This window comes from Desulfonatronum sp. SC1, assembly GCF_003046795.1.
Classification (GTDB): Bacteria; Desulfobacterota; Desulfovibrionia; order Desulfovibrionales; family Desulfonatronaceae; genus Desulfonatronum.
In genome coordinates this window covers 1-56,333 of the sequence record NZ_PZKN01000023.1, presented here as the reverse complement: position 1 = coordinate 56,333, position 56,333 = coordinate 1, and the positions used below count along the sequence as shown (strand labels likewise).

The following is a 56,333-nucleotide window of genomic DNA, read 5'->3' as shown; positions in this document are numbered from 1 at the left end:
CCACCTCCATCACGGGCAGCACCAGCGAATATTTCCCGGCGGGGAACTGGGAGGTGACCGCGGGTCGCGTGTTCAGCGAAGCCGAGGAGCGGGCGGGCAAGGCGGTCTGCGTGCTCGGCGAGACCGTGCGCGAAAAATTATTCGGTCGGCAAAATCCCGTGGGCGGCGTGATCCGCGTCAAACAGTTTTCCTGCGAGGTGATCGGCCTGCTCAAATCCAAGGGCCAATCGGCCATGGGCCAGGACCAGGACGACACAGTGGTCATGCCCTTGCGCACCGTGCAGCGTCGCCTCGTGGGCAGCCAGGATATCAACAGGCTGACGATTTCCGTGCGCGGGGCGTCTTCCATCGATGCGGTGAAACAGCAAATCACGCTTCTTTTGCGCGAACGACGCAACATCGGCGCAAACGAAGACAATGACTTCCAGGTGATGGACACCCGGCAGATCGCCGAAACCCTGACCAGCACCACGAAAATCCTGACCATGCTGCTCGGCGCGGTGGCCGCGGTCAGCCTGCTGGTGGGCGGCATCGGGATCATGAACATAATGCTGGTTTCGGTCACGGAACGGACCCGGGAGATCGGCATTCGCCTGGCCATCGGCGCGCTGGAACGGGAAGTGCTGCTCCAGTTTCTGATCGAGGCGGTAGTCCTGTCCAGTCTCGGCGGATTGGTCGGCATAACCCTGGCAACCGGAGCGTCTCTCTTCCTGGCCGGCCTGATGGGCGTTCCCTATATTTTCGATCCCGTCATCAACCTGGTGTCCTTCCTGTTCTCCGCGGCCATCGGGGTGATCTTCGGCTTCTTCCCGGCACGCCGGGCAGCGGGCCTCAACCCCATCGACGCCCTGCGACATGAGTGACTCCGCGCCTGAGCGCAGGAGACTACCGAAACAGAAAAATCAAACAGGCTGAGAACATGGAGGGTGCATTCCGCGTCGACGAGGCCGCGACAGCACCGGAGGATGGCGGCTTGAACACTCTTTTCGACGTTGATTCGAACGGATGAAAGGTCCAGAGCGCCAATCGCCCGACAAGTCCCCTTAATGGTCCATTTTATGCAACATATATTACGGTCCCAGTGTTAGGGAGGACCGTGTCGCCGGAAAAGTCAACCCACGGGATAAAAGCGCATCAACATGTCATCGCGGCACAAGCCCCGGGAATATGAGGACAGACGTATGCCCGAAAACGAAAGAAGGCAGCAACGGGACAGGAGAAGCGGGCTCGAGAGGCGGCAAGCGACCGAAAGACGCCTTCTGGTGGATCGACGACGGTCCTCTCATCGTCCTGACGAGGAGACGTCCTCACCTCCTGAAGGAGTCCGGCGAGCTTCACGGAGTCGGCGCAGCGGCATTGACCGGAGAGGCGCTTGCCAGCAAGCCGGGCCCCCGGCCTTCTCCGCCCTGTCCAACGATGAATTGTGCTTTTTGCTGAAAAAGGGAACTGAGTGAAAAACGCCGACAATCCGCCGGGATAGAAACATATTTTCGGGCGGCAACAAACGCGGGACCGGATCGTTCCAAAGCGTCACTTTTGCTTTGCATGCGAATCATGAACCACTTAGGGTCAGGTCTTGTTTTTTTATCTTATCTTCTTTTTTTGATGATTCTGCTGACGGTGGCATAACGTAGCCCGAGAAGCACGGCTCGATCCTTGACAGGAGTTTAGCAGATTGCACAGTATTTTTCCGGAAATCGCATGCAATTCCGGTGTGTTAACTTTGCAACTTCTGTAAGACCCCACTGTTCACTTCGTATCCCATGGCCTTCATTATTTGGGCCTGGGCTTCGTTTGGCTCCTCAAGCTTACGGATCGCCTTTCGTGCGCCGGCATTCCAACAAAGACATGAATGGAGTGCGCGCATCTGCTGCATTGTCGTGGCCGCGGAGAGCTTCAGCCCGGCCTTGGCCAAACGTAATTCCAAGAGGCCAATGAAATGGATAGCCACGTATGCCAGACCGCGCCCCATGAAAGACTGGTATTTATCGAATCGAGAGCATATTGCCCCATGATTTGCTTGATATGCTTGCGTTTCCATGTCATTGGGATACATGAAACTAATCATAATGCTTAGGCATTGCAAAACAATCCGCCTGCATATTTGCTAATTCAACAGAATAATGGAATATTTAAAAATATCATCACGATGTAAACCCCTTTAAAAAGAGACCTTCTAGCATTATGCGCCAAACGACCCTGACTCTTACCGCGGCAACCAGCGAAGAAGCCGCGGCCATGGCCATGGCCGATTTTCAGTGCCCTCCAGAGAGTGTCGAAATTACCGCACTTGAGGACGGTCGATTCAAGGCTGACCTGTTGGATCATGATGCTGACATAAAGGTTGCAATCTCAGCGGATAAAATGAAGGCAACCATCGCGGATTCCATGCCAGCAAAGGGCAAAGGGAGCCCCCTGAACCTGGAAGGTCTGCTGAAAAAACTGACTGAGGCCGGCGTGCGTATTTCCCCGGACGCGGATGTTGCCGTGCAAGTGGTTGAACAACTCTCTATTGGATCTGATGTTGCCGGGACGGTCATTGCCAGGGGGACTCCTGCCCGTCCTGCCAAGGACGCATCAATCGAACCCCTGGGGGACTGGGATTTCCCGGTTTTTCCCGGGGACGCCATTGCCAGATACGTCCCCCCCCATGCCAGCGAAGCCGGTCTCCTGGTAACCGGAGAACAGGTCTCTCCTCACGCAAGCGCCCGAGGGGCTGACATTGAAATTTCCAAGGACGCCGGTTGCAGCCTGGACAGGAAAGCATCCATGATCATTGCCGAGCAGTATGGGCTGCCAAGCATCGAAGGCAGCGGGGTCAGCATCCAATCGCTTTATTCCTTTGTCGACAAGAACATGGCCATCAAGGCCACGATTTACCATCGTACATTCAAGGACGAACCAACAGGGCCCCATCATTTGCGGGACGCTCTTCAACGGATGCAGGTCAAGGCCCCGCTTCAGGAAGAATCAGTGCGCAGAGCCGCGACCAAGGCCAAAGAGCGTGGAGCCCCGGTAGAAAACGTCATTCTCTGTTGGGGCAAGCTACCCAAAGAAGGCGTTGACGGAAGCTTCGAACCGACCATGATTTCTACCCCCGACACTCTGGGCCTGGAAACCGCCGACGGCAGGATCGACTTCCGAGCACGAGGCGTGGTTCGTGCGGTGAATGAGGGCGACATCCTGGGCCAGTTGATTCCCTTGCAACCCGGGGAGCCGGGCATCGACGTGTTCGGAAAACCGGTACCAGCCAAAGAGGGTCGCCCGTTCACGCTGTTGGCCGAAGAAAATGTTCGCTGCTCCCCAGAAGGCAACGAGTACTACGCCACGGCCTCCGGCATGGTCTTTTTTCAGGGCAACACGCTTAAGGTCACGGAAGTCTTCGAAATCAAGGGCGACGTCGATCTGAAGGTGGGCAACATCAAATTGGAACGGGGTTCGGTCAACATCCTCGGTTCCGTACCGTCTGGCTTCCGGGTGGAGGCACCGGGCAACGTCGTGGTGAGGGACGTGGTCGAGAACGCCGTGATCATTGCCGGCGGCGAAGTTCAGGTAGGATGCGGCATTATCATGGACCAGGGGGGGAAGGTGGAGGCCGGAGGCGGCATATCCGCGCTGTATGCCCAAAACGCCGTACTCCTGGCTCAAGGTGACGTGAACATCGCCCACGAGATTAACAACTGCAAGATTACCGCCAAACGAAGCATCATCGCCACCAGGGGGAGAGGCAAGATCATCGGCGGCATCCTACGGTGCGGTGAAGGAGTCCTGGCCAAGGAAATCGGCTCGCCCGCGGGAGTGGAAACCCAGATTTATCTGGGTGCGAACCGCGTAACGGAAGTCAACATGGAGCGCAAAAAGGAACTGGAGGATACCCTGCAAAAAGTCTACAATTCCTTGGGCTCCGGAGACATCAAGGGCATCCTGGAAAGAGCTCCGTCACACAAACGCCAAATCGTGGCCGAGGTGCTCAAGGCCAGGGTGCGATGTGAACAGGAGCTTTCTGAGATCGAACAACAAATCCGCGAAGAGCGGGAGAATTTCCGCACCGACATTAACCTGAGGGTCAAAGCGCAGAACATTATCCACCCGGATGTAATCATCGTCTGCTTCACAGCGAGTTACAAGGTCACCACTCCCTTGACCAGCCCGAACATTTACTACGATCCCCAGCAAAACCAACTTGTCCTCGCATAACAGCAGATTGGAACGCGTATTTTCAATCCACCTCCCTCGTGGCCAAATCCTTTCTCATGGACCGCTGGCTGGAGCGCAAGTGGCCCAAGGCCGGTGCAAAATAGTGGCCCTCATGTCTTCGTACCGTGCGTGTTCGATTCATCGCCCACCTTGGTCACATATCCGCTTTGCACTGGAGCATCAACACGAAACGATTGAAAAACAATCGTCTTCCAGTTAGATGAAGTCATGCCTGTTGCGAGCATCCTCTTTCTGGCACCCACTTCCGTGGTCACGCCGCTCTTTCAGCCCATCAAACGCGCCGGCCTGGACGTGGGAATGGCCGAAACCATCCCCGGAGCGCTGAAGTTCATCCAGCGCCAGCAGCCGATTCTGATCTTCTGCCGGGATCGGCTGACCGGCTTTCAGGCCGAGGATCTGCTCCGCGCCATGCAACAAGCCGCCGAACCCATGCCTCCGGTGATCATCTTCACGGACAACGGCTCGGCGGAGGACGCCAAACGGTTCTTGGAACTGGGGGCCAGGGACTATTGGCTGGAGCCGCTGCTCTGGAACAAGGTCCGCGCCTTGCTCACAGCCCCGCCCGAGGCCAAACCCAAGGAGCCTCACAAGCCGACGCCCGACGAAACCCGAAGCGACCCGGAAAGCGCCATCATCGGCCGCCACCCGACTATGAAGCGGACCCTGGCCTTGGCCAAGCAGGTGGCCCGCTCCAAGGCGACCATCCTGATTTCCGGCGAATCCGGAACAGGCAAGGAAATGTTCGCCAGGTTCCTGCACAACTCCAGCGACCGCTCGGCCCAGCCCTTCATTGCCGTGAACTGCGCGGCCCTGCCGGAACACCTTCTGGAAAGCGAATTGTTCGGCCACGAAAAGGGGGCCTTCACCGGGGCCATCACCCGCAAGCTGGGCAAATTCGAATTGGCCCACGGCGGGACGATCCTCCTGGACGAAATTTCGGAAATGGACCTCGGCTTGCAGGCCAAGCTGCTCCGGGTCTTGCAAGAGGGCGAACTGGACCGGGTCGGAGGCAGCGAGACCGTTCCTGTTGACGTGCGGGTCCTGGCCACCACCAACCGGAATTTGACGGCTTCCGTGGAGGCCAAGGAGTTTCGCCAGGATCTCTACTACCGCCTGAACGTCATCCCCTTGCGTCTGCCGCCCCTGCGCGAACGCGGAGATGACATTCAACTTCTGGCCGATTTTTTCGTCAGCCGATTCACCAAGATGTACTCCCTGGGCAAGATCAGCATCAGCCCGGGGGCCCGCCAGTGGCTTACGGAACACGACTGGCCGGGCAATGTCCGCGAACTGCAGAACCTGATGGAACGGGCCGCACTGCTGTGCGGCGGAGCACCCATTGAGCCGAGGCATTTTCTTCTGGATGAAAGCGGTGACTGGCAGGGAGAGCCCGAAACCTCGGAAGCCGTAGAGGGGGCATTGGGGAGCTTTTGCGCTGAAAAGCCGCTAAACGAGTTCGATGACGAGAACGAGTCCGGTGGCGAGTACGGGGACGAACTTGAGGTGGAATCCGTGGTTGCTGAAGAAGCCGCGACGGATAGATCCCCAGACGCGACCACGCTGGACATATCCGACAGCGAGCGTCCGATCCTGCCGCTGCACGAGGTGGAACGGCAACTGATTTTCAAAAGCCTGGACCACACCGCCGGCAACAGGACCCAGGCGGCCTTGCTGCTGGGGGTGTCCGTGCGCACCCTGCGCAACAAACTTAACGAATACCGAAAAATGGGACTCAAGGTTCCCTGAACGGATGGAGGAAAGCACCATGCCCGAAGCGACCACGCAAGAGTCCACCGTCCTGGCCCCGCAAGTTCAGGCCTATCTCCAGCGATCCTCCTGGATTCGCAAAATGTTCGAGACCGGAGCGGAACTCAAGGCCCGGCACGGCGTGGACGCGGTCTGCGACTTCAGCCTGGGCAACCCGGACCTCTCTCCGCCGGATGCCGTGTTCCAGGCCCTGGAAGACTTGGCCCGCCGGGACCAGCGCTTCGGATACATGCCCAACGCCGGGTACCCCGAAGCCAGAGCAGCCCTGGCCGCCTTTCTGTCCCAGGAACAGGGCGTACCCGTCTCGGGTCAGGACGTGATCCTGACCTGCGGCGCGGCCGGGGCCCTGAACAGCTTCTTCAGGGCCGTGCTGGAGCCGGGAGACGAAGTGCTTTGCCCGGCGCCGTTCTTCGTGGAGTATGGTTTTTATGCCGAAAATCACTCCGGCGTACTGCGTCCCGTGCCCACGAATCCGGACGATTTCAGCCTGGACCTGGACGCCGTGGCCGCGGCTATCTGTCCCAAGACCAGAGTGGTGCTGGTCAACACCCCGAACAATCCTTCCGGCCGGGTCTACACCCGGTCCGAGCTGCAAGCCCTGGCCGAGCTGCTGCAAACCAAAAGCAGAGAGACGAGGCGGACCATCTACCTGCTTTCGGACGAGCCCTACCGCTTCCTGACCTTTGACGGCCACCCCGTGCCCTCGCTCCTGCCCCTCTACCCCCACACCGTGGTGGTCAGCTCTTTTTCCAAGAGTCTGGCCCTGGCCGGAGAGCGCATCGGCTACGCCCTGGTCAATCCGTCCATGCCCGGCAAGGCCGAACTTCTGGCCGGACTGACCCTGACCAACCGCATCCTGGGCTTCGTCAACGCCCCGGCCATTGGGCAGCGCCTGATGCAAAAGGCCCTGGGCGCGCAGGTTGACGTGAACCTCTACGCCCAGCGCCGCGCGGCCATGGCCGAGGTCCTGGAAGGCGCGAACATCCCCTTCTTCAAGCCCCAGGGCGCCTTCTACTTTTTCCCCAAGGCTCCAGGCGGCGACGACGTGGCCTTTGTCCAAGCCCTCCAGGAAGAGCTGATTCTGGCCGTCCCCGGCCGCGGCTTCGGCACCCCCGGCTACTTCCGCTTGGCCTTCTGCGTAGACGAAACGGTCATTCGCCGCTCCGCCGAAGGGTTTAAGCGGGCCGCGGCGAAATTTCACTAAGTCGGGCGGAGCTCACTTGACGCTCACTTGAAAACTTTGCAGCGATCTATTTTGCCAGCCTTTCCACCGTTTTCCCCATACTTTGGAGGGAACGGGTCTATAGGATTATTCAGGACCGCTTCACCGCCGGAACCAGCTCCAGCCGACCGGCCCCGTCCGGCTGGGCGGGCCGGGACAGGTTGGCCTTGATTTCCCGGATGACCTGCAAGCCGTCCACGTGGGCGTCGTGCTTGGTGGTGATGGCGTTAAGCAGGGTTTGCAGCTTCAAGAAGTCCGTTCCCCGGATCATGCCCACCATCCCGCCGAGCACGATGCGGCGCAGGGCCAGTTCCTCACGGGTGTTCTCCCGAAGCTTTTCGGCCAGGGGCAGCAGCAGGAAGTTGGCCAGGACGATGCCGTAGAGCGTGGAGACCAGGGTGACCGGGATGCTCTTCAGGATCAACGTCGTGTCCCCCAGCCCCACCAGCATGCCCACCAGCCCGATGACGCTGCCAGCCACGCCGAAGGACGGGGCGTAGGTGGCCATGTTCCGAAAAATGCGCTCCATCTCCTCCCGGTACTGCACGAAGGCCTTGGCCTCGGCCTGAAACACCTCTCGAATCTCCGCCTCGGTATAGCCGTCCTCCAGCATTTCCAGGCCGCGCATGAGCGGCGGATAGTCCGGGGCGTTTTCATCCAGGGCGAGCCGGCCGGTACGCTTATAGACATGGGCCGTGCGCAGCAGTTCCTTGACCAGTATCCGCTCTGGCACGGTGTTTTCGGCATAGGCCGTCCGCACGCAGCGCCACGCCCGACGCAGCCCGTCAGGGCCGCTGCCCAGAAGCGCCGAGCCCAAGGTTCCGGTGAACACCACGAGCAGGGCCGTGACGTTGAAGTAGACCTGGGCCTGACCGGAAAAGAAAAACACGGCGATGAAGCCGACGAAGCATATTGCCGCGGTGATCAGGGTTCTGCTTTTCATGATGAACTCCTTGGTCGGAGCGATTTGCGCCGGTTGAAAACGTTTGATGGTGAAGTGCCGGGGCGATCAAGGCTCGATGCGGATTTCCACGCGGCGTTGGACGTGCTCCCGTCCGGACAGCCGGGGCGTCAGTGGGCGTTCGGCACCGGTGGCCTGGATGATCAACATGTCCGGATTCAGGCCGGTTTCCCACACGAACAGTTCTGCCACGGCGGCGGCTCGCAGGGCCGCGACCTCCCAAGCGCCGGGATGCCGGGCGCGACCGCCTGAGGGCGGTCCGGCCACTTCCGGGGAAGAATGCGCATGGTCGGCGAAGCCGGTAATCACCACGTTGCCCTGGGCCAGGGCCACCGTGTGTCCGATTTTTGACATCAGAGGCATGGAGCGCAGGTCTAGCTCATGAGACAGGGGCGGAAAAAGATTCTCTCCGAACAGGGAAATGACGATGGAGGCGTCGTCCAGGAACGCGATGTTCACCGAGCGCTCGTGGCCGAGCAGACGATCCCGGAGCACCTCGTACAGCGGGAGCATGTTCAACTGGGCCGGAGACGAGGAAACGGTCTGGATGCTGGCCGGGGTGCGATGGCCGATCACCATCCGGTCCTTTTCACGTAGGGAAAAAACGAACAGCACCAGGAACAGGATGAACATGACCATCATCAGGTCGGACCAGGGCACGGACCACGTCACGGAGCGCTGTTCTCCCCGCTCCAGGACGAATTCCGGGATATTCAAAGGCTGTTGATGACCGGCCAATTGGCTGTCCATGGAAGTATTTTGCTGGGGCATGATACACTCGCTTGGTTTTCTCTATTCATTGCAAGTACAGTGCCCATAATCAAACTGACCTCTTTTCCGTCCGGGCGGCAATTCTTGCCATCAGTTTACGGGACAGTGCGGGGCAGATTTGATCTCGATCCTAACCCGCTATCTGAATCGATGTCGAAATCGACCGTCATGTCCAAAATACGCCCTGAGAGTGGCCCACGGAACTCACGGAAAAGCACGGAAAACCCTGGGAACGAGGGCATCTTGCCCTCGACATTTTTTCGAGTTTCGGCAAAGTTTCGTTGTAGTGTTAGGATTATGATGAGAACAGATTCGTCCTGCGACGAACATGCATCAAGAGTTGACATGGCTCGGGCAAGTGACGGAACGTAACGAGTCGGATGGTCGCTATTTAAAACTCTTCATATCCCAGGGAGGGACCGAAGTGATGGGAAGCAAATCATTTTTCGGCGTGTTGCTGATGGTGGGGCTTTTGGTGGTGCTGGTTGCCCGTGGTACGGTCGTTGCTCAGGATCAGGGAGAAACCGTGGTCGAACAACCCACGGCCCAACCGAGACAGATCCCCGTGGAGGAGGAAGCGGGGGCGGAGCGGGAGTTGCAGGCGGTGAAGGAGCAAGGCATCCCCGTGCTGGTGGAGCATCAAGGGGCCGATCCTGTCGGTATGCGGCTGGCCCTGCACCTCAAGGAGACGTTTCAGAAATCCGCCCTGTTCCGGCTGGCCAAACCGGAGGAAAAGCACCTTAGCCTGCGCCTGGTCACCCGGCCCCAATTCACGGAACGGCCGTATCTCGGCTCGGCCTACGTGCTGGTCTGGCGATACGTGGAGTCCAAGGAGGTACTGGCCTATTTTCTCGGCGACCGCCTGGGGTTCGTGGACGCGGACATGGTGGGGCAGGAGGCCGAGGTGCTGGTCGCGGAAACGGACCGGATCAAGGTGCGGTACGAGTATCTGCTGGAGTGAGGGGCGGCTCGTCGTACTCGTGCTCAGCCGCTTGCAGCGGTGCTCGTAATCGAAAAAGGCCGCGGCAATATCGGCCTCCCGAATGCAATCACGGCTTTGCTGAATATGAGCACGATCTTTTCGGGCTGACGCTACGGAACGGGCTGGACCCCGTGCCGACGCAGAAAGTCAGCGATCAGGGGCAAGATGTTGTCCGTGATGACGTTTATGCCCTGCTCGTTGGGATGGATGCCGTCGCCGAGGTTCAGGGTCGGGTTGCCGACGACGCCTTCCAGGAAGAAGGGGTAGAGGGGCAGGTCGAATGTTTCGGCCAGGTCCGGAAAAATTGCATTGAACCGCGTGGTGAAGTCCCGGCCCAGGTTCAGCGGTGCGAGCATGCCGGCCAGGAAGACTGAGATGCCTCGCTCCTGAAAAATTTCCAGGATGGAGAAAAGGTTGCGGCGAGTTATGTCCGGGTTCACGCCGCGCAGGGCGTCGTTTGCGCCCAGTTCGAGGATGGCCAGGGTTTTGCGATCCGTCGGCAGCCCGGCCAGCACCCACTCCAACCGATCCAGGCCATCGGCCGTGGTGTCGCCGGAAACCCCGGCGTTGATCACCCGGACGGGGTACCCTTGTCGGCGTAGCCGGGCTTCGAGCACGGCGGGGAAGGCGTCCTGCTCGGCCAGTCCGAATCCGGCGAAAAGGCTGTCGCCAAAGGCCAGGAGCACGGCTTCGTCGTCGGGAGAGGTCTGACCGGGTGATGCGCCGGAAAAGGCCTGGGATGTCGTGAAAGCCATGAAGAGCACCATGAAGACCAAGGTTGGGAAGGCGAGGATGATATGTGGACGGAAAACGGGAGAAAGCATGCTGGTGGTCATCCAGTGATCGAGTTACGCGACGTGCGGCTGAACCTAGCCGCGGGGGGCAGCACGGTCAAGATTCTGCGCGGCGTGGAGCTGTGCGTGTCCACAGGTGAAACCGTGGCCGTGACCGGCCCGTCCGGCTCCGGAAAGACCTCGCTACTGATGGTCATAGCCGGTTTGGAGGCGGCCAGTTCCGGCGAGGTGCGCATTCTGGGCCGGGACGTGACCCGGATGAACGAGGACGCCTTGGCTCGGTTGCGTCGCGGACGAATCGGCATCGTGTTCCAGGGGTTTCACCTTGTGCCCACCATGACCGCAGTGGAAAACGTCCGACTGCCTCTGGAGCTGGCCGGGGCGTCGCATGCCCGGCGCAAGGCCGAAGAGTCCTTGGAGCGGGTCGGGCTGGGTGAACGGTTGTGGCATTACCCGGCCCAGTTGTCCGGCGGGGAGCAGCAGCGGGTGGCCCTGGCCCGGGCCTTTGCCGACGCCCCGGAGATCGTGCTGGCCGACGAGCCCACCGGCAATCTGGACGCGGCCACCGGCTCCGAGGTGATGCGCCGGATGTTCGCCCTGCGCCGTGAGCACGGTGCGGCCCTGGTGCTGGTGACCCACGACGCCGGGTTGGCAGGGCAGTGCGACCGCAACCTGGTGATGCGCGACGGTTGCCTGGAACCCGACGCGGTCGGCGGCCCATGAACGGCGTGCCTCGAAACACCCTGGACAGTCTCAGCAAAGATAAGGCGGAAGCGGACACCCCGCTGATCATTGCCATGGACTTGGCGCTGCGGGAAATTCGCAACAGGCCCAAGGGGTTCGGGATTTTCCTGCTCTGCCTGGTCCTCGGCGTGGGGGCCGTGGCCGGGATCGGGACCTTGTCCGCGGCTCTGGACGCCGGGATCCGGAACAACACCCGGGCCATCCTCGGCGGGGATCTGGAACTGCGCCAAGCCCATGCGCCCATTCCGGCCGACGTCGTGGAGACGTTGCAAAGCTTTGGGGAGATATCCCGGGTCGCTTCCCTGCGGGCCATGGCCCGAGGGCCTGAAGGCTCCTCCACCCTGACCGAACTCAAGGCCGTGGACCGTGGTTATCCGCTGCACGGTCAGGCCCGGCTCCGGTCCGGGGCGGACCTCCAAACCGCGTTGGCCTCTGGAGAAAACGAGCCGGGAGCCGTGGCCGAAGCCGGGCTGCTGGCGCGGATCGGGGCCGATGTGGGAGATATGGTGACCGTTGGAGACGCTGCCTTCCGGCTGGTGGACGTGCTGGAGCGGGAACCGGACAAGGCCGCGGGGTTCTTCGGCCTGGGGCCCCGATTGATGATATCCCTGGACGACCTGGAGGCCACCGGGCTGATCCAACCCGGCAGCCTGGTCCGGTACGCGGTGCGCCTGGCCTTGCCGCCTGAAGGCGACCGGACCGTTGCCGCGCGGGCCGTGCGCGTCGAGATGGAAACAGCTTTTCCCGAGGCTTCCTGGCAAATCCGGGAGCACGGCTCCGCGGCCAGGGGGCTGACCCGGGCCATTGAGAATCTTTCCAAATACCTCAATCTCGTGGGCCTGGCCGCCCTGCTCATCGGCGGGCTGGGGGTGGCCGGAAGCGTCCAGGCCTATTTCGAGGGCCGTCGAACGACCCTGGCCACCATGCGTTGCCTGGGGACCACGTCCCGGACGCTGTTCACCTTCTGTCTGACCCAGGTGCTGGCGATGGCCCTGCTCGGCGGCCTCGCGGGGCTGGCCCTGGGCGTCGGTCTGGCCAACCTCGGGGCCGCGGCCCTGGCCCGGGGTCTTGGCCTGCAAGCGGTTTTGGGCCTGTACCCCGAGGTGCTGGCCACGGCCCTGATCCTGGGACTGGGCACCACCCTGGCCTTCGTGCTCCGGCCTCTGTATCTCGCGTTGCGGTTTCGCCCGGCGGAGCTGTTTCGCGGGTATGTCCAGCCCGTGCCCCAGCCTTTGCGCTTCCGGGAACGGATGATGCTCGCCGTGATGTGGCTGGCCCTGGCCGGGCTGATGGCCGCGGCCGTGGGCGACGCCCGGACCGTGGCCGCCTTTTTCAGCGCCGCCCTGGTCAGTGTGGCCCTGTTTTACGGGGCCGCACGGCTTGCCGGATGGGGAGCCGCCAAGGTCAGTGGAGTTTGGGCCGGGAACAGCCCACGTTGGGCGGGACCACTGCTGCGCCAGGCCGTGGCCAACCTGCACCGTCCCGGGGCCATGACCGCCAGCGTGATCTTCTCTCTGGGCCTGGGGCTGACCATGCTGGTGACCGTGGCCCTGGTGGACGGCTCCTTCCAGGATCGGCTCCTCCGTCAACTGCCCCGGAACGCGCCGGACTACTTTTTCGTGGACATTCCCCGGAATCGCGTCGAGGCCTTGCGCGAGACGGCACGGTCCTGGCCGGAGCTTACGGAATGGAAGGACCAGCCTTCCATTCGGGGGCGAATCGTGGCCATCGGCGGACTGACTCCGGAGCAGGCCCTGCGGGATCCAGCCGTGGAATGGGCCATTCGCGGTGAACGCGGGGTGACCTTTGCCGACCGGCCCATGGAAGACGTCCGGATCGTGGGTGGGTCCTGGTGGCCGGAGGACTATCGCGGCCCGGCCCGGGTGTGCATGGACGAGGGCATTGCCCGCGGCCTGGGCGCCGGGCTGGGCGACACCCTGGTCATGAACATTCTGAGCCGGGAAATCCAGGCCGAGATCACCTGCCTGCGGGAGGTGGATTGGGAATCCCTGGCCCTGAACCACTCGATCATCTTTTCCCCCGGCATCCTGGACGGCGCACCATACACGCATATCGCCACCGTCTCCCTGGCACCGCAAACACCGGAGGACCGCCGGGCGGCGCTGCTGGCCGCATTGTCCGAGGATTTCAGCCGGGTGGTGGCTGTGGACGTCCGGGACGTGCTGGAAGACGTGGCCAGGGTCACGGACCAGATCGGCCTGGGCGTCCGGGCCATCGCGGCCATGACCCTGCTGGCCGGGGTCGTGGTTCTGGCCGGAGTAATCCGGGCCGGGCTGGACCGGCGGCGCTACGAAGCCGCGATCTTCAAGGTCTGCGGGGCCACCCGCCGGGACGTGGTCACCACCCTGGGGCTGGAGTTTCTGCTGCTGGGCGGCGTGGCCGCTTCTCTGGCCGCCGGGCTGGGCACGGGCCTGGCATGGTGGTTCGTGAACCGTGTCCTGGACGACCCCTGGACGTTTCTCCCCGGCACCCTGCTGACGGTGCTGGCCTTGGGACTATTGGTGGTGCTGGGCTGCGGTCTGGCCGGAATGCGCTCGGTCCTGGCCGCCCGACCCTGGGCCTTGCTGCGTAATGAATGATGAAGGTATGCTGCTCGCCTGCCGCCATTCAACCTTGTTGAATCCCGCTTGGGTTGGTTAGGCGCGTGCTTTCTTTTTTGAAAATCATGGATATCCTTGTCTTTGATCGCACTTCCAGGCAACACTTGCTTCCGCCCCTTACCTCCTGCCTACAGCCTCTTGGATACGTACAACGAGCATGCCGATCACAATCACGGCAGAAAAGACGGCTAACAGCGCGCCGAAGCCCGCAATAAACCAGTTCCACCATCCCCGGCGAAATTCCAGCGGCCAGTTCCGGTCGAGATTCTCCAGCAGGTAATAGATGACAATTTCATCACCCGTACGCGGTGGATTTTGATGCATTTCAATGTCGATCGTTCTTCGAGGGGGGCCTGTCTCTGTGGCAAACAGGTAAGTCACTTCATGCCAGTTGCGTTTTTGCTACTGACCGGGGGCTGTACTGCGTGCCACCGAACGAATTACTTCTCCACCAGTGGCAACCCCGCGCTGCTACTGGTCAAAGCGGCGAACATACATACTGCAATCACGGACACGATTTTACCGAACATCTTCACATCTCCTTTTTTTGCCCCAACGGGCCGAAGCCGGTCCAACCGGTTGTTCTCGACGCGGCTTCCGCGGCGAGGGCAACCGGATGGACGCAGTCAGCCCCGGCCCGTTCCCGCGCCGCTTGCGGCGCGTCGTTCTCCAACGCTTTGTTTGAACGATGGATTGAAACGACCTTGCAGGTCGTGTCAATCCTTATGGGTTAGACGCAGCTTGGTCACTTCGCCAAGACACTCGTCAACAGGTTAGAATTGCTCTGCAGCGCCTCTTGCAAGCAGATGAGGTTGACCCACAACGGCACTGACAACTGTTTATTACAAAGCAATTTTGCTATCGACGACAAAAGTTGTTCAACGTTGCAGGCTGGATACGCAAGTTGAACAAATTCGGGTGCATCAACCTCGTCGGTATTTGCCTGGAGTCTAGAGAAGGGTGCTTCTATCTTCGATACTCCGACAAATTCCGGCTTACCACCACGACGTACCCATCGAAAATGGCCAAGAATCTCTGTTCGGATTGCAATGCCCCTTAACGCCGACTTAAGGGGATGGGATTCCTCGCGAAATTCCCTCTCCATTGCACTCGATATGAGCGTTTTCAACGAAGCGCTGCGTGATAGGCGAGACCAGTCTTGCCAATCGCACGAACCACTGCCCGTGGGAGCCAGGAGATCCCTGGACTGTTGGGCACCACCAGACTGGCGCCACAGGACGAGCTGGCCGTCGCTGGTTAGTACGACCGTACTTATTCCGATGTGGTTGCCCATATGGGACTCACAGAGTCGCTTAAGCAAGCATCGACCGTCGTTTTCCAAGAAAGTTGGGAAGTGCTGCGAGCCTCGGTAAAGGATCTGTGGATGAGCTCCGCGAGACTCCAAAACGCAGTTTACAAGCTCGTTCGTAAGGAATGAATGAAAATAGGTTCCACGATATATTGTGATAGGCCCACGGGAAAACAAGTCAGTTGCGATAGACACCTTTGCCTCATTCATGAAACGCTGAGGAGGATCTGCGCGCCATGACTGCCTGTACTTGCATCGCAGAGCGTCTTCCAAGACCTTGGAGTTACGCCGCAGTGTTTCCACCAGCGGTTTGAGAACGTCCCGATTCTCATGGAGCAGGTAATCTTCCGTGCGCAGAAACGCGTCCAACTTAGGCGAACGCACGACGTACTCGTTCGAGCGTCCCGGGACTGGCACGACCTCGTATCCCTCGGCAAGATAGTCGTCGCTGAGTGCTAGAGAGGAAAAGAGTTCAGGTGCCTGGTCATCTGGCTTTAGGCTCACGTCCGGGGACGTTACCCATCGAACGAACACAGACAAAACGTCTTTTCCGAGGCCGAAGAAACCTATGATTACTGCTATCCATGCAGCAGAGCCCAAATCGCAGAACCACAGTACCAGTCCACCAAGGAAGACGGAAAAGGAGGCGACGACGACAAGAATGTTCGGGGGTGACAACGTACATACGATGAAAACATTCACGTCCGCCCAGCTACGCAAGCGGTCCGTCATTTGTGCAAAGGTGCCCACAACTCCAACCTTTCTGCGTCTAACGTGCCGGTCCAGCCGGTTGTTCTCGACGCGGCTTCCGCGGGGACGCAGTAAGCCCCGGCACGTTCCGGCGACGCGAAAGCGTCGCGGGAACAGTGTTATTATGCGGAACTCACAAAATTCCGCCCCCCCCAATTCCCGGCCTCAACACCTGCTAACTTAACAAGCACTTTTCGAAAAAAATCCACAATCAGCGTATCATTTCGAGACATTAAGACACCACTGACAGATCCTTCTTGACTCCGAGATCAGCTATATGCTTTGTATAGAGGTCAGCTTTATGCGGCAGTCATATGTTCACCTAAAATGCGGGATATAAAGCTGACCTCGGAGGAAATGATGGATAGAACCGTGATCATTTTTGACGACTGGGAGAAGGTCTTGAAGGCCAGTGTCCCTCCGGATCGTTATCACGCATATCGAGAAGCCATCGTCAAATTCCGGTACTGGCTTTGGGAAACCGACAAAATTGCTGACGCTGAAACATTTAAACGACATTTGGAATGGAGGCAATCATATCTGGACCCTGATCGTTTCCCGATCCGTCGAGAGGCGTTGCGCTGGCATTTCCTGGAGGGGCGCAAGCGCATGACGGAGAAAAGGGCGTCATCGTCTGAGATAACGGAAGCTGGTGTCGGTGATCATGTTCCGAGATCAAGCCACGCGCCCAACAAAGAAACAAACCCGCCCCAACCGCCCATTTCAGAGAAACACCCAGCAGGAGCCGCTCGAAAGGTCGGCGACTATCGCGTTTACTCCATGAATGACGTGCCCACGGACGGCACCCGGACTCTTGGCAGGCCGGAGTGGGAGCAGGCCTTGGTCCGACGAATACGAGAGAAGAACCTGACCGGGAACAGCGAGAAGACATATCGGTCATGGTGCAGGCGGTTCATGGCCTCCATCGGTGACAAGCCCCTTGCTGATCTGGATCACCATAATGCCGACTTGGCGGTCAAGGAGCGGGTGGCGGTCGCGACCCAGGCCCAGGCGTTGAATGCCGTGGTTTTCTTTTTCCCTGAAGCCCTGCTACGTGATCCTGGGGATTTCAGCGATTTTTCGCGAGCGCGGCGAAAGCGGAAAGTGCCCACGGTCCTGTCGCAAGGCGAATGCAAACGACTTTTCGATGCCATGGGCGGAACCTATCGTTTGATGGCTGAGCTGGTGTACGCGGCGGGATTGCGGTTGACCGAGTTGTTGCGGCTGCGGGTGAAAGACGTAAATTTGGAACGCCTCCAGCTTTCCATGCAAGTCGGCAAGGGGAGCAAGAGCAGATACACGATGATTCCTCCGCGGCCCGGCCGGAATATGCTCCCGGCCATCCGGCCCAGGGCTTTACAGCGTAATGAATGAAACCACGATGAAACACCATGCTGCATGAAATAATACTCCACTCTCGGCGCATCCTCGAACAGGTTCTGGCCGCACATGGTCCTGAACAGACAGCCGTGGCCTGGACCGGAGGCAAAGACTCCACCGTGGTGCTCTGGCTGTGGCGCTCCTTGCTCCGAGAGCGGGGCATGGCTCCCTGTCGGGCCGTGAACCTGGATACCGGGCTCAAGTTCCCCGAGGTTCTGGAATTGCGCGACCAGGTGGCCCGGGAATGGGAAATAGACCTGCATGTGCAACGCCCGTATATCTCCCTGGACGACTACCCCGTGGCCCAGAACAAGCTGGCCTGCTGCCGCGACCTGAAGATTCTTCCCTTGCAACAGGCCGTCGGCGACCTCCACCTATCCGCCCTGCTCACCGGGCTGCGCCGGGACGAGTCGCCCAGCCGATGCGACCGCCAGCCCGTGGAGCCTCGCGAATCCCCGGATCATCTCCAGGTCAACCCGATCCTGGACTGGACGGAAATGGACATCTGGGCCTGCATCATGGAACAAGGGCTGCCCTATTGCACGCTCTACGCCCAAGGCTACCGCTCCCTGGGCTGCATGCCCTGCACCGTCGCGCCGGATCAGGCCGCGGGCGGCGGGGAGCGCTCCGGCAGGGATCAGGACAAGGAACGCCAACTGGAAACCCTGCGCAGTCTGGGATACTTTTGAGGCACAAAGCATGCGCATCTTGAGCGTTGGGGGAACGGACTTCGTCCAGGCTTGGAAAAACATGGGGCACCATGTCCTGAGCATGGGCAAGGGGGCCGGTCATGACGTGCCCCTTGAGCATCTCATCGGTCCGCGGGAACTGTGGGAGATTCTTTCGGCCCGGGATTTCCGGCCGGAACTGACCGTCTGGGTGGACCGGTGTCGACCGCTGGAGGTCTTTGGCCTGGAGCGGCTGCCGGGGGTGGTGGTCGGGTACTCCATCGACCAGTACTGCAACCCCTGGCACGTGCCCTACAGCTGGGCCTTTGACCTGTTCCTGGTGGCCCAGAAGGACTATCTGAAGCTGTTTTGGGATCCACGGGCCTGGCGGGAATGCCGCTGGTTTCCGCTCTACTGCCGTCTGGACATGGACCGGGATCCCGGCATGGAGCGGGACATTCCGGTCAGTTTCGTGGGCACGCTGAATCCGCCGCTGAACCCGGACCGAGGGCCGTTTTTACGCAGGTTCCGCCAAGCCTGCCCTACCATTGTCCAGCAGGGCGCGTACGCGCCGATCTTCGGGCGCAGTCGGATCGTGATCAACCAGAGCGTGGTGGGCGAGTTGAATTTTCGGCTGTTCCAGGCCGCGGCCTGCGGAGCGGCGGTGCTCACCGAGGATGTGGAAAACGGTCTGCGGGAGGCGTTCGTACCTGGCGAGGAAATCCTGGTCTATCCCCGCAACGATGCCTCAGCCGCGACCCGCATCGCTCAAGAGGCCCTGGCCGATCCGGAACGGCTGGGCGAAATCGCCCTGCGCGGCAAGCGTCGGGTGCAGCGGGATCACAGTGCCACGGTCCGAGCCCGGGAAATTATCCGGCTGGCCGAGGATCTCCAGGCTTCCGGAGCCGGGAGCCGACGCAAAAACGGGATGAGGGTGGTCCGCGAACACCTGCTCAAGACCTATGCCTCCCTGGCCACGGACAAGGAAATCCCTTTACCCCCGGAACACCGCCGTTTTTATGCCGAAGTGGCACGGGATGCCTGCCTGGAGACATTCGGATAACCGAATAGTCCGTTGAAAAACCCCCAATTGCTGCGTCGCTGCAAAAAACTCAAACTCTCACGCATCAATAAATACGCTTCGAAATTGAGCTTTTCTTGTTCCTTGCACTTGGAGGTTTTTGAACGGACTATCGGCACACAGCCCCTTCGGGATTGACCCGTCATTCCCGATTCCAATTGAACACGGCCGTGATATCGAAGTCGCCGTCGTAATGCTCCGGGAGCAGGGGCTCGATCAGGGTCACGAAGACGTCCAGGATCACGCCGATGTCCCGGGCTTCCTCGACGTCGGCCACCAGGACGTCGATGGACTTCGAGTACCTGGGATTCATCAAGTCCCCGACGAACCGCACGCCGAAGCCTTCCACGTAGACCCGTTTGCCCAGCCAGCCCCGCAGGTCGTGGGAAACCGCCACCGTCCATCCGGGTCTTGGGGTCTGCATGATCGCGGTGTTTTCCACGTCTTCATTGGTTTCCTCGGGCCTGGCCGTGTAGGCAGTCAGGCGCAGCCGGTGGGTGTTGGCCTCGCGGTAGCGGTCCAGCATCAGCTTGAGGATCGTGATCTTGTCCTGGGCCTTGAGCAGCTTCAACTGATGCTCGGCGCTCACCAGGCTCTCTTCGGCTGAAGGCGGCACCATGTCCTGGACACGTGCGCCTGACTGAACCAGGAGGTAAACGTTCGTCAGGGCCAGGATGAGAATGATCGGGAGCGAAAAACGCATGGGATGGTCTGTGGCGTCGCGAGGCGTAGACCGGGCCGCCTCCTCCGGTCAGCGCATGGCCTCGGGAAACAGCTTGGCCGCGGTTTCGCGCAGTTTGTATTTCTGGATCTTGCCGCTGGCGGTCATGGGGTAGGACTGCACGAAGGCGATGTATCTCGGCGTCTTGTAGCGAGCGATCTTCCCCCGGCAGAAGTCCCTGACCTCTTCCGGCGTAAGCGTCACGCCGGGCTTGGGAACGATGAACGCGCCCACCTCCTCCCCGTACTTGCGGCTGGCCACGCCCACCACCTGGACGTCGGAAATTCCCTCCATGGTGTACAGAAATTCCTCGATCTCCCGCGGATAAACGTTCTCCCCGCCCCGGATGATCATGTCCTTGATCCGTCCGGTGATGGCCAGGTAGCCGTCCTCGTCCATCACGCCCAGGTCCCCGGAATGCAGCCAGCCGTCCGCGTCGATGGTCTGGGCCGTGGCCTCGGGCATGTTGTAGTAGCCCTTCATCACGTTGTAGCCCCGGCAGCAGACCTCGCCCTGGACGCCCGGCGGCACGGGCTGGTTGGTTTCCGGGTCCACCACCCGGACCTCGATGGCCGGCATGGCCCGACCCACCGTGGCCACCCGGCGGTTGACGTCGTCGTCCACCCGGGTCTGGGTCATCACCGGCGAGGTCTCGGTCAGGCCGTAGCAGATGGTGATGTCGCGCATGTACATCTTTTCCATGACCTGGCGCATCACCCGCACCGGACAGGGCGAACCGGCCATGATTCCGGTGCGCAGGGAGCTGAAGTCGAACTTGGGAAAGAGGCGGTGCTCCAGCACGGCGATGAACATGGTCGGCACGCCGTAGAGGGCCGTGCAGCGCTCCTGCTCCACCGAGGCCATCACATGCACCGGGTTGAACCCTTCCAGGATGACCAGGGTGCTGCCGTGGCTGACCGCGGCCAGCACGCCCAGCACGCAACCGAAGCAGTGAAACAGGGGCACGGGCAGGCAGATCCGGTCCTTGTGGGTGAAAAGCTGGTTCTCGCCGATCCAGAAGCCGTTGTTGGCGATGTTGTAGTGGGTGAGCATCACCCCTTTGGGGAAGCCGGTGGTCCCGGAGGTGTACTGCATGTTCACCACGTCGTGGGGATCCAGCGTGGCCTGTCTGGCCAGATAGTCGGCCTGGGAAACCATGTGCCCCAGGGCCAGCAGTTCAGGAATGGAGTACATGCCCCGGTGTTTTTCCGGCCCCAGAAAAAAGACCCGCTTCAAGTGCGGAAAACGTTTGCTGCGCAGGTGCCCCCGGGCGTCGACGCGCAGTTCGGGGACCAGTTCGTTGACCGTGGCCACGTAGTCCGTATCCCGGAATCCGTCGATCAGAAAGATGTTCTCCGCCTCGGACTGCTCCAGGAGATAGGCCAGTTCGTTGGATTTGTAGTTGGTGTTCACGGTCAGGAGCACCGCGCCGATCTTGGCCGTGGCGAACTGCAGCGCCACCCAGTAAGGCACGTTGGTGGCCCAGACCGCCACTTTCTCCCCTTTTTGCACCCCCAGGTGCATCAGGCCCTTGGCCAGTTGATCCACCACCTCCCCGAACTCCTGGTAGGTGAGGCGAAAGTTGCGGTCCACGTAGACCACGGCGTCATTGTCCGGATAGTCCCTGACGGCCTCGTCCAGAAGTCGGCCCAGGGTGATTTCTCGAAGAATTGGCTTGTCCACGAATGCTCCCCAGATGGACGTTTGTTGAGCAACTACCTGTTCGGAACGTTACTCAGGGATGTACAATACCGCGTAGATCTCCGCCGGTTCCGGGCCCACCGCTCCCACGTGATGCGGAATCGCGGAGTTGTAGTAGACCGAGTCTCCGGCCTTGAGTCGCTGGGTCTCCCGGCCGTAGCGCAGCTCGATCTCTCCGGATACGACGACGATGAATTCCTCGCCCTCATGGGCGGAAAGGCTTTTTTCCCGGGCCGGGTCGGGGAGCACCTGGATGAAGAAGGGCTCCATGTGCCTGTCGGTCTTGCCCAGGCCCAAGGGGAAGAAGCGCAGGGCCAGCGGACCGCCGTGGTCCTTGTGCATGTTCAGCCCGGCCTGGCGTTCTTCGAGGCGCACGATCAGCGGATCGCGGCTGACCTGATCGTCCAGAAAGGTGCCCAGCCGCACGCCCAGGCCCCGGGCGACCTTCAGCAACGGGCCGAGGGAGGGGACATCCCCGGAGTCTTCCATGCGGGAGATGAATTCCGGAGCCAAACCAGTGCGCTCGGCCAACTGCTCCCGGTTGATTTCCCGCTCCTCCCGCAAGTTGCGGATTCTGACGCCGACGTTTTCTTTGCTCATGTTCCGAACCTTTGGTAAGCATGACCGCCGAGGCGGTCCGGTTGAACACCTATTTCGCCTTGCCGTGAAGGATTCCTGACAAACGGTCCTTCGGCCCGGCAAGACGTTCTCCAGCCGTCAAGAAAGGTTGTCATATTCAGCATCCAGCCCTCGCGCAACCCCAGGCCCGAACCATGTCCATCCATCATGTCCAGCCGATCCGCCATCCCATCGACGTCGTCGGACTGGGACAAGGGCCGCGGCATGGCCATGCGGAACTGGAACGCTTGATCCAGGAGGCGGACATGCTGGCCGCCGGGGAACGCATCCAGGCGGACTTCCCGAATTTCCGGGGCGAACGAGTCGTGCTCAAGGCTCCCCTAGCCTCGCCGCTGGAACGATTGGACCAGGCCTGGGAAGCCGGACGCCGCGTGGTGGTGCTGGTGGGCGGGGACCCCTGTTTTTACGGAATCGGCCCGCTGCTGGTCCGCCGTCTGGGGCGCGAAAACGTTCGGCTGCATCCCGGAACCACCACGCTCCAGGCAGCCGCCGCGCTGCTGGGCATCGCTTGGCAGAACGTCCCGGCGGTCTCCCTGCACGGTCGGGATCGAACCGCGTCGTTATTCGCGGCCCTGGGCCGCAACCATCGGGTGGCCGTGTATACGGACGAGCGGCATGCCCCGGCGGTCCTGGCCGGGATGCTTATGGAGCGCGGGGCGGACAACTTCCGGATGTGGGTTTTCGAGGACTTGGGGCTGCCCAGCCAGAATTGGGGAGCGTACTCCTTGGAACAGGCCGCCGGACGGGCCTTTTCTCCGTTGAACCTCGTCCTCCTGGAACGAGTCCGAGAGCCGGAAATCACCCTGACCCTGGGAATGGCCGTAGAGGATTACGTTCACGAGCGCGGCCTGATCACCAAACCGACGATTCGGGCCGCGGCCCTGGCGGCCCTGGCCCTGGAGCCGGATCATCTGCTCTGGGATCTGGGGGCCGGGTGCGGTTCCGTGGGCATCGAAGCCGGCCTGCTCCTGCCCAGGGGCGGCGTGGTGGCCGTGGAGCGGGAGGAGCGCCGCGTCGCGATGATCCGGGAGAACGTCCGGCGAACCAACGCCTTCTGGGTCCAGGTGGTCCACGGCCAGATGCCCGACTGTCTGGAAACGTTGCCCCACCCGGATCGGATCTTTCTCGGCGGCGGCCTCGGAAGCAGTTTAGGATGCAGCCCCCAAAACAGCCCACGAAGCAGCCCACGAAACATGCAGGGCCGCGATCCGGGTGATGTTTCGAAGGATATTTTGGAATCAGCCTGGGACAGGCTCAAGCCCGGCGGCAAGCTGGTGGCCGCGACCGTGCTTCTGGGAAGCATGCACCGGGCCAAAACACTTCTGGAGCACCACGGCCTTGGTCTGGAAATCGTCCAGGTCCAGGCCGGGCACGGCGCTCCCCTGGCCGACGACGTGCGCATCAGCGCCCAAAACCCCGTCTTCCTGCTCAGCAGTCGCAAGCCCATGCCATGAGTTCAACGCCTTCTTCCAACGTCTCCTTCGTCGGCGCGGGTCCTGGAGACCCGGAACTGCTTACTCTCAAGGCCCAACGGCTGATCCGGGAGGCGGACCTGATCATCTACGCCGGGTCCCTGGTCCCGGTGGCCATGCTGGAAGGGGCCGGGTTCGAATGCCGAATCGTGGACTCCTCCGGACTGACCCTGGACCAGACCCATGAACTGATCCGGAACGCGGTCCGCTCGGGTCATCGAGTGGTCCGGCTGCACACCGGCGATCCCGGCCTGTACGGCGCGGTGCGCGAACAGGCCCGCCTCCTGGACGCGGAGGGGATTTCCTATGCCGTGGTCCCGGGCGTGACCGCGGCCATGGCCGCGGCGGCGGCGGCCAACGTATCCTTCACCATTCCCAAGATTTGCCAGACCCTGATCCTGACCCGCCTGGACGGCCGGACCAGAGTCCCCGAACTGGAACAACTGCGGGGACTGGCCGTTCACCAGGCGGCCCTGGCCGTCTACCTCAGCGGCCCAAGCCACCAAAAGCTGGCCCGGGAACTGCTTGACGGCGGCTACCCCCCGGACACCACGATCATCGCCGCCCACCGCGTCGGCTGGCCCGAGGAAGACATCCAGCGCCTGACCCTGGACAAGCTGGCCAAGACCGAGGCAAAACCTCTCTGGGAACGCCAGACCATCTTCCTCGTCCTTCCCAGCCAGGAACTGGCCACCACCTCCAGGCTTTACGCCCCGGAGTTCGAACATGGGTTTCGAAAAAACGAAGAGAACCAAACTCTGCAATAACACATCGCCATGCAAAACGACGCAAAAATCTACGTAGCCGGCCATCGCGGCCTGGTAGGTTCGGCTCTGGTTCGGACTTTGGAGGCCAAGGGGTGTCGGAACGTTCTCCAGCGGACCAGCGCGGAACTGGATCTGACCGAGCAGGGGGCCGTGCGCCGGTTTTTCGAGCAAGAACGTCCGGACTACGTCTTCCTGGCAGCGGCCAAGGTGGGTGGAATTTTGGCCAACAATACCTATCCGGCTCAGTTCATCCACGTCAATCTGGCCATCCAGACCAACGTGATCCACGAGGCGTGGCGAAGCGGAGTGCGTCGGCTGATCTTTCTGGGATCGTCTTGCATCTTTCCCAGGGACTGCCCCCAGCCCATGAAGGAGGAGTACCTGCTCACCGGCCCCCTGGAGCCCACCAACCGGCCCTACGCCGTGGCCAAGATCGCGGGCATCGAGATGTGCTGGGCCTATAACCGGGAGTACGGGACGCGCTATCTGGCCGTGATGCCCACCAACCTCTACGGCCCCAACGACAACTACGACCTGGCCGGCAGCCACGTCATCCCGGCGATGATCCGCAAGTTCCATGAAGCCAAAATCTCCGGCGCGCCGCACGTCACGCTCTGGGGCACGGGCTCGCCGCGCCGTGAGTTTCTGCACGTGGACGACCTGGCCTTGGCCTGTGTGTTCCTGATGGGCTTGCCCGAGGCGGGCTATGCCGGACTGCTGAGGGAGGATGTCGCGCCGCTGCTGAACATCGGCTCCGGCGAGGACCAGACCATCCGCGAACTGGCGGAAATAGTCCGCGAGACCGTCGGGTACGAAGGGGAGATCGCCTGGGACACGGACAAACCGGACGGCACTCCGCGCAAGCTGCTGGACGTCTCCCGAATACGGGGCTTGGGTTGGGAGCCCACCTTCGGTTTGCAAGAGGGCTTGGTAGCAACCTATCGGGATTTCCTTTCCAGCCAGCAGTTATCGCCTTCCGCGAATGACGCTGATTGAGCTGGCCTGAAACAGTCTCTGGGCGAAATTTCGCGCAAAAAGTCGAAGTCGGCATCCCGACCTGGAATAGAGTCTCCCCTTATCTGAGTGTTGAAAAAGGCCTATGTCGGCAGTCCGTTCAAAAACCCCAAGTGCAAGGAGCAAGAAAAGCTACCGGACACGTCCTGTGTCCGGCCCTCACGGGCTGTGGCTTCGCCACATTTTCGATTTGGCGTCCTGGCAATCGAATCAAGGTCGAAGCGTCTTTATTGATACGTGAGAGTTTGAACTTTTCACGGCGACGCAACAATTGGGAGTTTTTCAGCGGACTATTATATCTCCCTGCCTTTTGAGGGACGGCCGGGATCAGTATTGCAGGCCAGAACGGCGTTTTCGTTGCATCCGACCGCTCAAGAAGCCGAATAACCAAGCCGTGAAAACGATTCCGCCACCGAGTAGAAACCAGCGGAGACGCTCGGATGCCCGGAGTTCTTCGTTATCGGAGCTGAGCTTTCGAACCCTGACTTGCGCCTGTTCCAATTGCGCCATAGTGGTGTCATGGCGCTCACGAAGTTCCACGACATGGGCGGCTTCCGAGAGCAACGTCGTGTGTTCCCGCTCCAAGACATCATGATTCCTGATTGATTCAGAAAGGGCGCTCTCCAGTTGATGCTTTGCCGCCTCCAACTCGGCGATCCGGCCCACAGCTCCGCCGGATGCCTCTCGAAGGTCTGCATGTTCTTGCCGGAGTTGTTCCAGTTGCAACCGCGCAGGCAGTTCTGTTGTGGTGAAGCGCAGCAGTACCCACCCAATGCTCCCATCCGCATCCCGCACACGCAGCCATCCATCACTCTCTTCCAGGACGGTCAGCAAGGCTCCGGAGGGCAGCATCTTTACGATCCGATGGTCAGTGGATGGACCGGTACGTTGAGTAATCTGCTGTAGTTCCGCGACGTATGCCGATCTGGCAAACAGATCGTCTACGTTCAGTAAGATCGAGAAAAATAGAAGAGGGGCCATCCGTGAAAGCATCGTCATGTATATTTTTAGCTCCATCAGGGTTTGTTTGTACGGAGATTTTGCAGCCCCCCCTCTAGTTGCGTTTTCATGGTCAGCGCTTGTCGGAAAGTAGATCTTCTCCAGGATGCTTTTTTTTTGTTCGTGAGAGCGAATGGATTGCGATGATCATGCACGCAATGAAGACAAGACTCATGCCAATGAAATTATGAAAAATCATTCATTTTCTCCAAAATGAGTATTCGCCCTACCACGGTTTTTTATCCTGCCGCGGAAAAACATACCCGCTGCTTGGCGGAATGTTCCTGGTCTGATTGATACTAAGGAACCATATCCAAAATTATGACGACTAATCGGGCGAAGTGACACACTAAAAAGGAGAGAAGCCGTGCCCGTTCGAAAATTACCATACAGAATCAATATTCAAGCCATATTTGTGAACATGTACCAGACGTCCTCACACAGCCAGTCCATTGTCGCCCGCGAATCATAGATCCCTAGAAAATTTTTCGGATGGGTCTTGAGCAGCCGGGCATATTTTTTGGTTTCCGCACCGACAACCTGGAGGTCCGTGCCGCTGAATAGAAAAACAGCTTTCGGTTGTCGCGTACTGTGAATTTTTTCAATGCATGCGGAGGCCACATCTTCCGCGGAACAGGATTTTTTTTTCATAATCGACATTCCTTCAAAGATAAAATTCAGTATTCATCTGCATTATCTCGTTGCGCAACCATGAGAGATCATTTCCGCGGAAGGCATTAAATTCTTCTCGCTCGGAGGCAGGAGGCCACCGCAGATTATCGCCGACCCTCGAATTACCTTATTCCCACGCGAGCCAATTTCAGGGCCCCTGCACTGATTGGGATGGGCATGTACCCACCTCTGGAAGGTGAGGGCGACTTTTGCGGCAACCTCCTGCTATGGCACATGGCCCCGGAAACGAAAATACCTTTCGGGACCAGCCTTCCCGTTACTGAGTCAAAGGCACGCGAAACACTTCCTCACCAACCTGCACATCGACATGCTCGCTCGACACATCGACGAGAGTGCCTGAACGGGTTTCACCTGGGCACTCTTCTTCCGTGATCACAATGTTCATGCTTCCCTCATGAATGCAAACAATCATATCCTGCCCTTTTTCGAACGTTCCCGCGACCAGTGCAAAGGGAACCATAAAAACGAAGCCCAAAACGATTCCAGTCATAAAACCTCTCATACAACCTCCATTTCATTAGGCCACATCCTGACGACGTGACAGTTCGGATTATAACTCCAGTCCCCAATGACCGGAGACAATCTCGACAAAGCAAACCGCGTGCCATACATAGACCATTGAATTTAATGGTTTTTCATGTTAAGCCCCTAGGCCTTGTCGTGCGATTTCGGTACTCTGGTTTCATTTTTTGCACACCCTTCCCTGATTGAAAGTCGGAACAACAAGTGATCCGTGTCTGACAGGAGGCAGAGGCTAGAGAATTGGAAAATCACTATGTCTGGAAGTCTCCCTAAAGCTGGAGCAAAGCTATCCGTCTTTTCCTCCATGCCCTTTTTGATATGGGGTTGGCGATGCCGTGGGGGGCCATTGCATCGCGCGGTTGTGATCCGTGAAGTGGCCTGTCATGATAGAGACGGGACGAAGGCCACGGAGCAACGCTGGAGTGGGAGGAATAATGGGCAGGGAATCGATTCCGTTGCGCATCGGGGTAACGACGAAACTCCTGGTTTGGAGTCTCGCTTTGATTACGATCTTTTACATCATAACCTTTTCCCTTTTTTGGGGCATCAAGGATGTCGTCTCCACGTCGGGACGGATCGTCAGTGAAGATTTCGCCAGGGTCGCAAAATCCGATCAGGTCATGGGTACTCTCTTGAGTTATCTTGAAAATCTTCGGAAGTACGAGATTTTGGGCCGGGAGGAATATCTTTCGGCCTCTTGGGATCACCTGGAAACCCTTCGTTTCCTGGTGGGCGGGTTCGTCATCCAAGGTGACCCTTCTCCAGGAATATCCTTCCTGCAGGCGGACCTTGCAAAATATCTCCACAATGGGGATCATGCCGAACTTCCCGGTGAAGAACGTACTGAGCGGTGGATCACCCTGATTTCGATGGATCGGCTGAATCTTTTTGAACGGATCAATGTGAGCGTTCAGGAGATTTACGCCAGAGGGGCGGCCGCATACCGTTGGGGTCTCGTGGGGCTCGCGGCGGCGACTTTTTTGGGTGTAGCAGCGAGCCTGGGAATTGCCCTGCATTTGAATCGCTCACTACGGGAAATCCGTCTGGGCATCAGCAGAATGGCCAATGATGAGGAATTCCAGCCGATCCGGACAAATTCCTCTGATGAATTGGGGGAGTTGGCTGGAGCCTTCAACGAAATGGCCGAACGTCTTGAGGTGGAAGCCCGGATGCGCGCCGAGTTCATATCCATGCTCAGTCACGAAATCCGTACGCCGTTGACAAGCATCCGGGAGGCCGTCAGTCTCGTCCAGGACGGGGTTCTGGGGACGGTAGATCAACGCCAGTCAGCCTACCTGGATATTGCGCAAAAAGAGGCTCGCAGGCTTTCCGATCTGCTTGCGAAATTGATGCAGATATCCAACCTGGGTTCAAAGCGGATCGACCTCTCCGTGCAAGCCCTGTCCCTCCTGGATCTGGTTCGCGAAGCCATCCAGCGTATCCAACCCATTGCCGTGAAGAAGTCCATCATCGTCGAAGCGCCTCGCCTGCAGGAATTTGTATGGGTTTTGGCCGACAAGGAACATATCCAGCAAGTGCTCTTCAACCTACTGGGAAATGCCCTGAAATTCGCCCCGTGTGGCTCATTGGTTACGATCAACATCACGGTGCTGGAGGCATCCAGTATGGTGAAAACCTGTGTCATGGACCAAGGCCCGGGAATCCCCCCGGGAGAACGAAAGTATGTTTTTCAACGTTTCTACCGTGGAGAAAACGTCCAAAAAATTTCCGATGGAGCCGGGCTGGGCTTGAGTATTTCCCGGCGGATCATCGAGGCGCACTCAGGAGAGATATGGTTGGAGAATACATCATCAACCGGAAGCGCGTTCTGTTTCACGCTCCCTCTGGTCACGGACCATCAGGCGTAAGGCGCATGCGACGACCGTTTCGAACAATTGCTTTCGTCCTGACGGTTTTACTGATCACGACGCTCTTGGGCTGTTCCCCCAGGGGGACGCCGTGGAGGCTGGGCGGGGACCTGTTTCACCCTGCGTTGGGCGAACTCGACTGGAGCCTTGGCCACGATCGGCTGGCACGGGCGTTGAGCGCCTACCAGCGTGAGGACTATGTCGAGGCGCGGTCGCTGTTCCTCAGGGCTGCCCTGGAGACGGACAAGGTGGACATTTTGGACAGGGCGATGTTGGGAGCCGTTCTTTCCGGCTTGCTGTCCGCTGAGGACGTGGACGCGATTGAACGGCATTTGCGCGATTTTGATCATCTCGCTTTGAGACTCGGGGCTGGAGACGTGCCCCTGAACCCGGATCTGATGCGCCCCGTGCTCCAGGTTGCCTTGGAATTCCATGCTGCGCGACAGGATAGCCGAGTGCTGCGAACGGAATTCGAGGTGAAGTCCAAACAGGTCGCGGCGTTACGGGAAGAAGTCACTCTGCTGCGGAGCCAGGTCGAGGAACTCGAGGCCTTGTTTCAGTTTTTGGAGCAACAGAAACGTCAACTCTCCGTGCCTGGAGTCGTCAATTGAGCCAAGTTGAAAATCTCGTTGAAAATTGCATCCTGGTGGTGGATGACGACCCGAACATTCTCCACCTCCTGGAGACACGGCTGGCTTCCGCCGGTTTTTTCGTCCTGACCGCCCAGGACGGTAAGGACGCCTTGGCGCAATTGCACGACCAAGCCGTTGATCTGGTGCTTTCCGACATCCGGATGCCCGGACTGAACGGCCAGGAGCTGTTGAAAGAAGTTCGGAAGGGATGGCCCGGATTGCCGGTTATTTTGCTGACGGCCTATGGACGCATCCCCGAAGCCGTGGCGTCCGTCCAACAGGGGGCGGCCGACTATTTAACCAAGCCGTTCGATGGGCGGGAGCTCGTTGCCAAGGTCAAAGAGGTGCTCGCCGGAAGGCCGAACACCCGAACGACGAGCCTCGCCCCTTCCGACATGGGGGATATCGGGCTGGTAACCGGGCAAAGCCCGGCCATGGCCAAGTTGCTGACGTTGATCAAGCGTGTTGCCCCAAGTGACGTCACCGTGCTCATTGAGGGAGAATCCGGAACAGGCAAGGAACTTGTTGCCCGGTTGCTGCATCGATTGAGCAGACGGGCAAAAGGGCCGCTGGTGGTGGTTGATTGCGGATCAACGCAATCGACGTTGCTGGAAAGTGAACTTTTCGGCCACATCAAAGGCGCCTTCACCCATGCCCTACAGGAGAAGCAGGGCCTGATCCAGGCGGCGAACGGAGGGACACTGTTTCTGGATGAAATCGGCAATATTTCCACGGAAATGCAGACACGACTGCTGCGGTTCCTGCAGGAAAAGACCGTTCGCAGGCTTGGCGATGTGCATACCACCACGGTCAATTGCCGGGTTGTCGCGGCCACCAATGCCGATTTGGCGGCCATGGTCGGACAAGGGATGTTCCGCGAGGACCTATACTATCGCCTAAAGGTCGTTCGTGCGCACGTCCCGCCGTTGCGGGATCGGCGGGAGGATATCCCTGCTCTGGCGAATTTTTTTCTGAAATCATTCTGTGAACAGTCCAACATGCCGTGCCCCGGCCTTTCGGAGGCCGCCCTGCTTCGCCTGGAGAAACATTCATGGCCGGGGAATGTCCGGGAGTTACGCCATGTACTGGAGGTGTCCGCCCTTTTGTCGGACAATCCGGTACTCACCGCCGAGAATCTGCTCCTAGAGCCATCCGCGCAGCAGCCTGACGCCTCGGTGCTTTCCCTGGACGAAAGCGAGCGCAACGCGATTGTTCGTGCTCTTAAGCATGTGAACTGGGTGCAAAAGGATGCCGCCAGCCTTCTGGGCATCAGCCGAAGGGCGATACATTACAAGGTGCGGAAATACGGGATTGATATCCCCAAGCGGGGAGAAAAATCCTGAGTCGCCAGCAATGGTTCGGAGGCTGGCAAGAGGAGGGCGGCCGTCAGCGAGCAAGATACAAAAGGCCGCAATCGCTGACAAAAACAGATGTCCTGATCAGACACATGGCGTGCATGCCCAAATGGGCCACTGGGCTATGATTTGCTGTCCGGCAGAGTGACGTTGAATTCCAATACTTCGCAGTCCCCGTCGCGATTCACGTCCACATTGATGTGTTCCAGCTCCACATGGACGTATTTCTGGACCACGAGCAGGATTTCCTGGCGCAGTCTGGGCAGGAAGTCGTAGCCCGAGTTCTGGGCGCGTTCATGGGCGACAATGATTTGCAGGCGGTTCTTGGCGACCTGGGCCGTGGACTTCTTTGGCCGAAAATAGCTGAAAATACCCATCTCAGCCCCCCAATAACCGCGAAAAGAATCCCTTCTTGACCGGCTGGATGAAACGGTGAGCGACGTCTTCCCCGATCAGCCTGGATACCGCGTCGGCATAAGCCTGTCCGGCGTCGCTGACTTCGTCCAGGATAACGGGTTCACCGGAGTTGGAGGCGGTCAGAACGGACTTGGATTCCGGGATGACCCCGAGCAGGGGAATGGCCAGGATTTCCTGAACGTCCTCGACGCTGAGCATATCCCCTCGTTGAACGCGCTCGGGGTCGTACCGGGTCAGCAGGAGGTGTTCCTTGATCATTTCACCGTTCTTGGCCTTGACGGTCTTGCTTTGCAGCAGCCCCAGAATACGGTCTGAATCACGCACCGAGGAAACTTCGGGGTTGGTGACCACGACGGCTTCGTCCGCGAAGTGCATGGCCATCAAGGCGCCGTGTTCGATTCCGGCCGGGGAGTCGCAGATGATGAAGTCGAAACGCAAATTCAGGTCCTCCAGAACCTTGGCCACCCCGTCCTGGTGCAGGGCTTCCTTGTCCTTGGTCTGGGAGGCCGGCAGAATATAAAGGTTCTCCACGCGTTTGTCGCGGATCAAGGCTTGGTTCAGCGTGGCGTCGCCCTGGATGACGTTCACGAAGTCGTAAACCACCCGCCGCTCGCAGCCCATGATCAGGTCCAGGTTGCGCAGTCCGACGTCGAAATCCAGGACGGCGGTTTGAAAACCACGCCGTGCCAGGCCGGTGGCCAGCGACGCGCTGGAGGTGGTTTTCCCGACTCCTCCCTTGCCGGAAGTGACAACAATTACTTTTCCCACGGTTCCTCCTGATCATGAACGCTGTTCAGGGTGTTGAATGTGTTTCGAGTATTGGCGGTGGCCGGATCAGATCGCCTCGACCAGCAGTTGATGACCGTCCAGCCTGACCTGGACCTGCCGCCCGAGCATGTCCCCGGGCAGGTCTTCGCTGACTTGATAGAATCCAGCCACGGAAATCAAATCCGCGCGCAATTCCTTGCAAAAGATGCGCGCGTTTTCATTGCCCATCACACCGGCCAGTGCTCGGCCGCGCAACGGGGCGTAGATATGTACGTTGCCGTCGGCGATGACTTCGGCACCCGGACCGACTGGTGCCAAGACGATCAGGTCGCGGCCCTTGGCATAGACTTGCTGTCCGGACCGGACCGGTTTTTCCACCAGCATGGCCTGCTTCTCCTGGGACGGACAGGCGGGTTGTTCCGTCGGCACTGGCGAAGAGGCTTGCTTCCCGGTGGGGAAAATCCCCAAGTACAAGGTTGGGGCAAGGCGCTCCTGATATTCGTTTCCGCCCTGGATTCCCACGGGCGTCAGCCCCTTTTCGCGCAAGGTCCGGACCAGGGCCTGCAAATTGATGCTTTCGCGCAACTCCCCCAGCCCGCTCAGGTCCACGATGACGGCCATGTTGCGGAAGAACTCCGGTGTCTGGCTCAGGCGGCTGTCCACGTCGGCGGTCAGTTCTTCCAGGTTTGGCGTCAAGGGACGAAACAGGGTGCAAGGGGCGACTTTGCCCCGGATCTCAAAAGCCGACATCGAATGGTTTCCGGCGCTTTCCGGACAGGATGCCCGGCCGGCGTGACGATGGGTGGAGGGGGAACGAGTCGTGCTGGGCCATGACGGCAAGGTTTACAGCGGGATGCGCTTGAAGACAAGCCCAGAGGGATTCGGCCCAAGGCAGATTTGTTTTTGATCCTCGCCCGCTATCTGGATCGGCATCGAAATCGTAATCAAACGCCATGTCCAAGAAGATGGCGTCATCACGGGGTGATGCACGGGATTTTCCGATTTCGATTTCGATCGCGATTTTGATTTTGATGAGAACAGAGTACCAGAACAGAGGTCCGTGGATAAAAAAGCACCTCGCCAATCACGAACCGAATTCGAACTGGGCCAGGACTTTCGCGGCCATGCAGGCCGCCCCGTATCCGTTGTCGATGTTCAGGACGGCGATGCCCGGGGCGCAGGAGTTGAGCATGGCCATCAACGCGGCCAGCCCCTGGAAGCTTGCCCCGTATCCCACGGAGGTGGGCACGGCGAGGATCGGCTTTCCGGTCAGTCCGGCCAGAACGCTGGGCAGGGCCCCCTCCATGCCGGCAACCACGATCAGCAGTTTGGCCTGAAACAGGGCCTCCATATGCGGTTGCAGGCGATGCAGCCCGGCCACGCCCACGTCGCTGATCAATCCCGTGTCCAGCCCGAGGAACGCGGCAGTGCCGAAGGCCTCCAGGGCCACGGGCAGATCCGCGGCCCCGGCGCAGGCCACGATCACCGCGCCCTGCTTCGCCCAGGGCTCGTTCACGGGGAGTTCCGCGCCCAGACTGAAAAGTCGGGCCCGGGGCCAGTACGTGCCCTGTGGGTAGGCCGCGTACAGCGCTTCGGACTGTTCCCGGTTCACCCTGGTGGCCAGAACCGGCTGCCCGGAAGCGGCCAGCCCCCCCACGGCCCTGACCATCTGTTCGGGATACTTTCCCTGACCGAAAACCGTTTCTCCGTGCCCCGTGCGCAGGGCCCGATGGGTATCCAGGTTCACGCCGCACCCGACCTCCAAAAAAGGCGTGAAGCACAAGCGGTCCAGGGCCTTGTCCGGCGTGGTCCGTCCTTGGGCCACATCGTCCAGCAGGCGACGCATCTCGTTTGCTCTCATCATGATCCTCTCGCATTCACCTCGCCGGGCGTCTTCATCAGCGAGATCGGCCGGAGAGGGAGCATTATTCGTGGACGATCCGGCCGTTGAAGACGGTCATGACCACCGGAGTGGCGGCGATGTCGGCGGGGTCGCAAGTATAGATGTCCCGTTCCAGGATCACAAGGTCCGCGGCGGCGCCGGGCTTGATCGCGCCGTGTCGGTGGGCGAGGTTGTAGGCCCGGGCCGGGGAGCTGGTGTAGGCGGCCACGGCCTGGTCCAGGCTGATTTTCTGCTCCGAATGCCAGCCGCCTTCGGGCGTCCCGTCGGGCCGGGCCCGGGTTACGGCGGCCTGAATGCCCACCAGCGGGTTGGGATCGCAGACCGGGCAATCCGAGCTGAACAGGAGGCACAGCCCGGCGTCCAGCATGGAGCGGAAGGCGTAGGCGTGGCGGCCGACGTCTCCGGCGCACTGGTTGATCATGTTGATGTCCAGGATCATGTTCGGCGGCTGGGCCGTGACCGGCATGTTCAGGGCCGCCAGGCGGCGGATGTCCTCCTCCCGGAGCACTTGGACATGCTCGATGCGGTGTTCCAGGGCCAGGGGCATGGCCGAGGGGGGGCGGCGGCGCTGGACTTCCTCGAAAACGCCCACCAGTTCATGCCCGGCCCGGTCCCCGATGGCGTGGACCATCACGGCCAGTCCGGCCTCTTCGGCCAGCAGGACTTCCTGGAGCATTTCCTCGGGCTGGATCAGGCACAGCCCGGTATTTCCGGTGTCCAGGTACGGTTCCAGCATCCAGGCCGTCCGGGCGCCCATGCCGCCGTCCATGAAATATTTCAGGTGGCCCAGACGCAAATACGCATCCCCCAGCCCGGTACGCAGGCCGATTTCCGCGGCCGCGGCCCGGTTTTCGCCAGGCAGGCTGGTCCAGCAGCGCAGGCGCAGCCGCTCCTCCTGGCGCAGAGCCTGCCAGACCCGGAAGGTCAACGCGGATTCAGAGATGTTTCCGGCCAGACGCACGTCATGCACCCCGGTGATGCCCAGGGCGTGCAGCCCGGCCTGGGCCCGGTCCATGATCTCCCGCGTGTGGGCGAAGGTCGGTTCAGGGATGGCCCGTTTGACGCAGTTCACGGCCTCCTCGCGCAGAATGCCGGTCAGGCGGCCCTGCTGGTCCCGCTCGATCAGACCCGAATGCTGGTCCGCCACAACCTCGTCCACCCCGGCCAGTTCCAGGGCCTTGGAACTGGCCACGGCCAGATGCAGGTCGCAGCGCCAGATCAGCACGGGCCGATCCGGACAGGCCTGGTCCAGATCCCAGCGCAGCGGCAGACGGTTTTCCGACCAGTCGGACTCATTAAAGCCCTGTCCCTGGATCCAGTAGCTCTCCCCGGGCCGCTCGGCCAACTCCCGCAGAAGTTCCATGCACTGGCCGAAGCTCCGGGCTTGGTCCAGGCCCGCGCCCTGTCGGCCCATGGCCCACTGGTAGTAATGAAAATGGGAATCCCAGAAACCGGGCAGCACCAGCCGCCCTTCCAGGTCGATCCGACGGGCCTTGGCAAAGGCCGGTTCGGGATGTCTCCGGTCCGGAGAAACGGAAGCAATTCGCCCGGCATGCAGGGCCACGGAGCCAGCCCAGGGCATGGCCGGGTCCATGGTCCGTATCCGAGCGTTTTCCAGGATCAGGTCAGGTTGGGTCATTGGTCCTCACAGGGGTTCTCACAAGAGGTACCCCTCGGGAAAGGGGTCGTTGGGATCCAGGACGAATTCGTGCAGCCCGGTGAGGTGCGAGCTGCCGGTGAAGCGCACGGTGACCGCGGGATAATCCCCCACCGTTGTCTGTTCATGGACACGCGCCGTGAACGTTGTCCGCAACGGTCCGGAGTTCACGTACTCCGTGTCGTCCGTGAGCAGTCCCTTGTGGCGCAGCAGGGTCAGCTTGGCCGTGGTCCCGGTGCCGCAGGGCGAGCGGTCCAGGTGGCTTTCGCCGTAGACCACGAAACCGTGCCCTTCGCATCGTCCAGTGTGCCGGTAAAACTCGGTCACGTCCACGGTGGCCACGTCCGGGCGCAGGGGGTGATGGACGCGGACCTGCTCGTTGGCCAGGTGGATGATCTCCATGCCCAGGTCGATGATTTGTCGCGAAGAGGCCGTGTCGATCTCCAACCCCGGCTGATCCAGATCCACCATGGCGAAAAAGCCGCCGACGCAGACCAGATCGACGCGCAGCCACTCTAGGCCGAAGAGCCGGGGCGGGACGTCCAGGTAGACGTTTTCGGCAAATACAAAGGCTGGGACCGAGGTCAGGGTCACGCTGGACACGCGGGACGTGTCCGCTGGATCCAGGCGGGCTTCCACGGGTAGGGGACCTGAGGGCGTGTCCACGACAAGGGTCAGGATGAACGGGTCTTCGGAGGACGGCTGAATCCGAGTGTCGTTCGGGCCGCGGCCTGGATCAAGCAGTCCCAGTTCCAGCATGGAGGTCACCGCGCCGATGGTGGCGTGGCCGCAAAGGTGGGGATAGCGGCAGGCGTCCATGTAGATCAGGCCGAAGGCCGCGCCCGGCGAGACCGGCTCGGTCAGGGCCGCGGCCACCATGTCCCGGTGGCCGCGCGGCTCACGGGTCAGGCGCAACCGGATGGGGTCCAGGTTCTGCTGGAACCAGCACCGCTTTTCGGTCATGGACGGCCCAGGGATGAGCCCGATTCCTGAGACAATCAGGCGCGTGGCCTCGCCGCCGGTATGGGAATCCACGGTCTGGACGCGGCGAGGGTGCCTGGTGAAAAAGGCGCGGGAGACGTCCTCGGCTCGCAAGGATGCGTTCATGAACCGAGAGAAGCGGGAGACGCGGGGAGCAGGCCGCAGTGGTCCGGAGGAATGTGCACGTCCACCTTGCGGCCGATTTTCATGGGCTGCTGGTCGCCCAGGGTGACCACATGCAACTCCAGACCGTTCTTCAGTTCCACGAAGTAACTGACCTCGCCGCCCATGTAGCTGCGGTCCTTGATCTTCCCGGAAAAGTGGTTCGGCTGGTCCATGGCCTCGTCCTCCCCGGCCGGAACGATGTTCGGCTTCTGGGCCCGGATCACCAGTTCCACCCGGCTCTGGTCGGTCCAATCGCGACCGTTCTTGACCAGAAAGAGCGTCCCGTCGTCCAGGCGTACTTTATACAAGCCGTCTTCCCGGCCCAAAACCGTGGCCGGGAAAAAGGTGGACGTGCCCAGAAAATCGGCCACGGTCCGGTTCACCGGATGGTTGTAGACCTCTTCCGGCGGACCTTCCTGCTGCAAGACCCCGTCGTGCATGACCACGATCTTGTCCGACATGCTCAGGGCCTCACGTTGGTCATGGGTCACGAAAATGGTGGTTACGCCGATCATCTGCTGCAAATTGTCGATCTCGCGGCGCATTTCCTCGCGCAAATTCTCGTCCAGGGCGGAGAGGGGCTCGTCCATCAGCAGGACGTCCGGCTCGATGACAATGGCCCTGGCCAAGGCGATGCGCTGCTGCTGACCGCCGGAGAGCTGGGCCGGATGGCGATTTTCCACGTCCGGCAGGCGGACCAGTTCCAGGGCCTGACGGACCTTCTCCCGGATCTCGTCCTTGGGTACGCTTCGATACTTCAGGCCAAAGGCCACGTTGTCGAAAATGGTCTTGTGCGGAAACAGGGCGTAGTTCTGGAAAATCATGCCCAGGTTGCGCTTGTGGATGGGCACCTCATTGACCCGTCGGCCCTTGATGAAGATGTCCCCGCTGGTGGGATGCTCCAACCCGGCGATCATCCGCAAAATCGTGGTCTTACCGCACCCCGAAGGCCCGAGCAGAGTCACCAGGGAGCCTTGTTCGATATTCAGATCAATGGGTTTCACGGCCTTAACTTTGCCGAAATATTTGGTAAGACCTTTGAGTTGAACAGCGTATTCTGGGGTGGTCGTCACGGTGGTCGCCTGTTTGGGTTGTGGTTAGATGGAGGTGTCTGGTTGGAATAAGGGGCGAACCCGCGGGTTCGCCCCTACTGACAGTTTTCAATTCGGAAACGAGCAGTTTTTTCTTTTAGCAAGGAACTCAAGCAATTACGAGGAGGCGTATATCAATACGTTGACGAATAATTGCGCAGAGTGACGCAGCCAAAAGGAAAAAGGGCCGTTTCCGGATGAAAACTAACTCGTCGCTCTGATGCGATCCCAGCGCTCGGCCCACTCCATCTGTTTGTCGTTCCAGTACAGCGGGTCGGCGAAGAGGTAGCCGTCCAGCTTGCCGGTGGGGTCGAAGGCAGGCAGTTTGTGGATGCTCTCCGGCAGGTCCACCTTGGTGGGATCCAGGCTGGGCGGGTACATCTGCCCTTCGGCCACGGCGATGGAGGCTTCCGGGGCGAGCATGAAGTCCAGCAATTGCTGGGCCACGTCCAGGTCGGTGCCCTTGATCACGAAAATGCATTCCTGCCAGGAATAGCAGTTCTTCGGCGCCAGGAAGCCGATGGGGTAGCCGTCGTTTTGCAGGTGGGCGATGCGACCGGACCAGGCCACGGTGGCGTAGATTTCCTCGCCGGCCAACAGGCTCATCAACTCCGCGCCCGAGCCCCAGTACTTCTTGACCATGGGCACCTGGGCGCGCAGGGCGTTCCAGACCGCGTCCATGTCCTGGATGTCGTTGGGGTTCTGCCCGGTATGCAAGGCCGCGTACCAGATGTTCGTCCGCCAGTCGCCCCAACTGCCCAGATTGCCGCGCACGCTGTCGTCCCAGAGCAGGGAGGCGCCCAGTTCCTCGGCCTTTTCCTTGGAAATGTGCTTGGTGTTGTAGGCGATGCCGGTCTGGCCCAGGTTGTAGGGCACCGCGGACAGGGCCTCCGGGGTCAGCTTGCGGTAGGGAGCGATCATGGACTCCATGACCAGGGCCAGGTTTGGGATCTTGGACTCGTCCAGGGCGGAGTTGAACTCCAGCCCCACGTAGCGGGCATAGTCGAACACGCCGCTCAAGTGGGCCAGGTTGAACTCGCCGCCTGGAGGAAACGAGGCGATGACCCGGGTCAGGTAGGTGTCCATGTCCCCGAATTCGCCGTCGATCACGCGCACGCCCGTGGCCTGGGTAAAGGGCTCAAAGGCGTACCGGCGAAAGGCCTGGGAGGTGGTTCCGCCCCAGCCGTCGAAGCGAATGCTGCCTTGGGCCAGGGCCTGGCGCGCCAGACCGAACGGCCCGCCCACCAATCCGGCGGCCACGCCGGCTACGGCGCAGTATTTGACGAAATCCCGCCGGGACAGATCCCCGGACACGTACTTTTCACGAACGTCATTGAGTTGTTTCTGCATGGTTTCCTCCATTGGTTGGGGGTTCAAAGGTTCACGGTTCAACGGTTCAGCGGTTCAACGGTTTCCAGGCGAGGTTCTTTCCAGGTTCGGCGGTTCAATGTTTCCGGGCAGGCCTGAACTCCGGAGACTCCAACCGCTGAACCGTGAACCGCTGAACCGTTGAACCTCAACCCTCTAACTCTTCGAAAACCTCCGAATACAATACCCGGCCAAGAGCGGGGTCATGATCGTGAAGACGATCATGACCGTGCCCAGGGCGTTGATTTCGGGGCTGATGGAATGGCGGAGCATGCCGAAGATGCGCACGGGCACGGTCTGGTGCTCCGCCGTGGCCCAAAACAGGGTGGCCGTGATGTCGTCGAAGGAAATGGTGAAGGAGAAGAGCATTCCGGCCAGGACCGCGGGCATGAGTAGCGGGAGCGTGACTTCCTTGAAGGTCTGGAACGGGCTGGCGCCCAAAGACAGGGCGGCCTCCTCGTAGACCCGCTTGATGCTGACCATCCGGGCCTGCACGATGAGCAGCACGTAGGGCAGGGTCAGGATCACGTGTCCGGCCAGGAGCAGTGCGAAGCTCTTGGGTTGTTGCAGCCAGCGGATGAACAGCAGCAAGGCCACGCCCAGGACCACTTCCGGGATCATGATCGGCGCGAGCAGCAGGGTGTTCAGGGTGTTCTTGCCCCTGAAGCTGTAGCGGACAAAAGCCATGGCCGCGGGCACGGCAATGGCCGAGGCGATCAACGCGGTGAGGGTGCCCAGGACGAGGGAATTCTTGAAGGCCCGCAGTATAGCCTCGTTCTGGGCCAGTTGGACATACCACTTCAGGCTGAAGCCCTGCATTGGGAAACTGGCGAACTGCTGCGGATTGAAGGAGAGGATGATCACCACCACGATGGGCAGAAACATGAACAAATACACCAGGATGGTGTACAGTCGGATCAGAGACCAACCGGAAAAGGGAAGTTTCATGACCTTAACTCTTGAACGCCTTGAACAGCGTATTGATGCCCAGATAATGGTTGTAGGTCCAGACGATGCATCCCAGAAGCAGGAGCAGGATCACGCTGATGGCCGATCCGAAGGGCCAGTCCAGGGTGCCGATGACCCGATTGAAAATCAGGTTGGCGATCATTTCGTTGCCCGGTCCGCCCAGAATCATCGGCGGTAAATAGGTGCCCGCGGTGAGCACGAAGACCAACAGACATCCGGCGCTGACCCCGGGCAGACTCAGCGGCAAAGTGACCTCCCTGAAGGCCTGCCACTCGTTGCAGCCCATGCTCCGGGCCGCTTCCAGCAGGTTTTTATCGATGGCCTCCAGGCTGACGTAGATGTTCAGGATCATGAACGGCAACAAATACTGAATCAGCCCCATGAGCACGGCCGCTTCGTTGTACAGCAGGGAGAGCGGTTCAGTGATGATCCCGAAGCGCATCAGGGTATAGTTCAGGAATCCGTTGGCCCCGAGAATGTTGATCCAGCTCATGGTCCGGATGATGAAGCTGATCCAGAATGGGACCATGATCAGCAGGATCAGGGCCTGGCGGTAGCGGGACGTGCTGCGGTAAAAGAAGTAGGCCGGGATGTAGCCCATGATCAGGCATAGCAGGACGCAGATCACCGAGACCCGCAGGGTGCGGAAGAGGATGGTCGGGTAGAACAGGTCCTCGAAAAAACGAGCGTAATTCCCGAACTGGAACGCCGGGATGGCCGCCCCGGTGGGGGCGCGCAGCCAGAAGCTGTAGACCACGACGAAGAGCACCGGGACCACCAGCAGAAAAAAGATGGCGGTCAGGGACGGCGAAAGCAGCAGCCATGGCCGCCAGCGGCTTTCTTTCATGTTTTCGGGTTCTGGTTGAAGGGTTGGGAAGGGGCGTCACGCAACGCCAGGTGCCAGACGTTCATGGACTCCAGCCCTCCGCCGATATGCGTGTTGTTGGGCAGGGTTCCGCCGAAGACGTAACCGGCCCGGGCAAAGGTGACGTTCATGGCGTAGGATTCGGCCCGGGCGATGGTGTACAGGGTGCTCAGCCCCAGGTCCCGCATCCGTTCGGTCATATGCGCCAAGAGGATACCAGCCAGCTTGCGGCCCCGAAATTCAGGCAGGGTGGCGAAGTCGGTCATTTCCGCTGACCCGGTTTCCGGGTCCATCTCCGCGGAGGCCAAGGCCGCCAGCCGGTCCCGGATCAGGACGCCGTAGAAGCGCGTATTCCCGGTCATGGAGCTGCGCAGGTAGCCTGGGTCGAAAATCGGGAAGGGATAGGAGTCGAACACGGCGCGGTAGACTTCGGCCATGTCCTCGGCCTGGTCCGGACCCAGGGGGATGATGCGCGAGTCTTGGGGCAGGGAAGGAGAAAGGGACGGGGACGGCGAGGGAATCGCGGCTTGGGCCGCCTTTTTTCGGGCCACGGCCAAAACGTCGCGTAATGCATGGGGATTGGCCGGGTGTCTGCGCCAGTCCGCGAAATACCGGCCCATGAACACGCCGGCTTCGCGGCCGTTATACAGCCCGGGAACCACGGCCTCGGCCGCGTATCCGGCCCTGGTGAACCGGGCCGCCGCACCTTCGGGCACCTTGGCGAAGATCTTGGTGTACCCGTGCGTGCGAGCCAGTTTTTCCAGGGTGGGCACGATGGTCGGCTCCTCGGGCGGGGCCAGATGCATCAAATATGCCCTGGCATTTAACGGCCCGTGCTGGATCAGGGAAGCGCCGATACGTTCCAGCTTGTCCACGGAGGGCTTGGAAGGGCTGCATGGCGCGACGTTAGGCGACATTGTTTCGACGCTCCATTCTGGCATTGCCGTAGGGAGTCAGGCTGCACGTGTCGTCACAATCCGACAGCAACTTCTCGATGCCCACGCACTGCTCCACGGCGTCGTCTTCCTTGAGCTGGAGGTTGCAGGCGTCGCACTTGCGGTCGCAAAACCGGGCCTCGTAGCTTTCCGGCTCAGTGTAGGTGGTGATCACGCCCTCGAAGTTGCGCAGCACGACCTTGTTCGCGCCCCAGGAAACCACGTAGTTGGGCATGATCGGAATCTTTCCGCCGCCTCCCGGAGCGTCTACCACATAGGTGGGCACGGAAAAGCCGCTGGTGTGTCCGCGCAGGCTTTCGATGATTTCGATGCCCTTGCCCACCGGGGTCCGGAAATGTTCCAGTCCCTCGGACAGGTCGCACTGGTAGAGGTAGTAGGGCCGCACCCGGTTCTTGACCAGTTTCTGGTTCAGGGTGCGGATCAGGCGGTGGCAGTCGTTGACCCCGGCCAGCAGCACGGACTGGTTGCCCAAAGGGATTCCGGCGTCGGCCAGACGGGCCAGGGCGGCCTTGGACGTGGACGTGATTTCCCGGGGATGGTTGAAGTGGGTATTCAGCCACAAAGGATGATGCGTTTTGAGCATCCGCACCAGGTCGTCGGTGATCCGGTAGGGCAGGACCACGGGCATTCGGGTGCCGATGCGCACCACCTCCACGTGGTCGATGGTCCGCAATTCGCCCAGAATCCAGTCCAGGCGCTCGTCGGAAAGCATCAGCGGGTCTCCGCCGGAGAGCAGCACGTCCCGAACCTGGGGGGTCTTGCGGATGTAGTCCAGTCCTTGGAGCAATTCCCGCTTTCCGGACATGGCCTCGGTGTCCTGGTCCCCCACCTTGCGCTTGCGCGTGCAGTGGCGGCAGTACATGGAGCAGACGTTGCTGATGTGGAAGAGCACCCGGTCCGGGTAGCGATGGGTGATCCCCGGGGCCGGACTGTCCTCGTCTTCGTGCAGGGGATCGCTCATGTCGTTGCGTCCGACCAGCAACTCATTAGGCGATGGAAAGGCCTGCAGAAAGACCGGATCCTCGGCGTAATCTTCGGGATCGATCAAGGAGAGATAGTAAGGCGTGACGGACATGGGGAACTTGTCCGTGGTCCGGGCGAAGGCTTTGCGCTGCAAGTCCGGAAAGCGGACTCCGAGCAGGCGTTCAAAGGTTTCCAAGTCTCGAATGGAATTGCGGACATGCCATTTCCAGTCGGTCCATTGAGATTTCCAATCCGTCGTTTTTTCAGGAGTCTGGCTGTCCGGATCGGCCTTGAGTACCCGCGGCTTGAGCTGGATCGCCGCCTTGGCCTTCCGGGCCGACAGGTCGGTGGTCATCCTCTTGGCGACGCTACGTTGCCGCCCGCTTAACTGAAACATTCTCCTCCCTGGTTATACATTCAGGGGACGATGGTGGCCGTCCCTCTTTACCAGCATGGAACTAAAACAGGCCTGGGGGGCGGCGGCAAGGGGGGAGAATGGGCATTTTTCGGGTATGCGCGCCTACCCGATATAAGATATTATTCAAAAAAGTTATGCTGTTGGAGGAAGGAGGAAAGAGAAACCTTGCGCCCTTTGAGGGCCAGCTTGCGGCGGATGTTTTTGCGGTGGGTCTGGATGGTGTCAAAGGAGGTGTTCAGCAGCTCGGCCGCTTGCTGGGTTCCCGCGCCCATCCGGATCAGTCGGCAAACTTCGATCTCCCGAGGAGTAAGCTTGAGCAGGAGGTTCGCCGAGGCGTCGGTTTGGGCATTCAGGCCGTCGGCGGAGCCAGACTCGGAAAAGGCGGTGATGCGTTCCTCGATCATCACCTTGAGAGCGTTGCGCAACTCTGGGGATTCCTCCCTGGCCATGCGCTCCACGGCCGGCAGGATCGCGGCCCGGACCTCCCGGAGCATGGCCTCCCGGACTTGCTCCTTCTCCTTTTCCGTGGAGCGGACCACGTTGCGCAGGGCCAGACTCATGCCCTCCACTTCGGCCCGCTTGCGGCGCAGACCCTTTTCCAGCAGGGCCTGGGCTGTCAGGTCGCGCAATACCATGTGGTACAGGGTGAAGCCCTGCAAATCGATCCGCCAGAGGGCCACCTCCACCGGAAGGGCTTCCCCGTCCGGACGCAGACACGTTCTGCGGGAAGTCCATCGCCCCCCGTCCTTGAGTCGGGCGATTTTTTCAGCGATCGTATCCCGATCCTCGGCCTGGAACAGCGACGTGACCGAACGTCCGACAAGCCCTTTGCCCTGAAAATCCAGCAGCTTTCCGGCCCGAGGATTGGCGGCGTGGACGATCCGGTCCTGAGCCAAAAGCAGCATAGCGTCCTGAACCCCGTCAAACATGGCCCCGAACAGATGGATCGAGTTCTCCAGGGCCTGAATGTTCTCCCCGATCCGTTCTTTGTATATTTCCCGCAACTGCACGATGGGCCGGTTGTCCGTGGCGATGATCACGTAGGCGGTGCGCGCGGCGTCCGCGGAAGCGGGACGAGCTGTCAGGCCGGTCTCCGTGGAGGGCCCGGCCTGGATGTCGGATCGAGGCCGTGGCTCGCGGTTCGAGGAACAGTCGGGCAAGGAAATGATCCGCAGTGCAAAGGTACCCTTGCCTCCCGGCGCGTGGACCTCGTGCACCCGCCCGGGAGGAAACCGCTCCAAGGCCTGCTCCAGGCTCCAGACCGGCAACCCGAGGACTTCCCAGAACGACCCGCCGTGATCTTCACCCGCGACAACAACCGCGCCGCCCGGACCGACGCTCAGAACCCTGCCCTCGGCGTCAGCGAACACCACATGATCGCTGAACGCGCGGACAACGGCGGACAGGTTGCGGGGGCGGCGAGAGGCCGTGGTTTTGGAGGCGATGGCGGTTGCTCCTTAAGTTTTTAGGGAGCGAGTCGGCCCTAGAGCAGCTTCGCCCCCCTTCCCGTCAGACTATAGTCTGTAGATTTATAGTCTGCATTTGTCCATTCTCTCCATCAAATGAGCCGCGAGTTGCAAAACAGTCCTGACATTTTGGCCCGAGCTTTTGGCGACGTCCTGCGCTCTGTACGGAAAGAGCGTGGCCTTTCACAAGAGGAGCTTGGGGATGAGAGCGGCTATCACCGTACGTATGTCAGTCTTCTGGAGCGAGGCCTGAAGAGTCCTTCCCTTCAGACTATTTTCCAACTCGCCCATGCCCTCAATACCCCTCCTTCCAAGCTTCTCGCGGACGTCGAGGGCGTCATGCGGGAAATGACGCCATGAAGATCGTTCGTACCGAGATTCTGATTGACGCCGGAGGGTTTTCAACATCGCCCGAATGGCAGGCGATCCAGGAGCAGCTTTCCAACGCTATCCGCTCCGTTGAATGGCCGCCTGGATCGGGTTCCTTCATTTTGCACGACGAATCCGGCAAAAAACGCGGCCAGGGCAGTGGCGTAACGCCCATCAAGGATGCCTGCATGCTGCGTTTGAAAGATTACGGGTGGTCCCTGGAGACGCCGGTGGACATCGCGGCGGTGAGACGCCCTGGAAAGATGGATGCCACTCTCCCCGTAGGAGAGCGATTGTTCTGCGTCGAGTGGGAGACCGGCAACATCTCCTCAAGTCACCGAGCCGTTAACAAGATGGCGCTCGGCTTGCTCAAAGGCGCATTGGTTGGAGGCGCACTGGTCGTCCCGTCGCGAAAAATGTACAAATACCTTACTGACCGCATCGGCAACTTCCAGGAACTTGAACCCTACTTTCCTCTCTGGCGCTCCGTGCCGGTCCGGAACGGCGTCCTGGCGGTCATCGCCATTGAACATGACGGCGTAAGCAAGGACGTTCCTCGCATTGGAAAAGGAACGGACGGACGGGCTCTTCAATAGCCTGTTTCCGGAACTATCCCCGCTTTTCGAGCATGAGGATGTATTCCCGGCGCATGGTGTTCGACAGCCCGGTGATCGGCCGACTCATCTCCTTCACAAGCCTGAACCCGTGACCCTCCGCCATCTCGGCGAGTACGCTGTGAAGCCCCGGTACGTTTTCCGGAGGCAGGCCGAGCACCTTGCCGAGCTGGTTGCTGTTCGTGCCGACAATGATCGCGCAGAATCTGTTCTTCCGAAGTACGCGCCCGCACTCGGCCAGCACCTTGTTCATGTCGTCCTTGTAAAACTCGAATTTCTCAGCCAGCTTGCCGCCGCGCAGACCAACCATCCTCGTTCGCAGGTCCTGGACGTCGACTCCCAGGAAATTCAGGTGAAACGAATCGTTCTTCACATAATCCACGGCAAAGCTGTACGGGGGTGAAAAGACTATCCCGTGGACGCTTTGGTCCTCAAGGGGCAATGATCTGGCGTCCCCTTGGAGGATGCGCGCCTGCCCGAGTTCCGACTCGACGCCTTTGAGCACAGCCTGGATCTTCTCCGCCACGAACACATACCGCTCCAGAATGGACCTGAACTGTTCGAGGGGTGCTTTTCTCGTACTCCGTTCGGCATATCCGGCGCTGTCGAGATACGCCAGCAACAGGAAGTTGTACGTGTCCGACGTATCCCGGTCTTCCTTGGTCAGTTTCTCGCGATCCCGGGCCATTGCATACTCGGCAACGGTCTCCATGGCCGCCATGCCTTCACTTGTCGGAGCGGGCCTCCTTTCCTTGCCGCCGATAAGCGGCATCCCGACCCGGCCCTTGAAGTATTCAAACACTTCTTCAGAGTTGCCAAGGGCGCCCTTGGCCCGAGTGAGGGACATCGTAAGGGCGTCGATCTTGGTTTGGGTCATGAAGCGACAGAAAGGGCTCGCGTCCACCCCAACGGAGTTGATGCCCATGAGCGTGGCTTCGGCCGACACTGTTCCCGAGCCCATCATGGGATCCAGGACCGTTTCGCCCGGCTTCAACCCCATCACGTTGATGATTCCCTTGATCATCTGCGGATGGAATTTGCCTCGGTAGGGAAAGAGGCCATGGGTTCCATAACCGGTACGGAAAATGTTCTTCTCGAAAAAGGATTTGAGCCGGGATGATGAATGGTCGGGCAGTTTGAGGGGGTTGCCCGTGCAGATCAGGAAATGCCGGGTGGGCTTGCCGTTGACGCTTGCGAAGTAAGCCCCCCTTTGCTCCAGTCCTTCGTCGTCGAGGATCAGGTTTTCATAAAAAGCGAGTTCCAGCTCATAGAAATCGTTCAGATTCGGAAGAACTCGCCGCTCGGGCGGGAAGAGCCTGGCCTTCAGATTCTGAGCCAAGGCGTTAACAACCGTGCATGTCTCCACGCCACACCTCATCCTTCCACGAAGTCGCCTGACGTGTGAGGACGAAGCTCTTCGTTTGAAAGGCGTTCGATGATCACGTCGCAGTTTTCGATCTCCATGCCGATCCAATGCCTGTCCATCCGCTCGCAGACATCAAACGTCGTCCCGCTGCCGCCGAACGGATCCAGCACGATATCTCCCGCCTCGGTAGTGAGGTTGACGACCCTCTCCAGGATCTTCGTTGAAAGCTGGTTCGCCGACCGCTTGCGGCTTTTGAACTTCCAGTGCCGAACGGGCGTGATGTCGTGCCAGACGTCGGTCAGGTTCACGCCATTGGGGTTCATGGCGTGGCGATGCCCGCCGTAGTCTTTAATCTCGCCACCGCAGTGGCGGCATGTTTCGATGGGCGTGCGGATTTTCCGGAAGGTCTTGGGCTTGCCCTTGCCGCAGTAAAGCAGGCTGTAATGCGACGGGTAGAGCCGACCGGGAATGGGGAGCGAAAGCTTTATGTTGACGGCGATCCAGTGCCGAAAGTCCAAGCCTTTCTCGGCGAGATGCGCGCCAATCAAGATGTTCCACTTCGGAAGGTTGTAGACAAAGATGGCCCCGCCGGGCTTGAGGATGCGGATACACTCGTCAAGCCATTGTTTGCACCATTGCACGTACTCGCCGTTCGGGCGGTCGTCATTGACTTTTCTGCCGTATTTCTTCGCCAGGTTGAACGGGGGATCGGCAAAAACCGTGTCAATGCTTTGATCGGCAACGTGACGGAGAATGTCCAGGCAGTCACCCTCGAACAGGACGCCGCGGGAGGTCTGAAACACGGGGATGACCGGCATGCTTGGAGAAATGACGTCGGTGGCGTCCCAGGGTTGATTATCATCTTGAGCAGGAAGGAGCATGGTTTTGGTGTGGTCCAGATTGGCTTATGAGGGTAGCTGGTTAGAGAGCATGCTGGGCATGCTTTGTTCGAACTGCGATTGTCTGCAATGAAAATGAACTTGGCTGAGTGACGATCTCTTTGTGCAAGCCAGATTTCCAGAACGGGAGGCAGTGGTCAAGACGCGAGAGCCTGATCTCGAAGTCAGTCGCGACGACAAGCGCGGAGCGCTTCGATGTCCGCTGAAACAATAACGTCCAGATGTTTGGTGATCTGCACAACGGGCCAGTCCCACCAGGCGATTGCTTCGAGTTCCGCGATGACCTCGGGCGAAAAGCGTCGCCTGATCTCCCTTGCCGGATTTCCTCCAACGACCGTGTAGGCGGGGACGTCGGAAGCAACCACGGAGCGCGCGGCGATGATCGCGCCGTTGCCGATCTTTACTCCCGGCATGACCAGACTGTCGTATCCGATCCAAACATCGTTCCCAACCACCGTATCACCTTTGAACGGCTCGTCGTCCCGGGCCTGGGCCGTGTCCCAGCCTTTGCCGAAAAATTGAAAGGGATACGTGGAGAACCCGGAAAGCTTGTGGTTCGCCCCGTTCATGATGAACTTCACGCCGCTGGCCAAGGCGCAGAACTTCCCAATGACCAGTCGGTCGCCCATAAACGGGAAATGATAGAGCACGTTTCGTTCAAAGTTCTCAGCATCGTCCGGATCGTCGTAATACGTGTAGTCCCCGATGACGATGTTCGGATTCGTCACCGTGTTCTTGATGAAGCAGACCCGCGGAAATCCTTCCATTGGATGTTTTGTTGATGGCAGTGGCCCGTTCACGGTGTTTCCTCTTGTTGTGGCTGAGCGTTTTTCCGGCCCCGGAATGCTCCCGGAGGTCAGTTGCCTAGGCTACTCCGCTCCGCTCCTCGTCTCAACCATGCCCGCAATCACGCCTTCCAGCTTCCGGTTGAACGCTTCAGGCTCGGCCATGTGCAGAAAGTGGTCGGTTCCTTCAATGATAACCGCATCGAAGGAATGCATATGGCGGCGGTTGGCCTCCACATTGGTCGGCCAGAGGTCCGCGTTGATCGCCACGATGGGCGTCTCGAGCCCGTCGAAGGCGAAGAGCGCATCACCGCTGACCACGTCCGACAGCATTTGCTCCATGGCGCTGACAGCCACTTTCGGCGGCGCGGCCGACATGTCCGCCACCACCCAGTCACGCAGGACAGGATCCGTCTTCTCGATGAACATCTGCCGCACGAATTGGGCCGCCCCGGCGGCGAAGTCGGGCTGGAGCAATCCCATCCAGGAATCGAATTCCTCCTGCGTCATGGGATGGGAGACGTCCTGAAAGATGTCCACCCCAATGACGCCGATCACCCTGCCCGGCATCAGCCGAGCTGCCGCCACGCTTACAGGCCCGCCCATGGAATGCCCGACCAGGATCACCTGCTCGGCCCCCACTTCCTCGACCACGGCCTGGACATCCTCGCCAAAGGCGTCCATGGCGTAATCCTCGCGTCCCAGCCCGGAATGCCCATGTCCCGCCAAGTCGATCACCACCACCCGATGATTTTTCGAGAAGTGCGGTACCTGCATCCGCCAGTAACGCCCATCGCAACTCCAGCCATGCACGAACACCAGAGTCGGTTCGCCGGTCCCATGCACCTCATAGGAGATCGGCACCCCATCGGCTGATCCGACCATGCGCGGCCAAACCGAATCCGCCAGTACCTGCGTATTCAGCATCAAAAGCGACAGAAAGCAGCCAATAGCGACGCCAACCAGCAAATTTTTGATCTTCATTTTGTCCTCTTTGTGAATGATGGGGTGCTTCGTGTCCGCATTGGTCAAGTTTTTGGATTCAGTCGCGACGACACGCGCGAAGCGCTTCGATGTCCGCCGAAGCAATGACGTCCAGATGTTTGGTGATCTGCTCTACGGGCCAGTCCTACCAAGCGATGGCCTCGAGTTCCGCGATGACCTCTCGGTCGCCCATAAACGGGAAATGATAGAGCACGTTGCGTTCGAAGTCCTCCGAATCGTCCGGATCGTCGTAATAAGTGTAGTCCCCGTTGACGATGTTCGGGTTCGTCACCGTGTTCTTGATGAAGCAGACCCGCGGAAATCCTTCCATTGGATGTTTTGTTGATGGATTTGGGCCGTTCACGGTGCCTCCTTTTATGACCTCTGCCTGAGAGGAAAAACCCTCACTCACCGACTTTGACTTGGAGGATGGCTTGGCGGTTCGTTGACATTTTATCAGGAGAAGGACCAAGGATTGAAAACGACGAGTCCGGGAAACGCGAAATCCTTTTCATCGCGCGTCACCAATTGCAGTCCATGGTGCAGGGCCGTGGCCGCCAGCAGGCTGTCAATGGCCGGGACGGTGCGTCCCAGCATGGCCAGAAGCTCCCCCCATTGATTGGCCACGCCTTGGTCCACGGGCAGGATGCGCCCTTCGAACCAATGGACCAGGTCGTGCTCGAGCCAGAGCCGTAAGCGTTCCTTTCGCGTCCCTTGGGAAAGTTTCTCCACTTCCTTGCGAATTTCGCCCAGGGTCAGCACGCTTACGAAAAGCGCCTCGTTGGGCAGCCCGGAGATCCAGCCGAGAACATGAGGATTCGGTTGGGAGCGGGCCAGCTCGGAAAGGATGCAGGTGTCCAGCAGCCAGCTCACAGCAGCACGTCCCGAGTTGGGGAATGGTCGCGTTCGAGATCCAAATCGCCTTCTAGGTCCCATTTCGCCAGCGGTGAAGAACGAAGCAACTCGACAAGAGACGGTCGCGGCTTCACCAGACGTTCGTATTCCGTCCTCGTCAACACCACGACTGCCGGTTCGCCACGCACGGTAATTTCCTGGGGGCCATCATTCAGCGCCCTTTTAACCACTTCACTGAACTTAGCCTTGGCTTCCTGAAGCTGCCAGGTTTGCATACTCTCTCCACTGTCACCTGATGATCGACAAGACCATACTCTGACTGGTCAGTCTAGTCATCTTGGCAAGCTTGGTCAATGGTTTTGAGCTGGCGGGTGTTGGTTTTGGCTGCGTGAAAACGAATGAGAGGTTCGATACCCTGCTCTCTTGCGCAACAACCACCATTGTCGTTTACTTCAATGCGGCGAGAATGTCCCGGCAGAGAGGGTCGATGAGGGATGAGCGCTCCTCCAGTTCCAGAACGCTTCCGGAGGTCAGTTGCCGGGCCGTGAGGCTCGGCAGGACGGGAATGGACGCGGCCAGAGGCGGGAGTCCGGCAATGTCCGGCGGTTCGGCCCGTCCCTGATGACGATTGAGCACCAGTGCCTGGCGCTTCAGCCCCAGACCCAGGGCCAGCCGGGCGATTTCCGCGGCCGTGTCCAGCCCGCGGCGCGACGGCTCGCTGACCACCACCAGTCCGTCTACGGCGGCCACCGTGCCCCGGCCCAGATGCTCCACGCCGGCCTCCAGATCCACGATCACCCATTCCCGGGCTTCCAGCACCAAGTGGGCCAGCAGGGCCTTGAGCAGGGAATTGGCTCCGCAGGCGCAACCGCCTCCCGCACCGGTCACGGTTCCCATGACCAGCAGCCGCTTGCGGCCCGCGCCGTCTCGACCGGAGTCGGCCAAACCCACCGGCAGCTCCACGGCCAGATCACCGGGCAGGTCTCCCACCTCCGGGTTCAGGTGCATGAAGCCGGAGCCGATGCGTTCCGTGACCAGATCGGTGCGCAGCACCAGCGGTTGGGGCAGTTGTTCCCGCTCCAGGCCCGAGGCCTGGCCCAGGGACAGGGCGGTGTCCGCGTCCACCAGGTAGACGTCGTGGCCGTTTCTGGCCAGAAAGTCTCCCAGCCAGGCCGCGATGGTGGTCTTGCCCACCCCTCCTTTTCCGGCAACCGCGATTTTCATGCTTCGCTCCCATGGGAATGAAAAGGGGGACGGGCGTCCGTCCCCCCGAGGACGTTCAACCTACGGCGTTAATCCCAAAGCCCGCCGTTTGGCCGCAATCCGCGCGTCAATGGCCTCCGCCGCCTTGTACGGGTCGGCCTCCACGCCGAAGCAGGCCCCGACCACGCCTTCCAGGCCGCTCAATGCCAGATTGGTCACGGTCTCGCTGCCGGTGATATGCGGCGGCAGGCCCAGATGGGTGTAGATCCCGCTGGCCACGGCGTACAGGCCGATGGCCGCGGCCTTTTCCGAATACCATTCCGGAGCGCTGGCCGCCACGGGCAGGTCACTGATGTCCACGCCCAGAGCATTGGCCAGCACGGCGCAGAGATGGATGATCCGCGAGTTGTCCACGCAGCTGCCCACGTGCAGCACCGGAGGAATGCCCAGGGACCGGCATACGGTCTTCAATCCTTCCCCGGCCTTGTCCGCGGCCTCGGGCACCATCAGCCCGGCCTTGCCCATGGCCACGGTGGCGCAGCCGGTGACCAGCACGAGGATGTCGCGCTTGATCAGCTCCTTGCACAGCTCCGTGTGCACGTGGTCGTGCTTCAGCCTGGGATTGTTGCAACCCACGATACCCACGGCTCCCCGGACCTGACCGGCCTTGATCGCTTCCAGCAAGGGGCCGGGGGTACCGCCCAGCGCGCCGAGGATGGCCTCGTTGGAAAAGCCGGTCATCAGTTCCACGGGCTCGCCGGGGATTTCCACGCGGCCGGGATCGCGCTTGGTGAAGGCGTCAATGGCCGCTTCCACCACCTGCGCGGCCTTTTGCCGGGCGTTGACGTAATTGAACTCCACATGCTCGGCCCCGGTGAATTTGGCCTTGTCCGAGGTGGAGATGAACCGGGTCTGGTAGCAGCCGGCGATGGTCACCAGGGAAGGCATGATGCACTGGTAGTCCACGACGATGCAGTCCACCGCGCCCGTGACCAGGGCCAGTTCGGTCATCAGATGGTTGCCGGCCATGGGAATGCCCTGACGCATCAGCACTTCGTTCCCCGTACAGCACAGGCCGGCCACGTTGATCCCGGAAGCGCCGGCATCTTGAGCCTTTCGGATCATCTCAGGATCCCGGGCCGCGGCCAGGATCATCTCCGAGACGATGGGGCTGTGGCCGTGCACCACCACGTTGACCTGATCCGCTTTGAGCACGCCCAGATTGACCTTGGCCATCCTTGGCGTGGGCGTACCGAAGATGATGTCCGAAAGCTCCGTGGCGATCATGGAGCCGCCCCAGCCGTCCGTAAGCGAAACCCTCGCCGCGTGCAGGCAAAGGCTCACCGCGTCGCTGTCCACGCCCATGTGCGTGCGGTGCATCATTTCCACCACGTCCCGGTCGATGCCCCGGGGGGTGATGCCCAGTTTTTTCCACAATTCCCGACGCTTTTCAGGGACGCGGGCGACAAAGGAAACCGAGGGCGTGGCAAAGCCGAAGTCCTCGATGAACGCTTCGGCCAGAGCCAGAGCGATCTCCTTGTCGCTTTTGTCCTGGACGGCCACGCCCACCTCGGCGGCGATGCGCCGCAGTTTTTCCGGGTCGCGGATGGTGTAGTCCGATGTTTTGCCCTGGCCGATGGCCAACAGAGTCTCCACCAGGTCCCGTCCGTGATCCGAATGCGAGGCCGCGCCCGCGGCCACGAACCGGCCGAAATTGCGGGCCACGGTCAGGTCCGCGTCCGCGCCGCACACGCCGCGCTCCCGCTTGCCCTTGCCCGGAGTGATGCGGCACGGCCCCATCACGCACTTGGAACAGCTCAGACCCTGCTCACAGAACGTACAGCCCGGCCTTTGCTCCGAAAGCCTGTCCCAAACGGTTTCCACGTTGTCGCGTCTGGCCTTCTCGATCATTTGTTGGGCGTCCGGCCAAATGGAAAGGTCCTCTGGTCTTTGGGGCTGCTTCTCCGCCATGGCGCTCTCCTTTGTTGGGTGTGACTGATATGGGAGGAGTTTTTCAACACTCAGCTATGTTTACTCTCCGATCATGGCCATAGCGCGGTCAATAACTGACTCGGACAGATACATCCCATGTTGTTTCAGCAACGCGATAATTGGTCTGGCAGCTGGAAAGAGCCTTCTTTTTTTGCCGATCATCACCAAACCAAGTGTTCCCAGGAGGGGCAATCCGAGAGTTTCGGCGCATCGGCGTCCCGCCCCGTCGTCAATAACCGCGATTCCGCCGGGGATTGCGAGGGCAGAGGCCAAGACGGAAGATTCTCCCGGTCCAAGATCCCAAAATTGTATCCTGACCGGGATGGAGGGTGAAGGGACAACGGACAGCCATTCTGCATTCCTCAATGCCTGGGCCGTGACGTCGTTTTGTCCTCTTTGCTGAACCTCCTCCGCCACTGGCCAAGGAACAACAACATTTGACGCTGCTTGCTGAAGCAGATCGATCATCCCTGCCTTGGAGAGGAATATCAGAGGGGATGCGTTGACGACCGCTACTTCAGGCATGTTGCAATTCACTCGCTAAGCTGTCCATATCCACTGAGAAAACATCAACCTTCTGGGCGGCAAGTGCTTCAAGAAAGTCGTTCCGATCCAGACCGGCAATCAATGCCCCCTTTTCCATGGATATTTCGCCACGCGCATACCAGTGAATCGCCGCGGCCAATCGCAAATCATGCACAAAGAGACGGGGTGGCTGCTTACGAGCAGAAAAAACCTCGTCCGGGAGTTCTAGGGTAAGCTGAGCCATGCCTTGTCCTTTTTTCTTTATTTAGGCCATTCCTGTCGGGATGAGCTTTGCCTGGATTTGCCTGATTTCGCTTTTTCAATGGCCGTCTTCAGTCTGTCGCCGATCGGTTCACTGACTGATTCACGATAACTGGCAAATGATAAAGGTGTCCAGCAGCCCGTTCACAGTCGCACATTCCGAGTTGGGGAGTCGTCGCGTTCGAAAGCCAAATCACACTCTGGATTCCATTCCTTCAGCGGAAAAGAAGGATTATCTCTTCACCTGAAATCGGAATGCCAGTCGGCTGTTCATTTCAGGATTATCCACGCATAAAAAAGTCCCGATTCGTCCGCGCCGTCAGCCCGCGCACCGGCACCACCGGGTGGCCGTCCTGCTCCGTTACTCCTTCGGGCCAGTCAAAATCCGGATCAATATCGCGCATGGCTTTTTTGGTTACGCAGAGCAGGCGCATCAGGACGTGGTCGGCGTTGGCAACGACGATGCGGGCGTTGAGGTTGAAGTCCGCGTCGCCGAGCAGGGTTCGGACCACGTACAGCGGGACCTCCCGGCCGCTTTCGTGGCGGCGCAGGTGGGTGGCCAGGTCGATCACCGTGGTGGCTTCCACGGGCCTGTCCCGGTTCCATTCCTCCTGCACCGGCAGGCCGGCCACGTACAGGTTCTGGAGTTCGATGCCGATCTGGCGGCAATTGTAGCAGATCCGTTTCATTTCCTCCGGGGAGTCGTTTATCCCGGAGAGCAGGGCGATGTTGTTGTACACGGTCACGCCGTTGGCCAGGAGGCGGCGGATGATTTCGCCGTGGACCAGGCGGAACTCGCTGGAGTGGACGAACTGGGTTTCCAGTTCCAGGCGGGTCGGGCG

55 protein-coding genes (1 of these 55 running past the window's edge) are annotated in these 56,333 nt (G+C 60.2%); 18 read left to right on the top strand and 37 right to left on the bottom strand.

Annotation, left to right across the window (positions count from 1 at the left end):
- On the top strand, positions 1 to 863 hold the 3' portion of the coding sequence (locus C6366_RS12830; RefSeq protein WP_107738490.1) for an ABC transporter permease. It extends 340 nt beyond the left edge of the window; 863 of the gene's 1,203 nt are visible here — the last part of the coding sequence; its start codon lies beyond the left edge, outside the window; it ends in the stop codon at positions 861 to 863.
- Between the two features lie 854 nt (positions 864 to 1,717).
- Here C6366_RS12830 and C6366_RS12825 read toward each other — a convergent pair.
- Positions 1,718 to 2,056 (bottom strand): hypothetical protein, encoded by a 339-nt coding sequence (locus C6366_RS12825; protein ID WP_107738488.1) that lies wholly within the window; start codon positions 2,054 to 2,056, stop codon positions 1,718 to 1,720.
- A 128-nt stretch (positions 2,057 to 2,184) separates the two neighbouring features.
- Here C6366_RS12825 and C6366_RS12820 point away from each other — a divergent pair, with 128 nt between their 5' ends.
- The 3 genes from C6366_RS12820 (at position 2,185) to C6366_RS12810 (ending at position 7,189) form a co-directional block, all read left to right on the top strand.
- Positions 2,185 to 4,197, top strand: coding sequence for a FapA family protein (locus C6366_RS12820; RefSeq protein ID WP_107738486.1), 2,013 nt, complete (start codon positions 2,185 to 2,187; stop codon positions 4,195 to 4,197).
- 228 nt (positions 4,198 to 4,425) lie between these two features.
- A complete protein-coding gene (locus tag C6366_RS12815) occupies positions 4,426 to 5,964 on the top strand; it encodes a sigma-54 dependent transcriptional regulator (RefSeq protein ID WP_107738484.1) in 1,539 nt (512 codons plus the stop codon).
- Positions 5,965 to 5,983: 19 nt separating this feature from the next.
- Positions 5,984 to 7,189, top strand: coding sequence for a pyridoxal phosphate-dependent aminotransferase (locus C6366_RS12810; protein WP_107738524.1), 1,206 nt, complete (start codon positions 5,984 to 5,986; stop codon positions 7,187 to 7,189).
- Between the two features lie 109 nt (positions 7,190 to 7,298).
- On the opposite strand, the gene C6366_RS12805 is transcribed toward C6366_RS12810, so the two are convergent.
- Positions 7,299 to 8,150 (bottom strand): motility protein A, encoded by an 852-nt coding sequence (locus C6366_RS12805; protein WP_107738482.1) that lies wholly within the window; start codon positions 8,148 to 8,150, stop codon positions 7,299 to 7,301.
- A gap of 66 nt (positions 8,151 to 8,216) precedes the next feature.
- The gene (locus C6366_RS12800; RefSeq protein WP_107738480.1) at positions 8,217 to 8,939 is read right to left on the bottom strand and encodes an OmpA family protein; all 723 of its coding nucleotides are present in this window, start codon (positions 8,937 to 8,939) and stop codon (positions 8,217 to 8,219) included.
- A gap of 427 nt (positions 8,940 to 9,366) precedes the next feature.
- On the opposite strand from C6366_RS12800, the gene C6366_RS12795 reads away from it, so the two are divergent.
- Positions 9,367 to 9,900, top strand: a complete 534-nt coding sequence (locus C6366_RS12795) for a hypothetical protein (RefSeq protein WP_107738478.1) — start codon at positions 9,367 to 9,369, stop codon at positions 9,898 to 9,900.
- A gap of 131 nt (positions 9,901 to 10,031) precedes the next feature.
- Here the strand turns inward: C6366_RS12795 and C6366_RS12790 are convergent, their stop codons facing one another.
- A complete protein-coding gene (locus C6366_RS12790; protein ID WP_233248498.1) occupies positions 10,032 to 10,757 on the bottom strand; it encodes an arylesterase in 726 nt (241 codons plus the stop codon).
- Between C6366_RS12790 and C6366_RS12785 the strand changes: the two genes are divergently transcribed.
- Together C6366_RS12785 and C6366_RS12780 are read left to right on the top strand one after the other, a co-directional pair.
- Complete coding sequence (locus tag C6366_RS12785; protein WP_107738474.1) at positions 10,719 to 11,438, top strand: ABC transporter ATP-binding protein; 720 nt, start codon at positions 10,719 to 10,721, stop codon at positions 11,436 to 11,438. The two genes, C6366_RS12790 and C6366_RS12785, sit on opposite strands and share 39 nt — an antisense overlap.
- A complete protein-coding gene (locus tag C6366_RS12780; protein WP_107738471.1) occupies positions 11,435 to 14,059 on the top strand; it encodes an ABC transporter permease in 2,625 nt (874 codons plus the stop codon). Before C6366_RS12785 ends, C6366_RS12780 begins: the two co-directional genes overlap by 4 nt.
- Before the next feature lie 138 nt (positions 14,060 to 14,197).
- On the opposite strand, the gene C6366_RS12775 is transcribed toward C6366_RS12780, so the two are convergent.
- A complete protein-coding gene (locus tag C6366_RS12775; protein ID WP_107738469.1) occupies positions 14,198 to 14,404 on the bottom strand; it encodes a hypothetical protein in 207 nt (68 codons plus the stop codon).
- 421 nt (positions 14,405 to 14,825) lie between these two features.
- On the bottom strand, positions 14,826 to 15,374 hold the full coding sequence (locus C6366_RS19330) for a hypothetical protein (RefSeq protein WP_146164849.1): 549 nt from the start codon (positions 15,372 to 15,374) through the stop codon (positions 14,826 to 14,828).
- A gap of 1,545 nt (positions 15,375 to 16,919) precedes the next feature.
- Here C6366_RS19330 and C6366_RS19645 point away from each other — a divergent pair.
- From C6366_RS19645 to C6366_RS12755, 3 genes are read left to right on the top strand one after another with little or no spacing between them, the layout of a single operon-like run.
- The gene (locus tag C6366_RS19645; protein ID WP_158269774.1) at positions 16,920 to 17,513 is read left to right on the top strand and encodes a phage integrase N-terminal SAM-like domain-containing protein; all 594 of its coding nucleotides are present in this window, start codon (positions 16,920 to 16,922) and stop codon (positions 17,511 to 17,513) included.
- A gap of 17 nt (positions 17,514 to 17,530) precedes the next feature.
- Complete coding sequence (locus C6366_RS12760; protein WP_107738463.1) at positions 17,531 to 18,208, top strand: phosphoadenosine phosphosulfate reductase family protein; 678 nt, start codon at positions 17,531 to 17,533, stop codon at positions 18,206 to 18,208.
- Positions 18,209 to 18,218: 10 nt separating this feature from the next.
- The gene (locus C6366_RS12755; protein ID WP_107738461.1) at positions 18,219 to 19,250 is read left to right on the top strand and encodes a glycosyltransferase; all 1,032 of its coding nucleotides are present in this window, start codon (positions 18,219 to 18,221) and stop codon (positions 19,248 to 19,250) included.
- A gap of 160 nt (positions 19,251 to 19,410) precedes the next feature.
- Here the strand turns inward: C6366_RS12755 and C6366_RS12750 are convergent, their stop codons facing one another.
- From C6366_RS12750 to C6366_RS12740, 3 genes are read right to left on the bottom strand one after another with little or no spacing between them, the layout of a single operon-like run.
- Positions 19,411 to 19,971: a 3D domain-containing protein gene (locus C6366_RS12750; RefSeq protein ID WP_107738459.1), complete on the bottom strand. Its 561-nt coding sequence runs from the start codon at positions 19,969 to 19,971 to the stop codon at positions 19,411 to 19,413.
- 48 nt (positions 19,972 to 20,019) lie between these two features.
- Complete coding sequence (locus tag C6366_RS12745) at positions 20,020 to 21,672, bottom strand: AMP-binding protein (RefSeq protein ID WP_107738457.1); 1,653 nt, start codon at positions 21,670 to 21,672, stop codon at positions 20,020 to 20,022.
- Positions 21,673 to 21,720: 48 nt separating this feature from the next.
- Positions 21,721 to 22,290, bottom strand: a complete 570-nt coding sequence (locus C6366_RS12740; protein WP_107738455.1) for a helix-turn-helix domain-containing protein — start codon at positions 22,288 to 22,290, stop codon at positions 21,721 to 21,723.
- 173 nt (positions 22,291 to 22,463) lie between these two features.
- Here C6366_RS12740 and cbiE point away from each other — a divergent pair, with 173 nt between their 5' ends.
- The 3 genes from cbiE to C6366_RS12725 are packed head-to-tail and all read left to right on the top strand — an operon-like array spanning position 22,464 to position 25,564.
- Positions 22,464 to 23,783, top strand: a complete 1,320-nt coding sequence (gene cbiE, locus C6366_RS12735) for a precorrin-6y C5,15-methyltransferase (decarboxylating) subunit CbiE (RefSeq protein ID WP_107738453.1) — start codon at positions 22,464 to 22,466, stop codon at positions 23,781 to 23,783.
- A complete protein-coding gene (gene cobM, locus C6366_RS12730; RefSeq protein WP_107738451.1) occupies positions 23,780 to 24,568 on the top strand; it encodes a precorrin-4 C(11)-methyltransferase in 789 nt (262 codons plus the stop codon). Before cbiE ends, cobM begins: the two co-directional genes overlap by 4 nt.
- A 9-nt stretch (positions 24,569 to 24,577) precedes the next feature.
- Positions 24,578 to 25,564 carry a GDP-L-fucose synthase gene (locus C6366_RS12725; protein WP_107738449.1) on the top strand — a complete coding sequence of 329 codons (987 nt, stop codon included), beginning with the start codon at positions 24,578 to 24,580 and terminating at the stop codon, positions 25,562 to 25,564.
- Positions 25,565 to 25,909: 345 nt separating this feature from the next.
- On the opposite strand, the gene C6366_RS12720 is transcribed toward C6366_RS12725, so the two are convergent.
- The 3 genes from C6366_RS12720 to C6366_RS12710 form a co-directional block, all read right to left on the bottom strand.
- Positions 25,910 to 26,581 (bottom strand): TIGR04211 family SH3 domain-containing protein, encoded by a 672-nt coding sequence (locus C6366_RS12720; RefSeq protein ID WP_158269773.1) that lies wholly within the window; start codon positions 26,579 to 26,581, stop codon positions 25,910 to 25,912.
- Between the two features lie 402 nt (positions 26,582 to 26,983).
- Complete coding sequence (locus tag C6366_RS12715; RefSeq protein WP_107738445.1) at positions 26,984 to 27,232, bottom strand: hypothetical protein; 249 nt, start codon at positions 27,230 to 27,232, stop codon at positions 26,984 to 26,986.
- A gap of 298 nt (positions 27,233 to 27,530) precedes the next feature.
- Positions 27,531 to 27,764 (bottom strand): hypothetical protein, encoded by a 234-nt coding sequence (locus C6366_RS12710; protein WP_146164848.1) that lies wholly within the window; start codon positions 27,762 to 27,764, stop codon positions 27,531 to 27,533.
- Positions 27,765 to 28,230: 466 nt separating this feature from the next.
- Between C6366_RS12710 and C6366_RS12705 the strand changes: the two genes are divergently transcribed.
- The 3 genes from C6366_RS12705 to C6366_RS12695 are packed head-to-tail and all read left to right on the top strand — an operon-like array spanning position 28,231 to position 31,639.
- Positions 28,231 to 29,664, top strand: coding sequence for a HAMP domain-containing sensor histidine kinase (locus C6366_RS12705; RefSeq protein ID WP_158269772.1), 1,434 nt, complete (start codon positions 28,231 to 28,233; stop codon positions 29,662 to 29,664).
- 5 nt (positions 29,665 to 29,669) lie between these two features.
- The gene (locus C6366_RS12700; protein WP_107738439.1) at positions 29,670 to 30,275 is read left to right on the top strand and encodes a hypothetical protein; all 606 of its coding nucleotides are present in this window, start codon (positions 29,670 to 29,672) and stop codon (positions 30,273 to 30,275) included.
- Positions 30,272 to 31,639, top strand: coding sequence for a sigma-54 dependent transcriptional regulator (locus C6366_RS12695; RefSeq protein WP_107738437.1), 1,368 nt, complete (start codon positions 30,272 to 30,274; stop codon positions 31,637 to 31,639). Before C6366_RS12700 ends, C6366_RS12695 begins: the two co-directional genes overlap by 4 nt.
- 134 nt (positions 31,640 to 31,773) lie before the next feature.
- Here the strand turns inward: C6366_RS12695 and minE are convergent, their stop codons facing one another.
- The 13 genes from minE to C6366_RS12625 form a co-directional block, all read right to left on the bottom strand.
- Positions 31,774 to 32,028: a cell division topological specificity factor MinE gene (minE, locus tag C6366_RS12690; protein ID WP_107738435.1), complete on the bottom strand. Its 255-nt coding sequence runs from the start codon at positions 32,026 to 32,028 to the stop codon at positions 31,774 to 31,776.
- 1 nt (position 32,029) lies between these two features.
- Positions 32,030 to 32,836: a septum site-determining protein MinD gene (gene minD / locus C6366_RS12685; RefSeq protein WP_107738433.1), complete on the bottom strand. Its 807-nt coding sequence runs from the start codon at positions 32,834 to 32,836 to the stop codon at positions 32,030 to 32,032.
- Positions 32,837 to 32,902: 66 nt separating this feature from the next.
- Positions 32,903 to 33,586, bottom strand: a complete 684-nt coding sequence (minC, locus tag C6366_RS12680; RefSeq protein ID WP_107738431.1) for a septum site-determining protein MinC — start codon at positions 33,584 to 33,586, stop codon at positions 32,903 to 32,905.
- Between the two features lie 334 nt (positions 33,587 to 33,920).
- Positions 33,921 to 34,700 carry a nickel pincer cofactor biosynthesis protein LarB gene (gene larB / locus C6366_RS12670; RefSeq protein ID WP_306460433.1) on the bottom strand — a complete coding sequence of 260 codons (780 nt, stop codon included), beginning with the start codon at positions 34,698 to 34,700 and terminating at the stop codon, positions 33,921 to 33,923.
- Between the two features lie 61 nt (positions 34,701 to 34,761).
- Positions 34,762 to 36,378 carry an amidohydrolase gene (locus C6366_RS12665; protein WP_107738425.1) on the bottom strand — a complete coding sequence of 539 codons (1,617 nt, stop codon included), beginning with the start codon at positions 36,376 to 36,378 and terminating at the stop codon, positions 34,762 to 34,764.
- 18 nt (positions 36,379 to 36,396) lie between these two features.
- Positions 36,397 to 37,503 (bottom strand): proline racemase family protein, encoded by a 1,107-nt coding sequence (locus C6366_RS12660; RefSeq protein WP_107738423.1) that lies wholly within the window; start codon positions 37,501 to 37,503, stop codon positions 36,397 to 36,399.
- Positions 37,500 to 38,615: an ABC transporter ATP-binding protein gene (locus C6366_RS12655; protein WP_107738421.1), complete on the bottom strand. Its 1,116-nt coding sequence runs from the start codon at positions 38,613 to 38,615 to the stop codon at positions 37,500 to 37,502. Before C6366_RS12655 ends, C6366_RS12660 begins: the two co-directional genes overlap by 4 nt.
- A 222-nt stretch (positions 38,616 to 38,837) precedes the next feature.
- Positions 38,838 to 39,983, bottom strand: coding sequence for an extracellular solute-binding protein (locus C6366_RS12650; RefSeq protein ID WP_199221500.1), 1,146 nt, complete (start codon positions 39,981 to 39,983; stop codon positions 38,838 to 38,840).
- Between the two features lie 174 nt (positions 39,984 to 40,157).
- Positions 40,158 to 40,949, bottom strand: coding sequence for an ABC transporter permease (locus tag C6366_RS12645; protein ID WP_107738416.1), 792 nt, complete (start codon positions 40,947 to 40,949; stop codon positions 40,158 to 40,160).
- A gap of 4 nt (positions 40,950 to 40,953) precedes the next feature.
- Positions 40,954 to 41,817: an ABC transporter permease gene (locus C6366_RS12640; protein WP_107738414.1), complete on the bottom strand. Its 864-nt coding sequence runs from the start codon at positions 41,815 to 41,817 to the stop codon at positions 40,954 to 40,956.
- Positions 41,814 to 42,752, bottom strand: a complete 939-nt coding sequence (ablB, locus tag C6366_RS12635) for a putative beta-lysine N-acetyltransferase (RefSeq protein WP_107738412.1) — start codon at positions 42,750 to 42,752, stop codon at positions 41,814 to 41,816. Before ablB ends, C6366_RS12640 begins: the two co-directional genes overlap by 4 nt.
- Positions 42,742 to 44,151: a lysine 2,3-aminomutase gene (gene ablA / locus C6366_RS12630; RefSeq protein ID WP_233248497.1), complete on the bottom strand. Its 1,410-nt coding sequence runs from the start codon at positions 44,149 to 44,151 to the stop codon at positions 42,742 to 42,744. The genes ablB and ablA overlap by 11 nt, the downstream gene beginning before the upstream one ends.
- A 140-nt stretch (positions 44,152 to 44,291) precedes the next feature.
- On the bottom strand, positions 44,292 to 45,542 hold the full coding sequence (locus C6366_RS12625) for a PAS domain S-box protein (protein WP_107738410.1): 1,251 nt from the start codon (positions 45,540 to 45,542) through the stop codon (positions 44,292 to 44,294).
- A 192-nt stretch (positions 45,543 to 45,734) separates the two neighbouring features.
- On the opposite strand from C6366_RS12625, the gene C6366_RS20720 reads away from it, so the two are divergent.
- Both C6366_RS20720 and C6366_RS12615 read left to right on the top strand, forming a co-directional pair.
- Positions 45,735 to 45,998, top strand: a complete 264-nt coding sequence (locus tag C6366_RS20720) for a helix-turn-helix domain-containing protein (RefSeq protein ID WP_107738408.1) — start codon at positions 45,735 to 45,737, stop codon at positions 45,996 to 45,998.
- Positions 45,995 to 46,603, top strand: a complete 609-nt coding sequence (locus tag C6366_RS12615) for a hypothetical protein (RefSeq protein WP_107738406.1) — start codon at positions 45,995 to 45,997, stop codon at positions 46,601 to 46,603. The genes C6366_RS20720 and C6366_RS12615 overlap by 4 nt, the downstream gene beginning before the upstream one ends.
- 13 nt (positions 46,604 to 46,616) lie before the next feature.
- Here C6366_RS12615 and C6366_RS12610 read toward each other — a convergent pair whose 3' ends face one another.
- The 12 genes from C6366_RS12610 to C6366_RS19640 form a co-directional block, all read right to left on the bottom strand.
- Positions 46,617 to 47,987: a DNA methyltransferase gene (locus C6366_RS12610; RefSeq protein WP_158269771.1), complete on the bottom strand. Its 1,371-nt coding sequence runs from the start codon at positions 47,985 to 47,987 to the stop codon at positions 46,617 to 46,619.
- An 8-nt stretch (positions 47,988 to 47,995) separates the two neighbouring features.
- On the bottom strand, positions 47,996 to 48,805 hold the full coding sequence (locus C6366_RS12605; RefSeq protein ID WP_233248496.1) for a site-specific DNA-methyltransferase: 810 nt from the start codon (positions 48,803 to 48,805) through the stop codon (positions 47,996 to 47,998).
- A gap of 245 nt (positions 48,806 to 49,050) precedes the next feature.
- A complete protein-coding gene (locus C6366_RS12600) occupies positions 49,051 to 49,686 on the bottom strand; it encodes a Vat family streptogramin A O-acetyltransferase (RefSeq protein ID WP_107738399.1) in 636 nt (211 codons plus the stop codon).
- A gap of 69 nt (positions 49,687 to 49,755) precedes the next feature.
- A complete protein-coding gene (locus C6366_RS12595) occupies positions 49,756 to 50,655 on the bottom strand; it encodes an alpha/beta fold hydrolase (protein ID WP_146164847.1) in 900 nt (299 codons plus the stop codon).
- A gap of 145 nt (positions 50,656 to 50,800) precedes the next feature.
- Entirely contained in the window at positions 50,801 to 50,986 is a 186-nt protein-coding gene (locus C6366_RS20075) for a hypothetical protein (protein WP_199221499.1), read from the bottom strand.
- A 125-nt stretch (positions 50,987 to 51,111) separates the two neighbouring features.
- Positions 51,112 to 51,528, bottom strand: a complete 417-nt coding sequence (locus C6366_RS12585) for a type II toxin-antitoxin system VapC family toxin (RefSeq protein ID WP_107738395.1) — start codon at positions 51,526 to 51,528, stop codon at positions 51,112 to 51,114.
- The gene (locus tag C6366_RS12580) at positions 51,525 to 51,785 is read right to left on the bottom strand and encodes a type II toxin-antitoxin system Phd/YefM family antitoxin (RefSeq protein ID WP_031387074.1); all 261 of its coding nucleotides are present in this window, start codon (positions 51,783 to 51,785) and stop codon (positions 51,525 to 51,527) included. The genes C6366_RS12585 and C6366_RS12580 overlap by 4 nt, the downstream gene beginning before the upstream one ends.
- 172 nt (positions 51,786 to 51,957) lie before the next feature.
- The gene (locus C6366_RS12575) at positions 51,958 to 52,734 is read right to left on the bottom strand and encodes an AAA family ATPase (RefSeq protein WP_107738393.1); all 777 of its coding nucleotides are present in this window, start codon (positions 52,732 to 52,734) and stop codon (positions 51,958 to 51,960) included.
- Positions 52,735 to 52,794: 60 nt separating this feature from the next.
- Positions 52,795 to 54,684, bottom strand: a complete 1,890-nt coding sequence (cooS, locus tag C6366_RS12570; RefSeq protein ID WP_107738391.1) for an anaerobic carbon-monoxide dehydrogenase catalytic subunit — start codon at positions 54,682 to 54,684, stop codon at positions 52,795 to 52,797.
- A gap of 60 nt (positions 54,685 to 54,744) precedes the next feature.
- On the bottom strand, positions 54,745 to 55,230 hold the full coding sequence (locus C6366_RS12565) for a DUF3368 domain-containing protein (protein ID WP_031387071.1): 486 nt from the start codon (positions 55,228 to 55,230) through the stop codon (positions 54,745 to 54,747).
- A complete protein-coding gene (locus C6366_RS12560; protein WP_031387070.1) occupies positions 55,223 to 55,474 on the bottom strand; it encodes a UPF0175 family protein in 252 nt (83 codons plus the stop codon). Before C6366_RS12560 ends, C6366_RS12565 begins: the two co-directional genes overlap by 8 nt.
- Before the next feature lie 298 nt (positions 55,475 to 55,772).
- Positions 55,773 to 56,333 (bottom strand): hypothetical protein (locus C6366_RS19640; protein WP_199221498.1); only part of this gene is annotated, 561 nt, incomplete at its 5' end.

Bases quoted from the DNA above. Each gene is read 5' to 3' on its own strand.
- C6366_RS12825 (WP_107738488.1), bottom strand. From the start codon at position 2,056: ATGTATCCCAATGACATGGAAACGCAAGCATATCAAGCAAATCATGGG.
- C6366_RS12820 (WP_107738486.1), top strand. From the start codon at position 2,185: ATGCGCCAAACGACCCTGACTCTTACCGCGGCAACCAGCGAAGAAGCC.
- C6366_RS12815 (WP_107738484.1), top strand. From the start codon at position 4,426: ATGCCTGTTGCGAGCATCCTCTTTCTGGCACCCACTTCCGTGGTCACG.
- C6366_RS12810 (WP_107738524.1), top strand. From the start codon at position 5,984: ATGCCCGAAGCGACCACGCAAGAGTCCACCGTCCTGGCCCCGCAAGTT.
- C6366_RS12805 (WP_107738482.1), bottom strand. From the start codon at position 8,150: ATGAAAAGCAGAACCCTGATCACCGCGGCAATATGCTTCGTCGGCTTC.
- C6366_RS12800 (WP_107738480.1), bottom strand. From the start codon at position 8,939: ATGCCCCAGCAAAATACTTCCATGGACAGCCAATTGGCCGGTCATCAA.
- C6366_RS12795 (WP_107738478.1), top strand. From the start codon at position 9,367: ATGGGAAGCAAATCATTTTTCGGCGTGTTGCTGATGGTGGGGCTTTTG.
- C6366_RS12785 (WP_107738474.1), top strand. From the start codon at position 10,719: ATGTGGACGGAAAACGGGAGAAAGCATGCTGGTGGTCATCCAGTGATC.
- C6366_RS12790 (WP_233248498.1), bottom strand. From the start codon at position 10,757: ATGACCACCAGCATGCTTTCTCCCGTTTTCCGTCCACATATCATCCTC.
- C6366_RS12780 (WP_107738471.1), top strand. From the start codon at position 11,435: ATGAACGGCGTGCCTCGAAACACCCTGGACAGTCTCAGCAAAGATAAG.
- C6366_RS12775 (WP_107738469.1), bottom strand. From the start codon at position 14,404: ATGCATCAAAATCCACCGCGTACGGGTGATGAAATTGTCATCTATTAC.
- C6366_RS19330 (WP_146164849.1), bottom strand. From the start codon at position 15,374: ATGGGCAACCACATCGGAATAAGTACGGTCGTACTAACCAGCGACGGC.
- C6366_RS19645 (WP_158269774.1), top strand. From the start codon at position 16,920: ATGAATGACGTGCCCACGGACGGCACCCGGACTCTTGGCAGGCCGGAG.
- C6366_RS12760 (WP_107738463.1), top strand. From the start codon at position 17,531: ATGCTGCATGAAATAATACTCCACTCTCGGCGCATCCTCGAACAGGTT.
- C6366_RS12755 (WP_107738461.1), top strand. From the start codon at position 18,219: ATGCGCATCTTGAGCGTTGGGGGAACGGACTTCGTCCAGGCTTGGAAA.
- C6366_RS12750 (WP_107738459.1), bottom strand. From the start codon at position 19,971: ATGCGTTTTTCGCTCCCGATCATTCTCATCCTGGCCCTGACGAACGTT.
- C6366_RS12740 (WP_107738455.1), bottom strand. From the start codon at position 22,290: ATGAGCAAAGAAAACGTCGGCGTCAGAATCCGCAACTTGCGGGAGGAG.
- cbiE (WP_107738453.1), top strand. From the start codon at position 22,464: ATGTCCATCCATCATGTCCAGCCGATCCGCCATCCCATCGACGTCGTC.
- cobM (WP_107738451.1), top strand. From the start codon at position 23,780: ATGAGTTCAACGCCTTCTTCCAACGTCTCCTTCGTCGGCGCGGGTCCT.
- C6366_RS12725 (WP_107738449.1), top strand. From the start codon at position 24,578: ATGCAAAACGACGCAAAAATCTACGTAGCCGGCCATCGCGGCCTGGTA.
- C6366_RS12720 (WP_158269773.1), bottom strand. From the start codon at position 26,581: ATGACGATGCTTTCACGGATGGCCCCTCTTCTATTTTTCTCGATCTTA.
- C6366_RS12715 (WP_107738445.1), bottom strand. From the start codon at position 27,232: ATGAAAAAAAAATCCTGTTCCGCGGAAGATGTGGCCTCCGCATGCATT.
- C6366_RS12710 (WP_146164848.1), bottom strand. From the start codon at position 27,764: ATGACTGGAATCGTTTTGGGCTTCGTTTTTATGGTTCCCTTTGCACTG.
- C6366_RS12705 (WP_158269772.1), top strand. From the start codon at position 28,231: ATGGGCAGGGAATCGATTCCGTTGCGCATCGGGGTAACGACGAAACTC.
- C6366_RS12700 (WP_107738439.1), top strand. From the start codon at position 29,670: ATGCGACGACCGTTTCGAACAATTGCTTTCGTCCTGACGGTTTTACTG.
- minE (WP_107738435.1), bottom strand. From the start codon at position 32,028: ATGGGTATTTTCAGCTATTTTCGGCCAAAGAAGTCCACGGCCCAGGTC.
- minC (WP_107738431.1), bottom strand. From the start codon at position 33,586: ATGTCGGCTTTTGAGATCCGGGGCAAAGTCGCCCCTTGCACCCTGTTT.
- larB (WP_306460433.1), bottom strand. From the start codon at position 34,700: ATGATGAGAGCAAACGAGATGCGTCGCCTGCTGGACGATGTGGCCCAA.
- C6366_RS12665 (WP_107738425.1), bottom strand. From the start codon at position 36,378: ATGACCCAACCTGACCTGATCCTGGAAAACGCTCGGATACGGACCATG.
- C6366_RS12660 (WP_107738423.1), bottom strand. From the start codon at position 37,503: ATGAACGCATCCTTGCGAGCCGAGGACGTCTCCCGCGCCTTTTTCACC.
- C6366_RS12650 (WP_199221500.1), bottom strand. From the start codon at position 39,983: ATGCAGAAACAACTCAATGACGTTCGTGAAAAGTACGTGTCCGGGGAT.
- C6366_RS12645 (WP_107738416.1), bottom strand. From the start codon at position 40,949: ATGAAACTTCCCTTTTCCGGTTGGTCTCTGATCCGACTGTACACCATC.
- C6366_RS12640 (WP_107738414.1), bottom strand. From the start codon at position 41,817: ATGAAAGAAAGCCGCTGGCGGCCATGGCTGCTGCTTTCGCCGTCCCTG.
- ablB (WP_107738412.1), bottom strand. From the start codon at position 42,752: ATGTCGCCTAACGTCGCGCCATGCAGCCCTTCCAAGCCCTCCGTGGAC.
- ablA (WP_233248497.1), bottom strand. From the start codon at position 44,151: ATGTTTCAGTTAAGCGGGCGGCAACGTAGCGTCGCCAAGAGGATGACC.
- C6366_RS20720 (WP_107738408.1), top strand. From the start codon at position 45,735: ATGAGCCGCGAGTTGCAAAACAGTCCTGACATTTTGGCCCGAGCTTTT.
- C6366_RS12615 (WP_107738406.1), top strand. From the start codon at position 45,995: ATGAAGATCGTTCGTACCGAGATTCTGATTGACGCCGGAGGGTTTTCA.
- C6366_RS12605 (WP_233248496.1), bottom strand. From the start codon at position 48,805: ATGCCGGTCATCCCCGTGTTTCAGACCTCCCGCGGCGTCCTGTTCGAG.
- C6366_RS12595 (WP_146164847.1), bottom strand. From the start codon at position 50,655: ATGAAGATCAAAAATTTGCTGGTTGGCGTCGCTATTGGCTGCTTTCTG.
- C6366_RS20075 (WP_199221499.1), bottom strand. From the start codon at position 50,986: ATGGAAGGATTTCCGCGGGTCTGCTTCATCAAGAACACGGTGACGAAC.
- C6366_RS12580 (WP_031387074.1), bottom strand. From the start codon at position 51,785: ATGCAAACCTGGCAGCTTCAGGAAGCCAAGGCTAAGTTCAGTGAAGTG.
- C6366_RS12575 (WP_107738393.1), bottom strand. From the start codon at position 52,734: ATGAAAATCGCGGTTGCCGGAAAAGGAGGGGTGGGCAAGACCACCATC.
- cooS (WP_107738391.1), bottom strand. From the start codon at position 54,684: ATGGCGGAGAAGCAGCCCCAAAGACCAGAGGACCTTTCCATTTGGCCG.
- C6366_RS12565 (WP_031387071.1), bottom strand. From the start codon at position 55,230: ATGCCTGAAGTAGCGGTCGTCAACGCATCCCCTCTGATATTCCTCTCC.
- C6366_RS12560 (WP_031387070.1), bottom strand. From the start codon at position 55,474: ATGGCTCAGCTTACCCTAGAACTCCCGGACGAGGTTTTTTCTGCTCGT.